Annotated in this window: 53 protein-coding genes and 1 pseudogene (2 of these 54 cut by a window edge); 9 read left to right on the plus strand and 45 right to left on the minus strand. The window is 64.5% G+C overall.

All coding sequences use genetic code 11. The annotated features are described in order from the left end of the window. From QCE48_RS08290 to QCE48_RS08305, 4 genes are all read left to right on the plus strand, one after another. Positions 1–1,383, plus strand: partial view of a DUF2252 domain-containing protein gene (locus QCE48_RS08290; protein ID WP_309785270.1) — the 3' portion only. It extends 27 nt beyond the left edge of the window; only the last 1,383 of its 1,410 coding nucleotides appear in the window; its start codon lies beyond the left edge, outside the window; its stop codon occupies positions 1,381–1,383. Positions 1,384–1,555: 172 nt separating this feature from the next. Beyond that, positions 1,556–1,996 carry a large conductance mechanosensitive channel protein MscL gene (gene mscL, locus QCE48_RS08295; RefSeq protein WP_309785268.1) on the plus strand — a complete coding sequence of 147 codons (441 nt, stop codon included), beginning with the start codon at positions 1,556–1,558 and terminating at the stop codon, positions 1,994–1,996. A 378-nt stretch (positions 1,997–2,374) separates the two neighbouring features. Next, entirely contained in the window at positions 2,375–2,866 is a 492-nt protein-coding gene (locus QCE48_RS08300; RefSeq protein WP_309785265.1) for a hypothetical protein, read from the plus strand. Between the two features lie 352 nt (positions 2,867–3,218). After that, entirely contained in the window at positions 3,219–3,428 is a 210-nt protein-coding gene (locus tag QCE48_RS08305; protein ID WP_087631111.1) for a dodecin, read from the plus strand. A gap of 120 nt (positions 3,429–3,548) precedes the next feature. On the opposite strand, the gene QCE48_RS08310 is transcribed toward QCE48_RS08305, so the two are convergent. From QCE48_RS08310 to QCE48_RS08325, 4 genes are all read right to left on the minus strand, one after another. After that, positions 3,549–4,643 (minus strand): BMP family ABC transporter substrate-binding protein, encoded by a 1,095-nt coding sequence (locus tag QCE48_RS08310; protein WP_309785261.1) that lies wholly within the window; start codon positions 4,641–4,643, stop codon positions 3,549–3,551. Positions 4,644–4,785: 142 nt separating this feature from the next. Beyond that, positions 4,786–5,715 carry an ABC transporter permease gene (locus QCE48_RS08315; protein WP_116564665.1) on the minus strand — a complete coding sequence of 310 codons (930 nt, stop codon included), beginning with the start codon at positions 5,713–5,715 and terminating at the stop codon, positions 4,786–4,788. 19 nt (positions 5,716–5,734) lie between these two features. Beyond that, positions 5,735–6,847, minus strand: coding sequence for an ABC transporter permease (locus tag QCE48_RS08320; protein ID WP_309785257.1), 1,113 nt, complete (start codon positions 6,845–6,847; stop codon positions 5,735–5,737). 5 nt (positions 6,848–6,852) lie between these two features. Further along, positions 6,853–8,424, minus strand: a complete 1,572-nt coding sequence (locus QCE48_RS08325; protein WP_309785255.1) for an ABC transporter ATP-binding protein — start codon at positions 8,422–8,424, stop codon at positions 6,853–6,855. Between the two features lie 237 nt (positions 8,425–8,661). Here QCE48_RS08325 and QCE48_RS08330 point away from each other — a divergent pair, with 237 nt between their 5' ends. Further along, entirely contained in the window at positions 8,662–9,594 is a 933-nt protein-coding gene (locus tag QCE48_RS08330; RefSeq protein ID WP_062636860.1) for a LysR substrate-binding domain-containing protein, read from the plus strand. A 39-nt stretch (positions 9,595–9,633) separates the two neighbouring features. On the opposite strand, the gene QCE48_RS08335 is transcribed toward QCE48_RS08330, so the two are convergent. After that, a complete protein-coding gene (locus QCE48_RS08335) occupies positions 9,634–11,001 on the minus strand; it encodes an 8-oxoguanine deaminase (protein ID WP_309785251.1) in 1,368 nt (455 codons plus the stop codon). A gap of 472 nt (positions 11,002–11,473) precedes the next feature. Between QCE48_RS08335 and uraH the strand changes: the two genes are divergently transcribed. Both uraH and QCE48_RS08345 read left to right on the plus strand, forming a co-directional pair. Beyond that, complete coding sequence (uraH, locus tag QCE48_RS08340) at positions 11,474–11,827, plus strand: hydroxyisourate hydrolase (RefSeq protein ID WP_309785249.1); 354 nt, start codon at positions 11,474–11,476, stop codon at positions 11,825–11,827. A gap of 72 nt (positions 11,828–11,899) precedes the next feature. Then, positions 11,900–13,093 carry a urate hydroxylase PuuD gene (locus QCE48_RS08345; RefSeq protein ID WP_116564656.1) on the plus strand — a complete coding sequence of 398 codons (1,194 nt, stop codon included), beginning with the start codon at positions 11,900–11,902 and terminating at the stop codon, positions 13,091–13,093. Between the two features lie 51 nt (positions 13,094–13,144). Here the strand turns inward: QCE48_RS08345 and QCE48_RS08350 are convergent, their stop codons facing one another. The 21 genes from QCE48_RS08350 to guaB form a co-directional block, all read right to left on the minus strand. Then, a complete protein-coding gene (locus tag QCE48_RS08350) occupies positions 13,145–13,627 on the minus strand; it encodes a DUF1579 domain-containing protein (protein WP_309785246.1) in 483 nt (160 codons plus the stop codon). Positions 13,628–13,814: 187 nt separating this feature from the next. Continuing rightward, entirely contained in the window at positions 13,815–14,315 is a 501-nt protein-coding gene (locus QCE48_RS08355) for an ureidoglycolate lyase (protein ID WP_309785244.1), read from the minus strand. Continuing rightward, positions 14,312–15,325, minus strand: coding sequence for an allantoicase (alc, locus tag QCE48_RS08360; protein WP_309785242.1), 1,014 nt, complete (start codon positions 15,323–15,325; stop codon positions 14,312–14,314). Before alc ends, QCE48_RS08355 begins: the two co-directional genes overlap by 4 nt. Before the next feature lie 50 nt (positions 15,326–15,375). Then, positions 15,376–15,894, minus strand: a complete 519-nt coding sequence (uraD, locus tag QCE48_RS08365; protein WP_309785240.1) for a 2-oxo-4-hydroxy-4-carboxy-5-ureidoimidazoline decarboxylase — start codon at positions 15,892–15,894, stop codon at positions 15,376–15,378. After that, positions 15,891–16,847, minus strand: coding sequence for an allantoinase PuuE (puuE, locus tag QCE48_RS08370; protein WP_309788238.1), 957 nt, complete (start codon positions 16,845–16,847; stop codon positions 15,891–15,893). The genes uraD and puuE overlap by 4 nt, the downstream gene beginning before the upstream one ends. A gap of 96 nt (positions 16,848–16,943) precedes the next feature. Next, a complete protein-coding gene (locus tag QCE48_RS08375) occupies positions 16,944–17,705 on the minus strand; it encodes an aspartate/glutamate racemase family protein (protein WP_309785237.1) in 762 nt (253 codons plus the stop codon). An 83-nt stretch (positions 17,706–17,788) separates the two neighbouring features. Then, positions 17,789–19,285 (minus strand): NCS1 family nucleobase:cation symporter-1, encoded by a 1,497-nt coding sequence (locus QCE48_RS08380; RefSeq protein ID WP_309785234.1) that lies wholly within the window; start codon positions 19,283–19,285, stop codon positions 17,789–17,791. Positions 19,286–19,639: 354 nt separating this feature from the next. Then, positions 19,640–20,374: a GntR family transcriptional regulator gene (locus tag QCE48_RS08385; protein ID WP_309785233.1), complete on the minus strand. Its 735-nt coding sequence runs from the start codon at positions 20,372–20,374 to the stop codon at positions 19,640–19,642. A gap of 287 nt (positions 20,375–20,661) precedes the next feature. Further along, positions 20,662–21,591: a muramoyltetrapeptide carboxypeptidase gene (gene ldcA / locus QCE48_RS08390; RefSeq protein WP_309785232.1), complete on the minus strand. Its 930-nt coding sequence runs from the start codon at positions 21,589–21,591 to the stop codon at positions 20,662–20,664. Beyond that, the gene (gene tadA / locus QCE48_RS08395) at positions 21,588–22,175 is read right to left on the minus strand and encodes a tRNA adenosine(34) deaminase TadA (RefSeq protein WP_309785230.1); all 588 of its coding nucleotides are present in this window, start codon (positions 22,173–22,175) and stop codon (positions 21,588–21,590) included. The genes ldcA and tadA overlap by 4 nt, the downstream gene beginning before the upstream one ends. Beyond that, positions 22,172–22,561, minus strand: a complete 390-nt coding sequence (locus QCE48_RS08400; protein WP_309785226.1) for a DnaJ family domain-containing protein — start codon at positions 22,559–22,561, stop codon at positions 22,172–22,174. The genes tadA and QCE48_RS08400 overlap by 4 nt, the downstream gene beginning before the upstream one ends. A 231-nt stretch (positions 22,562–22,792) precedes the next feature. Next, positions 22,793–23,575: an ABC transporter ATP-binding protein gene (locus QCE48_RS08405; RefSeq protein WP_309785223.1), complete on the minus strand. Its 783-nt coding sequence runs from the start codon at positions 23,573–23,575 to the stop codon at positions 22,793–22,795. Between the two features lie 3 nt (positions 23,576–23,578). Continuing rightward, a complete protein-coding gene (locus QCE48_RS08410; protein ID WP_309785221.1) occupies positions 23,579–24,445 on the minus strand; it encodes an ABC transporter ATP-binding protein in 867 nt (288 codons plus the stop codon). A 1-nt stretch (position 24,446) separates the two neighbouring features. Next, positions 24,447–25,361: an ABC transporter permease gene (locus QCE48_RS08415; RefSeq protein ID WP_309785220.1), complete on the minus strand. Its 915-nt coding sequence runs from the start codon at positions 25,359–25,361 to the stop codon at positions 24,447–24,449. 54 nt (positions 25,362–25,415) lie between these two features. Next, positions 25,416–26,486, minus strand: coding sequence for an ABC transporter permease (locus QCE48_RS08420; RefSeq protein ID WP_309785217.1), 1,071 nt, complete (start codon positions 26,484–26,486; stop codon positions 25,416–25,418). Then, the gene (locus tag QCE48_RS08425; protein WP_309785215.1) at positions 26,487–28,106 is read right to left on the minus strand and encodes an ABC transporter substrate-binding protein; all 1,620 of its coding nucleotides are present in this window, start codon (positions 28,104–28,106) and stop codon (positions 26,487–26,489) included. A 46-nt stretch (positions 28,107–28,152) separates the two neighbouring features. Next, positions 28,153–28,716 (minus strand): D-alanyl-D-alanine dipeptidase, encoded by a 564-nt coding sequence (ddpX, locus tag QCE48_RS08430; protein WP_309785213.1) that lies wholly within the window; start codon positions 28,714–28,716, stop codon positions 28,153–28,155. A gap of 418 nt (positions 28,717–29,134) precedes the next feature. Further along, positions 29,135–29,689 (minus strand): 2'-5' RNA ligase family protein, encoded by a 555-nt coding sequence (locus QCE48_RS08435; protein WP_309785211.1) that lies wholly within the window; start codon positions 29,687–29,689, stop codon positions 29,135–29,137. Positions 29,690–29,740: 51 nt separating this feature from the next. After that, positions 29,741–31,324: a glutamine-hydrolyzing GMP synthase gene (gene guaA, locus QCE48_RS08440; protein ID WP_309785210.1), complete on the minus strand. Its 1,584-nt coding sequence runs from the start codon at positions 31,322–31,324 to the stop codon at positions 29,741–29,743. Positions 31,325–31,501: 177 nt separating this feature from the next. Next, the gene (locus QCE48_RS08445; RefSeq protein WP_309785209.1) at positions 31,502–32,275 is read right to left on the minus strand and encodes a hypothetical protein; all 774 of its coding nucleotides are present in this window, start codon (positions 32,273–32,275) and stop codon (positions 31,502–31,504) included. Positions 32,276–32,278: 3 nt separating this feature from the next. Continuing rightward, positions 32,279–33,739: an IMP dehydrogenase gene (gene guaB / locus QCE48_RS08450; RefSeq protein ID WP_087631136.1), complete on the minus strand. Its 1,461-nt coding sequence runs from the start codon at positions 33,737–33,739 to the stop codon at positions 32,279–32,281. A gap of 284 nt (positions 33,740–34,023) precedes the next feature. Between guaB and QCE48_RS08455 the strand changes: the two genes are divergently transcribed. Continuing rightward, entirely contained in the window at positions 34,024–34,989 is a 966-nt protein-coding gene (locus tag QCE48_RS08455; RefSeq protein WP_309785208.1) for a DMT family transporter, read from the plus strand. A 64-nt stretch (positions 34,990–35,053) separates the two neighbouring features. Here the strand turns inward: QCE48_RS08455 and QCE48_RS08460 are convergent, their stop codons facing one another. The 17 genes and pseudogenes from QCE48_RS08460 to ndk all read right to left on the minus strand — a co-directional run bounded on the left by QCE48_RS08460 (position 35,054) and on the right by ndk (position 54,500). Continuing rightward, entirely contained in the window at positions 35,054–36,946 is a 1,893-nt protein-coding gene (locus QCE48_RS08460) for a potassium transporter Kup (protein ID WP_309785207.1), read from the minus strand. 279 nt (positions 36,947–37,225) lie between these two features. Further along, a complete protein-coding gene (locus QCE48_RS08465) occupies positions 37,226–37,786 on the minus strand; it encodes a phosphoribosyltransferase (RefSeq protein ID WP_309785206.1) in 561 nt (186 codons plus the stop codon). 93 nt (positions 37,787–37,879) lie between these two features. Then, positions 37,880–39,226 carry an adenylosuccinate synthase gene (locus tag QCE48_RS08470; protein ID WP_309785204.1) on the minus strand — a complete coding sequence of 449 codons (1,347 nt, stop codon included), beginning with the start codon at positions 39,224–39,226 and terminating at the stop codon, positions 37,880–37,882. A 138-nt stretch (positions 39,227–39,364) separates the two neighbouring features. Continuing rightward, positions 39,365–40,516 carry an ATP phosphoribosyltransferase regulatory subunit gene (locus tag QCE48_RS08475; protein ID WP_309785203.1) on the minus strand — a complete coding sequence of 384 codons (1,152 nt, stop codon included), beginning with the start codon at positions 40,514–40,516 and terminating at the stop codon, positions 39,365–39,367. A 94-nt stretch (positions 40,517–40,610) separates the two neighbouring features. After that, positions 40,611–40,802, minus strand: coding sequence for a DUF2065 domain-containing protein (locus QCE48_RS08480; RefSeq protein WP_035930454.1), 192 nt, complete (start codon positions 40,800–40,802; stop codon positions 40,611–40,613). A 38-nt stretch (positions 40,803–40,840) separates the two neighbouring features. Next, on the minus strand, positions 40,841–41,734 hold the full coding sequence (gene hflC, locus QCE48_RS08485; RefSeq protein WP_309785202.1) for a protease modulator HflC: 894 nt from the start codon (positions 41,732–41,734) through the stop codon (positions 40,841–40,843). 11 nt (positions 41,735–41,745) lie between these two features. Then, positions 41,746–43,143: an FtsH protease activity modulator HflK gene (gene hflK / locus QCE48_RS08490; protein ID WP_309785200.1), complete on the minus strand. Its 1,398-nt coding sequence runs from the start codon at positions 43,141–43,143 to the stop codon at positions 41,746–41,748. Between the two features lie 300 nt (positions 43,144–43,443). Further along, positions 43,444–44,526: pseudogene (gene hflX / locus QCE48_RS08495) on the minus strand (GTPase HflX); the annotation flags it as partial. Positions 44,527–44,601: 75 nt separating this feature from the next. Then, positions 44,602–44,838 carry an RNA chaperone Hfq gene (gene hfq, locus QCE48_RS08500; protein WP_006999489.1) on the minus strand — a complete coding sequence of 79 codons (237 nt, stop codon included), beginning with the start codon at positions 44,836–44,838 and terminating at the stop codon, positions 44,602–44,604. A gap of 139 nt (positions 44,839–44,977) precedes the next feature. After that, positions 44,978–46,315: a ribosome biogenesis GTPase Der gene (gene der / locus QCE48_RS08505; protein ID WP_116564602.1), complete on the minus strand. Its 1,338-nt coding sequence runs from the start codon at positions 46,313–46,315 to the stop codon at positions 44,978–44,980. A 397-nt stretch (positions 46,316–46,712) separates the two neighbouring features. Beyond that, the gene (bamB, locus tag QCE48_RS08510; RefSeq protein ID WP_309785197.1) at positions 46,713–47,855 is read right to left on the minus strand and encodes an outer membrane protein assembly factor BamB; all 1,143 of its coding nucleotides are present in this window, start codon (positions 47,853–47,855) and stop codon (positions 46,713–46,715) included. A 135-nt stretch (positions 47,856–47,990) separates the two neighbouring features. After that, complete coding sequence (locus QCE48_RS08515; RefSeq protein WP_087631144.1) at positions 47,991–48,620, minus strand: tetratricopeptide repeat protein; 630 nt, start codon at positions 48,618–48,620, stop codon at positions 47,991–47,993. A gap of 91 nt (positions 48,621–48,711) precedes the next feature. After that, positions 48,712–50,052, minus strand: a complete 1,341-nt coding sequence (hisS, locus tag QCE48_RS08520) for a histidine--tRNA ligase (protein WP_309785196.1) — start codon at positions 50,050–50,052, stop codon at positions 48,712–48,714. Between the two features lie 6 nt (positions 50,053–50,058). Further along, positions 50,059–51,375 (minus strand): flavodoxin-dependent (E)-4-hydroxy-3-methylbut-2-enyl-diphosphate synthase, encoded by a 1,317-nt coding sequence (ispG, locus tag QCE48_RS08525; protein WP_309785194.1) that lies wholly within the window; start codon positions 51,373–51,375, stop codon positions 50,059–50,061. Between the two features lie 134 nt (positions 51,376–51,509). Then, positions 51,510–52,625 carry a RodZ domain-containing protein gene (locus QCE48_RS08530; RefSeq protein WP_309785193.1) on the minus strand — a complete coding sequence of 372 codons (1,116 nt, stop codon included), beginning with the start codon at positions 52,623–52,625 and terminating at the stop codon, positions 51,510–51,512. 200 nt (positions 52,626–52,825) lie between these two features. Further along, entirely contained in the window at positions 52,826–53,965 is a 1,140-nt protein-coding gene (rlmN, locus tag QCE48_RS08535) for a 23S rRNA (adenine(2503)-C(2))-methyltransferase RlmN (RefSeq protein ID WP_309788237.1), read from the minus strand. Positions 53,966–54,074: 109 nt separating this feature from the next. Beyond that, positions 54,075–54,500 (minus strand): nucleoside-diphosphate kinase, encoded by a 426-nt coding sequence (ndk, locus tag QCE48_RS08540; protein WP_087631147.1) that lies wholly within the window; start codon positions 54,498–54,500, stop codon positions 54,075–54,077. A gap of 282 nt (positions 54,501–54,782) precedes the next feature. Here ndk and QCE48_RS08545 point away from each other — a divergent pair, with 282 nt between their 5' ends. Continuing rightward, positions 54,783–55,481, plus strand: coding sequence for a Bax inhibitor-1/YccA family protein (locus QCE48_RS08545; protein WP_087631148.1), 699 nt, complete (start codon positions 54,783–54,785; stop codon positions 55,479–55,481). 70 nt (positions 55,482–55,551) lie between these two features. On the opposite strand, the gene rlmD is transcribed toward QCE48_RS08545, so the two are convergent. Both rlmD and QCE48_RS08555 read right to left on the minus strand, forming a co-directional pair. Further along, positions 55,552–56,964 carry a 23S rRNA (uracil(1939)-C(5))-methyltransferase RlmD gene (gene rlmD, locus QCE48_RS08550; protein ID WP_309785192.1) on the minus strand — a complete coding sequence of 471 codons (1,413 nt, stop codon included), beginning with the start codon at positions 56,962–56,964 and terminating at the stop codon, positions 55,552–55,554. Positions 56,965–57,043: 79 nt separating this feature from the next. Beyond that, a protein-coding gene (locus QCE48_RS08555; protein ID WP_087632234.1) for a 3'-5' exonuclease crosses the window boundary here: on the minus strand, positions 57,044–57,325 show its 3' portion. Its footprint extends 495 nt past the window's final position; the window shows 282 of its 777 coding nt (coding positions 496–777); the start codon falls outside the window, past its right edge; the stop codon is at positions 57,044–57,046.

The following is a 57,325-nucleotide window of genomic DNA, read 5'->3' on the forward strand; positions in this document are numbered from 1 at the left end:
GATTCGCCGTCCAACCGGCATGCAGCGGGCGGAACCGCTGACGAAAGCCGTGCGAACGGCCGGTCCCTGCGCGATGCCGTCCCCTTCGACGCCCACGCCGACTGGCACCCCGCCCCCGGCCGTCCCGACCCGGTCGAGCGCGTGCTTGCCGGCAACGCCGGCCGCCAGGAGCGGCTGATTCCGCTGCGCATGGCGCGCATGGCCGAGTCTCCGTTTGCGTTCCTGCGCGGCTCGGCGACCGTGATGGCGTGGGATCTCGCGCAGTCACCGTCGATCGGCCACAACGTGATGATCGACGGCGATGCGCACGTCAGCAACTTCGGCCTCTTTCGCACGCCGCGCCAGGATGTCGTGTTCGATCTGAACGATTTCGACGAAACCCTCGTCGCGCCCTGGGAGTGGGACCTCAAGCGGCTCACGGCGAGCATCAACGTCGCGGCGCGCGAGAACGGCGTCGACGCCGAAGGGCGCGCTCGCGCGGTGCGCTCGACGTGCGCCGCCTACCGCACGACGATGGCCGAACTCGCGCAGGTGAGCCCCTACGACCTCTGGCAGATGCGGTCCTACGCAAGCGCCACGCACATCGACGCCCCGACACACCTGAACGCCGCCGAGCGCGCGACGATCGAAAAAACGGTCGAGCGCGCGATGAAGCGCTCCCACGCGACGATGCTCACGAAAGTCGCGGAGCAGGCCGGCAAGAGTTGGCGCTTCAAGGACGATCCGCCGATCCTCACGAAGCTCGACGCCGCCGAGCGCAATCACGTCGTCGACGGGCTGAAGGCGTATCTGCAGACCATCGCGGGCGAGTGGCGCATGATGCTCGAGCGCTACGACGTCGCGGATGTCGCGCATCGCGTGGTGGGCGTGGGCAGTGTCGGCACGCGCGCGTACCTCGTGCTCTTGATCGGCCGCGCGCTCGGCGACCCGCTTTTTATGCAGGTGAAGGAAGGGATCGTGCCGGCGGCGGCGCCCTTCGTGCCGCCGCTCGACGAGCCGTTCCGCCATCAGGGACGCCGCGTCGTGCACGGCCAGCGCCTCTTGCAGAGTTCGTCGGATGCGCTGCTCGGCTGGACGACCATCTCGGGCCGCGACTTCTACGTGCGCCAGATGAAGGACATGCGCGGCTCGATCCCGGTCGACTGGCTGCACGGCGCGACCTTCGACTTCTACGCGTGGTGTCTCGGCCTGCTGCTCGCGCGCGCCCATGCCCGCACCGGCGACGCCGCGCTCATCGCCGGCTATTGCGGCAGTTCCGACAAGCTCGATGCCGCCTATGCAGGATGGGCCGAGCGCTACGGCACGCAGACAGTCGCCGACCACACGGCGTTCGTCGCGGCGATCGCGAAAGGGCGCATCGTGGCGGCGGAGCCGAAGAAGTAGCCTCGTGCGGAAAAACCGCGCACGCCATGCAAATCGAGCGGCTATCATGGCCCCGAAGACGAGAGCGGATGGCACGAGTCCGAGGAATGGTTACACCGCTCTCTCGTTGGCACAGCCCTTGCTGCCCGCCTGTGCCGATCCAAGCGAACTTTTTTACTGGAGGAAGCCGCGCATGAGCATGATTGAGGAATTCAAGAACTTCGCCCTGAAGGGCAACGTCATGGACCTCGCCGTCGGTGTGATCATCGGTGGCGCGTTCTCGACCATCGTGAACTCCATCGTCAAGGATCTCATCATGCCGGTCGTCGGGCTCGCAACGGGCGGGCTCGACTTCTCGAACCTGTTCGTCAGGCTAGGTCCCATACCGGAGACTTTCAAAGGCAATCCCGGCTCCTACAAAGACCTGCAGACAGCGGGCGTCGCCGTGTTCGGCTACGGCTCGTTCATCACGGTGCTGATCAACTTCATCATCCTGGCGTTCATCATTTTCATGATGGTCAAGTTCATCAACAATCTGCGCAAGCCCGCCGAAACGGCGCCAGCCGCCACGCCCGAAGACGTGCTGCTGCTGCGCGAGATCCGCGATTCGCTGAAGGGCTCGCCGCGCGTCTGAGTTTTTCCGGGCCGCGCGCGTTGCCGCACTGAATTGCGAATGGGTGCCGCTTCGCTCTTTTCGTCTGTACGCCTTGCCACCGAACCCGCGCCACGGCGCGGGTTTTTTGCGTCTGCGGCGCGCGCGTTGGTGGGCGATGCATCTTTTTTCTGCGAGATTTTTCGTCGCACGCGGAATTGCAGGACTATTATTGAGACTGATGCCAAGCGAGCCGCCGCAGGTCTTCGGCACGATTCGTGCGCGTGGCGCATTGTCGGAGAATCATCGCCGGCGACGTGCAGCGCCCTTCCCGAATCACCGTGAACCGACCACTTCGATGTGCTATAAAAGATCGACGTGCAAAGATCGATGTACGGCCCGCAAGACGGGAGTGGCCGCATGAGGACGCTGCGTTTCTTGCAATTCTTTTTCAGGCGAATTTTTATGTCCTTCCCGAAAAAGCGTAAGCGCGTGAAGGTCGACGGGGACGAGTCGTTTCTCGCCGTGCTTCGTCATTTCAAGGCGTTCGGTCAACTCGACACGAAGATCGCGCGCGCCCGCGCCCAGGACGAACCCGTGCTCTACGCACACGTCCTGCCCGGCCTCGACGTGCTCCTGTGCAGTGTGCGCGGCGCGCAGCCGCCCTATCCCGCCACCGAGGAATTGCACCGGCGCTGCATCGAATCCATCACCAATGCGCTCGAACAGCCGCTCGACGGTCTCGAGAACGGCGGCTACTGGTACGAGGCCAACGGCTTCGGCTTCCTTGTGTTCGCGAGCCGCGCCCGCTCGCAGATCCTGAGCGAATTCGGTGCATCGGCAACGGCTCGCACGCGTCGCGGCACGCGCCGGCAGGATGCGGGCGACGCAGCCTCGCGGCCGCTGCGCTGAGCGCCATCGCATGGTCGCCTGGCGTGCTGGCGTCCAGGCGACTTCAATACCTCGATCACCGCCGACAAATCGTCTTCGGAACAAGCCGCGTCTTGCGACGCGGCCTGCCCTCGAACGATCGCGTCGGTGTCAATTCGAAGCGTGCAAAGAGTGGCAGCGTCAGCGCATTCATGCGGCCCGTTCCGCCAAATCCTCTCTTCACCGCCGCTCGTTCGTGTTCTTTAATTGAGTTCACGCACGCCGCACGCCGACCCCGAAGCACGGTCAGCAAATCCGTGGCGCATCCCTTGCTGCTGCACCGTTGCATATTCAGCAATGCAACGTCAATCTGCTTCATTCCAAGGAGAAGACCATGTCGGAACACGTCTACAAGATGATCGAACTCACCGGCTCCTCGACCCAGTCGAGCGACGACGCCGTGCGTGTCGCGCTGACAAAGGCGGCCAAGACGCTGCGCAACATGCACTGGTTCGAAGTACTCGAAACGCGCGGACACATCGAGGAAGGCAAGGTGCTGCACTGGCAGGTCACGCTGAAGGTGGGACTGCGGCTCGAGGACTGAATTCAGGCGTGACGCTGCAAGCAACGCTCATGTGAAAAGGCCGCGCTTCTCGCGAAGCGCGGCCTTTCGTTTGGGTGCTGGTCCGGCGGCCGGCCGTCGAAGCCCGGCCGCACGACGCGCTTACTTGGGCAACGACCCGTCCACGCCTTCCACGTACCAGTTGATGCGCTGCATTTCCGAATCGGTGAGCGTCTTGCCGGCTGCGACCTTCTCCGCGCCCGACTGATCCTTGATCGGACCCGTGAACACGTCCCACTTGCCGCCGTGCAGTTCTTCACGCTTCGCGGCAACCGCCTGCATCGCCTTCGCGGGGATCGCCGTGCTGTTCAGGTCTTCGAGGTCCACTGCCTTCTGCGGCATGCCGAGCCACACCGGATCGTTCTTCCACTTGCCATCGAGCACCTGCTGGATCACCGCGTTGTAATACACGCCCCAGTGCGCAACGACCGAGCCCAGATGCGCGCTCGGGCCGAACTTCTTCATGTTCGAATCCCAGCCGAACGCGAAAACCTTCTTTTCCGCGGCCGTGGCGAGCGTCGCGTTCGAGTCGGTGTTCTGCAGGAGCACGTCGGCGCCCTGGCCGATCAGCGTCTCGGCCGCCTGCTTTTCCTTGCCCGGATCGAACCAGCTGTTGATCCAGATGACCTTCGTGTGGATCTTCGGATTCACCGAACGCGCGCCCATCGTGTACGCGTTGATGTTGCGGATCACCTCGGGAATCGGCACCGACGCCACGAAGCCGAGCGTGTTGGTCTTCGTCACGTAGCCCGCCGCGACGCCCGCGAGGTACGCGCCCTGGTACATGCGCACGTCATAGGTGCCGAAGTTCTTCGCCTTCTTGAAGCCGGTGGCCGTCAGGAAGATGGTGTCCGGGAAGTCCTTCGCCACTTTCAGCTGGAAGTCCTGATAGCCGAAGCTCGTGCCGAAAATGACCTTGTTGCCCTTGTTCGCGAGATCGCGGAACACGCGCTCCGAATCCGCCGATTCCGGCACGTTCTCGACGCGCGTGATCTTCACCTTGCTGCCGAATTTCGCCTCGGCTTCCTTGCTGCCGGCGTCGTGCGCGAACGTCCAGCCCGCGTCGCCGGGGTTGCCCAGATAGACGAACGCGATGCCCGGCGCGTCGGCCGCGCGGGCGCTCGCTGCCGCAAGCGTGGCGGACAGCGCGACTGCGGTCGACGCAGCCGTCAGCGCGTTCAGCCATGATTTCTTCATTGTGATTCTCCTGGTCGATGTTGTTGGTGAAAAGCCGGATGTGTTCGAGACGCTGCGCGTCAGTTTCGTCTGTCAAAAATGGGAGCGGGACCCGAAGCGCCGCACGTGCAGCCGATGTACAACACCGGCTGCAAAGGCCCGTTCAGCTCGCCGCGAAGAACGGCTTGCCGAGCGACGCCGGCGCGTTCAGCTTGATCGTGTTCGGATTGCGCGAGATGAGCACCAGCACGACGATCGTCGCGATATACGGCAGCATCGCGAGGAACTGCGTCGGCACGGGCACGCCGATCGCCTGCGCGTAGAACTGCAGCGCCATCACCGCGCCGAAGAGCAGCGCGCCAATCATGAGGCGCCCGGGGCGCCACGTCGCGAACACGACGAGCGCGAGCGCGATCCAGCCGCGTCCCGAGGTGAGCTGCTCCTGCCAGATGTGCAGATAGACGATCGAGTAGTAGCCGCCGCCGATGCCCGCCATCGCGCCACCGAAGAGCGTCGCGCCGTAGCGCACGCCGACGACCGGAAAACCCACCGAGTGCGCCACCGCCGGCGATTCGCCGACCGAGCGCAGCACGAGTCCCGCGCGCGTGCGATAGAGGAACCAGCCGATCACGCCGAACATGATGAACGCGAGATAGCCGAGCGGCGTGAGCGTGAAGATCGCGGGCCCGAGCACCGGGATCGACGCGAGGCCGGGAATCGGCATTACCTCGATCGACGCGCGCACCGCCGCCGACGTGTACGGTTTGCCAATGTAAGCAGAAAAACCGATGCCGAAGATCGTGAGCGAGAGGCCCGTCGCGACCTGATTGGCGAGCATCGTGATCGTGAGAAAGCCGAACAAGAGCGACATCGCGAGCCCGGCGAGCATCGACGCGCCGATGCCGAGCCACGGATTGCCCGTGATCGCGGTGACCGCGTAGCCGCTGACCGCGCCCATCAGCATCATCCCTTCGACGCCGAGATTGAGCACGCCCGACTTCTCGGCGACGAGTTCGCCCGCGCCCGCGAACATCAGCGGAATCGCCGCGACGACGGCGCTCGACGCCAGCGTGCTGGCCTGGTTGATATCCATCTCGTAGGTCCTTCGAAATTCAGGATTGCGCCGCGTGATGCGCCGATATCCGGCGCCGCACGCGATAGTTGACGAAGAGATCGGCGCCGAGCAGGCAGAACAGCAACAGGCCCTGGAACACGCCCGCGAGCGCCTGCGGCAATTGCAGCGACGTCTGCACCGCTTCGCCGCCGAGATAAAGAAGCGCCATCAGCAGGCTCGCCAGCACGATGCCGACCGGATGCAGCCGTCCGACGAACACGACGATGATCGCCGTGAAGCCGTATCCCGGCGACCAGCCCGCCTGCAACTGGCCGATCGGCCCCGCCACTTCGCCCATCCCCGCGAGACCCGCGAGGCCGCCCGAGAGCAGCAGCGAGGTCCAGATCGTTTTCTTGTCGGAGAAGCCCGCGTAGCGCGCGGCGAGCGGCGCGAGTCCGCCGACGTTCATCCGGTAGCCCACGAAGCTCTTTCTCATGAACACCCAGACAAGCGGAATCGCGATCGCCGTCAGGAACACCGACGCGTTGATCCGCGTGCCTTTCAGCCACGCCCAGTGCCAGTCGCCGTAGAGACGCGGGAACAGCGCGTCGTCGACGAACATCGCGGAGATCGGGAAGTTCATGCCTTCGGGATCGCGCCACGGGCCGCTCACCAGATAGATCAGCAACTGCGTCGCGACGTAGGTGAGCATCAGGCTCGTCAGGATTTCGTTCGTGTTGAAGCGGCTCTTGAGGAGCGCTGGAATCGCCGCCCAAGCCATCCCGCCGACGACGCCGCCCAGCATCATCAGCGGGAGCGTCCACCAGCCGGACGCGTCGCCGAGATGGATCGCGATGCCGCCCGCGACGATTCCGCCCAACAGCATCTGCCCTTCCGCGCCGATGTTCCACACGTTCGCGCGATAGCCGACCGCGAGCCCGAGGCCGATCAGGCAAAGCGGCGACGCCTTCAGCACGAGCTCGGACCAGCCGTTCACGTTCGAGAGCGGCTCGACGAAGAACGCGTGCATCGCGCGCCACGGGTCCTGTCCGACGAGGCTGAAAATCAGGAAGCCGATGACGAGCGTCGCCACCGCCGCCACGAGCGGAACGGCGAGCTGCATCGCGCGGGACGGGCTCGGGCGCGCTTCGAGTCGGTAGGGAAAGATCATCGTCGTTACTTGTTGATTGGGTCGATGGCGGCGGGCTCGGCGCGCTTGCCGTCGAAAAGTCCTGCCATGAAGAGGCCGATTTCTTCCGCGTTCGTCTCGCCCGTCGCGCGCACCGGCGAGAGCTTGCCGCGCGCGAGCACGGCGAGCCGGTCGCAGATGTCGAAGAGTTCTTCCAGTTCCTCGGAGATCACGAGGATCGCGACGCCGCGCGCCGCGAGGTCGAGCAACTGCTGGCGGATGAACGCGGCCGCGCCGACGTCGACGCCCCAGGTCGGCTGCGCGACGACCAGCACCTTCGGCTCCTGCAGAATTTCGCGTCCGACGATGAACTTCTGCAGGTTTCCGCCCGACAGGCTCTGTGCAAGCGCGCCGTTGCCGCCGCAGCGCACGTCGAACGACTCGATGCAGCGGTCGGCGAACGCGCGCACGGCCTTCGTGCTGATCCAGCCGCCCTTCACCATGTTCTCGCGGTAGGCGGTCAAGAGGCCGTTTTCGGCGAGCGACATCGCCGGCACCGCGCCGCGTCCGAGCCGCTCTTCCGGCACAAAGGCGAAGCCGAGCGAGCGGCGCGCGCCGGCCGACAGGCGTGCGGCGGGCTTGCCGCAGATCGCGACGGCGTCGGCGGCGACGTGCCGGTCGCGGATTTCGCCCGAGAGCGACGCGAGCAGCTCCGCCTGGCCGTTGCCCGAGACGCCCGCGATCCCGAAGATTTCCCCGGCTTTCACCGCGAACGAGACGTTGTCGAGCGACGTGCCGAACGGATCGGGACTCGCCACCGACAGGTTCTTCACGACGAGCCGCGCATCGCCCGGCGTATGCGCGCGCCGCGTGTAGCCGGGCAGCGAATGGCCGACCATCAGTTGCGCGAGCGACGCGTGCGTTTCCTGCCTCGGATCGACGCTGCCCGTGACGCGGCCGCCGCGCATCACCGTCGCGGTTTCGCAGAGCGCCTGGATTTCGTCGAGCTTGTGGCTGATATAGAGAATGCTGCAGCCCTCCGACGCGAGCCGCCGCAGCACCGTAAAGAGCTTCTTGACCGCCTGCGGCGTGAGCACCGAGGTCGGTTCGTCCATGATGAGCAGCCGCGGATTCTGCAACAGGCACCGCACGATTTCCACGCGCTGCCGTTCGCCGACCGTCAGGCTATGGACGTGCCGCTGCGGATCGACGTCGAGCCCGTAATCCGCCGACACCTCGCGGATACGCTTGGCGAGCGTCTTCAGATCGAACTTGTCGTCGAGCGCGAGCGCGATGTTTTCGCCGACCGTCAGCGTCTCGAAGAGCGAAAAGTGCTGGAACACCATGCCGATACCGAGCTTGCGCGCGGCCGCCGGGCTGCCGATCTCGACTGCCTGCCCCTCCCAGCGAATCTCGCCCTCGTCCGGCCGCACGGCGCCGTAGATGATCTTCATCAGCGTCGACTTGCCCGCGCCGTTCTCGCCAAGCACGGCGTGAATCTCGCCGGGCATGACGACGAGCGTGACGTCATCGTTGGCCTTGACGGCCGGATATTGCTTGCTGATGCCGGTGAGCGAAAGACGCGGCGGCGGATTGGAAGTGGAGGTAGCGTCGCCCATGAGGTCAGAAAGTGCGCAATGCCGTGATTCGAAAGGCCGGCTCGCACAGAAGGCGAATCGGACCGCGGGCAGAAGATACCGAATTCGACGCCATCCGTCGATAACTCAAAAAAGCCGGGGACACCGCGCGAAGCCAGTGTTTGCGGGTAAGCCCACCTTGACGCATTTTTTGTGTCATATTAAAAATGATATGGTCCACACCGTTGTCGATCAGCCAGAACATATACCGGAGATAACATGAGTCAGCAGCGCGAGGCGATCGATACCTATTTATTGCGCGTCTTGCATACCTTGCTGATGGAGCGCAGCGTCACGCGCGCGGCCGTCAAGCTCAACCAGTCGCAACCTGCCATCAGCGCGGCGCTGAGGCGTTTGCGCGACATCACCGGCGATCCGCTTCTCGTGCGCGGCAAGTCCGGCATGGTGCCGACCGAATACGGCCTGCGCCTGCTCGAACCGACCCAGAACGCGCTGCGCGAAATCGAGCGCATCAAGGTCCAGCAGCACAACTTCGATCCCGCCACTTCCGTGCGGTGCTATCGCATCGGCTGTCCCGACTACCTCAACGTGCTCTTCGTGCCGACGGTTGTCGAGCGCTTTCGCATCGCCGCGCCCAACGCCACGCTCGAATTTCATTCGCTCGGGCCCGCGTTCGACTACGAACTCGCACTGGAAGACGGCAAGCTCGATATCGTCGTCGGCAACTGGCCGGAGCCGCCGGAGCAACTGCACCTGTCGAATCTCTTCGTCGACAAGATCGTGTGTCTCGTTTCCAACACGCATCCGTTCGCCAAACGCGGCGGGCTCACGCTCGATCAATATCTGAACGCGCCGCATCTCGCGCCGACGCCCTATTCCGTCGGCCAGCGCGGGGCGATCGACGTGCATCTGGCGCGCGAGCGGCTGAAGCGTCATGTCGTCGTCACGCTGCCTTACTTCAATCTCGCGCCTTACGTGCTGATCAAGTCGGACCTCGTCTTCACGACGACGCGCCTTTTCGCCGATCACTACGCGCGCTTTTTGCCGCTCGCCGTCGTGCCGGCGCCGCTCGACTTCCCGCCGATGCAGTACTACCAGCTCTGGCACGAGCGCTGTCATTACTCCGACGAAGTGCGCTGGCTGCGCGGGCTCGTCGGCGAGGCGACGCGCTCGCTCATCGATCAGCCTTGATTCCCGCCGGCCGGCGCTCACGCGCCGGCCTTTTTTTGGTCAGGCTGCGTTCGCCAGTTCGCCCGCGAGCCGGTTGTGCCGCTCGACCAGCGTTCCGAGTTCGAGCGTCGTCAGCCGCCCTTCCCGCACGACTACGTTTCCGTCGATCACGCTCGTTGCCACTTGCGACGGCGCGCAGAACACGAGCGCCGCAACGGGATCGTGCAGCGCGCCCGCAAACGCGGCCTGCGACAGGTCGAACGACACGAAATCCGCCGCCATGCCGGGCGCGAGCGCGCCGATATCGTCGCGGCCGAGCACCTTTGCGCCGCCGAGCGTCGCGATTTCGAGCGCTTCGCGCGCGGTCATCGCATCCGGCCCGAAGCCGACGCGCTGCAGCAACAACGCCTGTCGCACCTCGCCGACCATCTGCGCGCCGTCGTTCGACGCCGACCCGTCGACGCCGATGCCGACCGGCACGCCCGCATCGCGCATCGCGCGGATCGGCGCGATGCCGGAGGCGAGGCGCATGTTCGAGCACGGACAATGCGCGACGCCCGTCCCGGTGCGCGCGAACAGGTCGATGCCCGCGCGGTCGAGTTGCACACAGTGCGCATGCCACACGTCGTGGCCGACCCAGCCAAGATCCTCGGCGTATTCGGCGGGCGTCATGCCGAACGTCTCGCGGCTGTACGCCACGTCGTTCACGTTCTCGGCCAGATGCGTGTGCATCGAGACGCCGTATTGCCGCGCGAGCAGCGCCGAATCGCGCATCAGTTCGCGGCTGACCGAAAACGGCGAACACGGCGCGACGACGACCCGCAGCATCGCGTAGCGGCCTTCGTCGTTATACGTTTCGATCAGGCGCTGCGTGTCCTTCAGGATCGCGTCTTCCTTTTCGACGACCGAATCCGGCGGCAGGCCGCCATCCTTCTGGCCGACGCTCATGCTCCCGCGCGCCGCGTGAAAACGCATGCCGATCTCGCGGGCCGCCGCGATGCTGTCATCCAGCCGGCTGCCGTTCGGGTAGATGTAGAGATGGTCGCTCGACGTCGTGCAGCCCGAAAGCAGCAGTTCGGCCATCGCCGTCTGCGTCGATACCGCGATCATCTCGGGCGTCAGGTTCGCCCAGATCTTGTACAGATTCGTGAGCCAGCCGAACAGCTCGGCGTTCTGCGCGGCGGGAATCGCGCGCGTCAGGCTCTGATACATGTGGTGATGCGTGTTGACGAGGCCCGGAATCACGAGATGACCGCGCATGTCGAGGACTTCGTCGGCGCTGGCGGGCAGATCGCCCGTCGCGCCGACCGCGACAATCCGGTTTCCTTCGATGAACATGCCGCCGTCGCGAATCTCGCGGCGCGCGCCGTCCATCGTGACGAGCACCTGAGCGTTCTTGACGAGCAGGGTTTTGGCGCGTGGTTCCATACGGTCGATCTCCATATCGGCGGGGACAACAAGGGTGAGAGAAAAGCCCCGGTTACCCAGCGTCGATCGCCGTCTTCGGGACGCACAGCCGTTCTGCGCGAGGCCTCAATGTCGGTTGCCAAAATCCCGCTGGCAATGCGAGCGCCGCCATAGTCGCCTTCACGTCCCCAATATATTCGCGAATTTTGGCGCAGGTAGCATCGCCCGGTAGCCGTGACCGTTTGAAGCGCATAACGAATGCGTCGTGAAGGCCCACGTGGCCCGAGGCTTACGCGCCGCTGTCATGTGCCGTGGATTATCTTTCCTATCGCGGGCGCACGGCGGCGCGCAAGTTTCTAAAATGCTGTACACGGCGCGCATCTGATCACGCCGACGGGTATGTAGCCACTCGCGAGTGGAGCCTCGATCCGCCGCCGACGCACTGGTTGGATCGATGCGCAGCCGTTCATCGCACAACACAAGGAACATGCGAATGGGCAAGCTCACAACCCATGTGCTCGACACCGCGCACGGCCGTCCCGGCGCCGGCATCAAGGTCGAACTCTTCGCGCTCTCGGGCGACACCCGCCGCGCGCTCAAAACCACCCTCACCAACGACGACGGACGCTGCGACTCGCCGCTGCTCGAAGGCGACGCACTCGTCATCGGCGAATACGAACTCGTGTTCCACGCGGGCGACTACTTCGCGGCGATCGGCGTGAAAGTGCCGGAACCGCGCTTCGTCGATCGCGTGGCGCTGCGCTTCGGTATCGCCGATTCGACCTCGCACTATCACGTGCCGTTGCTCGTTTCGCCCTGGGCGTACAGCACGTATCGCGGAAGCTAGAACGCATATCTATAAACGCGGCCGGCCTCATGTCCCCCGAGCGCCGCGCGACACAATCGGTTGGAGGAGTTCATGGAAGGTTTTGTCACCGACTGGCTCAATCTCGTATTGCGCTGTCTGCACGTCATCGTCGCGATCGCGTGGATCGGCGAGTCGTTTTATTTCGTCGCACTCGACAACAGTCTGAAACCGCCGCAGGACCCGAACGCCAAGCGACGCGGCGTGTTCGGCGATTTCTGGCACGTGCACGGCGGCGGTTTCTATCACATGCAGAAGTACTCCGTCGCGCCGCAGGACATGCCGGAGAACCTGCACTGGTCGTTCTGGCCGTCCTACACCACGTGGATGTCCGGTTTCGGCTTGTTCCTCGTGCTGTATCTGTTGTCGCCGAGCACGTATCTCATCGACAAGAACGTGCTCGACATGGGCCCGGTCGTCGCCGTTTCCGCCGCGCTCGGTTTCCTGATGGCAGGCTGGATCGTCTATGACTCGCTGTGCCGTCTGCTCGGCACCAAGGACAAGCTGCTCGGCATCTGCGTCGGCGTGTATGTGCTGATCGCCGCGTACATCGCGTGCCACGTGTTCGCCGGACGCGCCGCGTACCTGATCACCGGCGCTATGATCGCGACGATCATGTCGGCGAACGTGTTCTTCGTCATCATTCCGGGCCAGCGCAAGATGGTCGCGGCGATGCTCAAGGGCGAAACGCCGAACGCGATCTACGGCAAGCGCGGCAAGCAGCGTTCGGTGCACAACACGTATTTCACGCTGCCGGTGGTGTTCGCGATGCTGTCGAACCACTACGCGATGACTTACACGCACAAGTACAACTGGCTGATTCTCTTGCTCATCATGCTGGCGGGCGCGCTGATCCGGCAGTTCTTCGTGATGCGCCATCGCGGACAGGTGCTGTGGTACATGCCGGTCGCGGGTCTCGTGCTGGTGCTGGGCGCGTTCGCGTGGACGATGCCGGCGCCGACCGTACCGGTTGCGCAGGCAGCGGGCGCGCCGGCGATCAAGGTCGCCGACATTGCCCCGATCATTCAGCAGCGCTGCGCGTCGTGCCACTCCGCGCATCCGACGATGATGGGCAGCGCGCCGGCTGGTGTGATGCTCGATACGCCGGATGAGATCTCGCAGAACGCCAAGCGCGTGCATCAGCAGGCGGTGACGCTGAAGGCGATGCCGCTTGGCAACGTCACGCAGATGACCGACGCGGAACGTCAGAAGATCGCCGCATGGTTCGATGGCGGCGCGGTGAAGTAAGCGGCTTTCGCGCTTGAAACAAGGCCATGAATGCAGATTCATGGCCTTGTTTTATTTCTTGCGCCAGTAGTCCGCGCGCATGATCTGGTTCCAGTTGCCGTCGTCGGTATGCATCCAGCTTGTCAGCGTGCGATGGTCGTCGTCGACGATCTCGATCACATCCTTGTACTTCGCATACGTGCCCGGCTTGCCGAAATCCGGACCTTCGGTGTTGAGCGTCAGCACCTTTTCGCTGTCATCGAGCGTGCCTTCGTAGATCCACATGTGCGTCATCATCGACGCGATGAAGTTGCCGACGAATTCCTTCGTCGCCGGATCGTAGCCGAGCGTCATGACGGTCGTGCCGAAGGTGCCGTCCTTCATGTCGGTGCGCCCTTCGCACTGCACCCAGATGTCGCCGACCGGGCTTACGCGCTCGGTCGATTCCCAGGTTTCTGCTGGCTTGCCCGGCTCCCCCGCCATCTCGCCCTTCGATGTCCAGTCGCCGCACAGCTTCATCAGCCACGCGTGTTCTTTCTGTGGTTCGGTCTGCATTGTCTAGCCTCCTTGTCTGCCGCGGCATGCGAATCGATGCGACGCACGCCGGGTCGATCGCACCACGATACGGCGCATCGAAAGGCAATTGTAATGCCACGACCGTGGCGGCGTGTTCATCGGCCGCTGCATAAAGAAAAAGGACCGTTGTCGGTCCTTGGTTCTTGCTGCCTTGCCTGACTGCGAATCAACGCATCGCGTCCTCGGTCAGCCATAGCGATTCGCGCAGATCCTGCTCGTTGAGATTGAGCCCCTCGCCGCCGCGATCCACGACGATGAAGTCGCTCACTTCGTCGAGCGCGATCAGCGGATGATGCCAGACGCCTTTCGCGTAATTCACGCCCTGCCACCCGCGCGTGACGAACGCGCGAATCGCACTTTCGTCGAGATCGCCGGCGGGCGCCACCACGACGAGATAAGGCTTGTCGTTGAGCGGCACGAACGCCTGGCTGCCGAGCGGATGCCGCTCCATCATCTTCACTTCGAACGGCAGCACGCGCGGCTGGCCGCGAAAGAGGTTCACGAGCGGCCGGCCGTTCTGCTCCTCCACGTCGATATTCGCGAGATCGTGAAAGCGGATCGTCGTGCCGAGGTTGATCGGAATCTGCTTCGCGCCATCGAGCTCGATGACGTCGCCGAAAGGCTCGAACGCAGCACGCGTCAACGGCTCGATGGCGAGCTTTTTCATGATGCAAGCGTTCCAAAGAGACGCAGACGCGATACGCCGCCGTCCGGGATGATGTTGAAGCGCACGTGCGTCACGGGGCCGAGCGCCGCCAGTTCCGATTCGAAGAAATGCTGCTTGTCCATCTGCAGCTTCTGCTCGCCGAGCAGCACCGGCCAGAACATCGCCTGCGTGACGAGCGAGCTGTCGGTGCCGCCCGTGACATACGCCGCCTGCAGCGAGCAGCGGTCCGGATAGTTGCCCTTGAAGTGCGCGGTATCGACTTCGATCTTCTTGATGACACCCGGCTGCGCGAGCGCGACGATACACCAGTCGTTGCCCGGCTCCCGACGGCGCCGTGTTTCCCAGCCGTCGCCCATGTTCACGCCGCGACCCGGCATCAGGAGTGTGGACGCAAGCCCGAAGTGCTGGTTGTTCGTGCCGACGAGATACGCGCCGTTTTCCATCGCGCCTAGGTCGAACAATTCGCTCTTGCTCGCGTTGCTCCAGTCGAGCTGGGGCTGGCCGTACACCCGCAGACGCGCGATGCCGCCGTCCGGGTAAATGTTCACGCGCAGGTGCGTGACCGGCTGCTCGGCGCCGACTTCCAGGTAATGGTGGCTATTGCCCTGCAGCGTCGTCGACGGGACGATCTCGGTCCACTGGGTGGACTGGTTCGGCGCGCCGTCGGCGACGTGCGCGCCTTCGATCGAAGCGGCCGGCGGGAAATTGCCGGTGAAATGGCTCGTGTCGAGGTCGATGCCCTTGATGACGCCCGGACGCGCAAGCTTCACGACGCACCAGTCATAGCCCGTCGAACGCTTGCGGCGCGTTTCCCAGCCGTCCATCCACTTGCCGTGATCGTCGAACTTGCCGGGGATGAATACCGCCGGTTCCGGGTTCAGCATGCGCTCTTTCGGCGCGAAAAAGTCGTCGCTCGCTTCGAGCGCCGCCGCGCCCAGACGCGGGTCCGCGAGATTCACATAGCGGCGCGTGAATTCGGGCGCGTTGGGATCGAGTGTCGGGATTGCCATTGTCTTCGTCCTTGTTCGTTCTGCGGTGAAAAGCGGATCAGCGGTTCAGCTCATTGAATCAGATCATCGAGCCTGAAGCGTGCTATCCGGTAGATCTGTTCGAGACTCGTGCGAAGCTCTTCGGCGCGGCTGTGATTCACGCGCTTTTCGAAGTTCGCGATGATGCCGTGACGGTCGTAGCCGCGCACGGCGAGGATGAACGGAAAACCGAACTTCTCGCGATATGCGGCGTTGAGCGCCTGCAGGCGGTCGAACTCTTCCTGTGTGCAGAGACCGAGGCCTGCGCCGCTTTGCTCGCGCGTCGATTCCTCGGTGAGTTCGCCGCGCACCGCGGCCTTGCCCGCGAGCTCCGGGTGAGCGTTGATGAGCGCAAGCTGCTTCTCTTCGCCCGCCGCTTCCACAGCGCCCGACATCGTCTTGTGTAGCGCGTCGACGCTCGCGAACGGCCGCTCTGCCGCTGCGACTTCGGCCACCCACGGCGAGTGCTCGAAAATGCCCGATAGCACCGTCACGAACGTGTCGGCGGGCAGCGCGTTGAGTTGATCGAGTGTGGTTTGCATCGCCTTCATGCCGTCGTCCCGTTGGTGTTGTTGCCGCCCTGATAGGGGTGATGTTCGCGCCAGTGCCGCGCGATATCCACGCGACGCGTCACCCACACGCGGTCATGTTTTTCGATGTGATCGAGAAAGCGCTGCAGTCCGCGAAAACGCCCCGGGCGGCCGAGCAGGCGGCAGTGCATGCCGATCGACAGCATCTTCGGCGCTTCGTCGCCTTCTTCGTAGAGCACGTCGAACGCGTCGCGCAGGTACGTGAAGAAGTGGTCGCCGGTGTTGAAGCCCTGCGGCGTGGCAAAGCGCATGTCGTTCGTGTCGAGCGTGTACGGCACGATCAGATGCGGCGTTTTGTTGCCGCCCGTCACTTCGACTTCCGTCCAGAACGGCAGGTCGTCGCCGTAGTTGTCGGAGTCGTAGAGAAAGCCGCCGTACTCCGCCACCAGCCGATGCGTATTGGGACTGTCGCGGCCCGTGTACCAGCCAAGCGGCCGCACGCCCGTCACGCGCTCGATCGCTTCCATGCCGAGGCGCATGTGCTCGGCCTCGCGCTCCGGCGACATGTCCTGATAGTGAATCCACCGGTAGCCGTGACACGCGATTTCATGCCCCAGTTCGACGAACGCTCGTGCCAATTCCGGATGCCGCTCGATCGCCATGCCGACGCCGAAGATGGTGAGCGGCATCTTGCGCTTCTCGAACTCGCGCAGGATGCGCCAGACGCCCGCGCGCGATCCGTATTCGTAGATCGACTCCATGCTCATGTGCCGCGACGGATACGAAGCCGCGCCGACGATCTCCGAAAGAAACTGCTCCGAGCCCGGATCGCCGTGCAGCACGCAGTTCTCGCCGCCCTCTTCGTAGTTCAGGACGAACTGCACGGCGACGCGCGCGCGTCCCGGCCAGTTCGCCTGCGGCGGGTTGCGGCCGTAGCCGGTCAGGTCGCGCGGATAGTTCGGGTCGTTTGACATGGCGATGATGAAGAGAATGACGATGAGCGGAAAAGCGATGGTCCAGTTTAGCGAAAACACCCCCGTGCGCCCATACGGCCACGCAGATAATGCGGGTCACTTGCGGTGTATGTGGGCCGCCGCGTCCCGCGGGCTGTAGTCGGCGAGCACGCCGTCATAGCGTTTGGCGAGCGGCCGCGCGAAGTCGCCGCGTTTCGCCGTGTGCAGCTTCAGCGCGATCAGCGCCTCGGCCCATTTGACCGCGGCCGTCACGCCCTCGACGACCGGCGCGCCGATCGCATCCTCCACTTCGTGACAAAACTCCGCCATGCCGGCGCAACCGAGCACGATCGCATCGGAACCGTCTTCGTCGAGCGCCCGCCGGCATTCGTCGATGATGATGCCGCGCGCAGCGGACCCGGGCACATCGAGGTCGAGCACCGCGACGTCGGTCGCGCGCACGTTCTTGCAAAAGCGCGTCATGCCGTAGCGCTCCGCCAGATGCCACGCCATGCCGCAAGTTCGCGCGAGCGTCGTGACGACCGAAAAGCCCGGCGCGATCACGCTCGCCGCATGCATCGCCGCCTCGGCGATGCCGATCACCGGACCGCGCGCCAGTTCGCGCGCGGCATAAAGCGCCGGATCGCCGAAACACGCGATCACATAGCCGTCGAAGCCCTCGCGCTCGCCCGCCTCCACTTCGGCGAGCAGGCCGAGCGAGGCGATCGCCTCGTCGTAATAGCCCTCGATCGACGGCGGTCCCATCGTCGGGCTCACCGCGATGATTTCCGTGCCCGGGGAGGCGACCTCGAGCGCGCAACGCCCCATCGATTCGGTCATGCGCTGCGTCGTGTTCGGGTTGATCAGCTTGATTCTCATGGCCCTGCTCCTTCTCGTGCTCGAGTGCTGCTTGGTGCTTCCGATTGCGGCGCGGGCGCACATCGCCCGCGCTTTCTCTCAGGTTAGTTCGAACCCTTCCGGTCTGCCAGGAACCAATAAAACACCGCGGCGAGTCCCGCGCCGACGAACCACGAAAAGTTCGCGGCACCATCGAGCGACGGAACCATCACGCACGCGACCGCGATCGCCGCGGCGGGCAACAGCGCCGCCACCGCGCGGCGATTCACGCCCTTCGTGTACCAGTAGCGGCCCGTCTCCGAGACGGTGTACAGGTCGTCGACGACGAGCTTGCCGCGCTTCACCAGGAAGAAATCGACGATCAGGACGCCGTACAGCGGTCCGATGAAACTGCCGAGCACGTCGAGCGTGTAGTGGATCACCGCCGGATTGTTGAAGAGATTCCACGGCGTGATGAAGATCGACGCGACCGCGGCCATCATCCCGCCCATGCGCCAGCTGATGTGACGCGGCGCGACGTTGGAAAAGTCGAAGGCCGGCGACACGAAGTTCGCCACGATGTTGATGCCGATCGTCGCGATGGTGAAGGTCAGCGCGCCGAGGATCACGGCCGTCGGATGATCGATGCGGCCGACGGTTTCCACCGGATCGGTGATGAGCTGGCCGAACACCGGCAAGGTCGCGGCGGTCGTGATGACGGTGACGAGCGAGAACGCCAGGAAGTTGACCGGCAGGCCCCAGAAGTTGCCGCGCTTCACGCTGCGATAGCTCTTGCAGTAGCGCGAGAAGTCGCCGAAATTGAGCATCGGGCCCGAGAAGTACGAGACGACGAGCGAGATCGCGGTGATCATCACGGGGATCACTTCCGTGCCGTGATACTTCACGCCGCCGAGATTCAGGCCGATGTTCTTCAGGCCCGCGCGCCACACCATGTAGCCCGCGAGAATGAACATCACTACATACACGGCGGGACCGGCGAAGTCGATGAACTTCTTGATCATCTCCATGCCGCGCCAGAACACCACGGCCTGCAACACCCACAGCAGCATGAAGCCGGCCCAGCCGAGCGCGGACAAGCCGACGAAGCCGTACTTGTGGACGTCCGCGTAAGGCATCCACTGCGGCACGAACTTGAGCACGACGATCACGAGCGCGCTCGACGCGAGGAAGGTCTGGATGCCGTACCACGCCACCGCGATCAACCCGCGCAGCACGGCGGGAATGTTCGCGCCGAGCACGCCGAAGGTCGCGCGGCATGCGACCGGATACGGCACGCCCGCCTGCTGGCTCGGTTTCGCGATGAGATTGCAGAGCGCATTTACGAGCCCGATGCCGATCAGGAGCGACACCAGCACCTGCCAGCTCGTCAGGCCGAGCGCGAAGAGACTGCCGGCGAACACGTAGCCGCCGACGCTGTGCACGTCCGACATCCAGAACGCGAAGATGTTGTACGCGCCCCAGGTCTGGTGTTTGAGCGGCGCGAGGTCTTCGTTATAGAGACGGTCGCTGTAGCCTGCCGGAAGATGCGACTCGTGACCGCCTGCTTGCTCGCCGTACGGCGGCAGCGTGCTCTCACTGGATGCTGCACTGAACTGGGCCATGACTTCTCCTTCGATGAGAAAGGCAACTCGGGTAATGAAAATTCCGCTGCGTGCGTTCGAGCGTGGATTACGCAGTGCAAATCGATTCGGATACCTTCGCATTTCATGCGCGGTATTCTTCGTGATTGTCGAATCTCTCCCGGCAGTGCTTCGCCCGGCCCGTGCTGCGCGCGAGCCCTCGAAACGACGCCGGGACGGCTTTTCATGCGCTCGTCGGAGCGCTTCGTTCAGTGCAGCCGCATGCTGCGCATGAAGGCGCATGCAGGCCATCTGTTTTGCTGTCACGCGCCCTCTGGCGGGGCGCGGTCTCCATTCCTTTGATTCCGGCGCCGGTCCTGGCCGGCTTGCCTTCCATCACATGCCGGGCGTCTTGTTCCGCTCGGCAGGCTTTGCAAATACTTCCCGCAGATCGACCGCGCCACGCGCAGGCCGCTCCAGCATCTTCAATTCGACGTCGCGCAGATGCCGCGCCATCAGTTCCGTTGCCTTCGCGCTGTCGCCCGCATCGAGCGCCGCGAGGATCTCTTCGTGATCTTCGAACGAGCACGAACTCTTGCCGAGCGATTCGTATAGCGCCGAGATCAGCGTCGATCGCGCGACGAGCCCCGACAGACATTCGCACAACACCGTATTGCCGGTGAGCGCGGCGAGTTCGGTATGAAACTCGCCCGAAAGCCGGATCCAGGCCGTGAAATCATGGCTTTCGAAGGCGCGGCGTTCGCGTCCGATGGTCGAGCTGATCGACTTCAGCCGACGCGTGCCGTGCCCGCTGCAAATACGTTCGACCACGGCCATTTCGATGATCCGCCGCATCTCGAACACTTCATGCACTTCCTGAAGCGTTGGACTCGCGACGAAAGCACCGCGGTTCGGCTCCAGATCGACGAGCCGTTCGCCGGCGAGTTGCGCGAGCGCCTGACGCACCGTCCCGCGCTTCACTTCGAATACTTCGCACAATTGCGCTTCCGTCAGCTTTGCGCCGGGCGCGAGGCGATGCTCGAGGATCGCGGCGCGAATGTGCTCGGCGATCGACTCGGCGTTTGCCGTACCGTTGACGTTCAATGAAGCGCTGATGTTTGGGTCGGACATGATGTGTTCGCTCGCATGTTGGTCATCTTAGAACCGACATAAATATTGTCAACAATTCATTTTGGAAATTGTCGGCAATCATGTTTGTAATGGGATATGGCCCGCGCGAAACCCAGCAGCCACAAGGATTTGCGGAGATAAGGAAAGTTTTTGTCAGGACTGAACGCATCTTTTTGTCGACAATTTTGCCGTCGCAAACGTGATCGGGGTTAACTCGGAGCGTTACTAAATAGACTGTTAGTTGCGTATGTAAGCTTGAAAAAAGCGCCCTCGCCGGGCGCTTCGTTTCACGCAAGATGCGGATAGTCGTTCAGCGTCATCTTGAACCCCTGCGGGCGCGCAATGAGGTGTGCCGTCGCGCCGAACGGCAACGTCAGCAGGTTCTCGACGTGGCCGAACTGCAATCCCGTCACCACCGGAATGCCGATCACCGCGCGCACCTGTTCGAGCATCGCATCGAAGGAGTAACCGTTGTCGTAGTCCGCGAGCCGGGCGCCCGAGAATTCGCCCAGCACGAGTGCCTGCTGGCGTCCGAGAATGCCAGACAGGTGCAGTTGATAAATCATCCGCTCGACGCGAAACGGATGTTCGTTGACGTCCTCGATGAAAAGAATGCCGCCCTCCACCGGCGGCATGTACGGCGTGCCGACGAGCGAAGCCAGGATCGCGAGGTTGCCGCCCCACAGCATGCCGGTTGCGTCGACGGACTGTTGTTGCGGCGTGTCGCCCGTCACCGTGAAGCTGGAGCGCGTGATCGCGTGCCAGAAGTTCTGCATCGTGAACGCGCTCGGATGCTCGGCGCCGAAATCGCCCGCGAACATCGGACCGCCGAAGCTCTTCACGCCGGCGCGCGCAAAGAGCGCGCACTGGATCGCGGTGAAATCGCTATGACCGACAATCGCAATGGGCTGCCCTGCGAGCCGACGCTGCAGCCCTTCGAAATCCAGTCCGTGCAGGATGCGCGCCGCGCCGTAGCCGCCGCGCACCGCCAGCACGATGTCGGGCAGGCGACGCGCGGGATCGGCGAGACGATTAAGGTCGGCGGCGCGTTCGCCGTCGGTGCCGCCGAAGCGCTGGAAACGCCGCTCGGTCGCGCTCAGGTTTTCGAGCCGATGCCCCTGCGCGCGCAATCGCTCCAGCCCCCGCTCGACCGCCGCGGGATCGTGCGGATAACCGGATGGCGCGACGAAATCGATGGTGCGGGGCTTGACGATCATGGATTGGTGGATGAAGGGTCGATTGAATCGGCGGCTTCGCGTGCCTTGCGCAGTTCGCGCTCGGCGCGCGCGAGTTGCCGGCGTTCCGCGAAGAAATTGCGCAGCGCGTGGCCGCATTCGTCGGCGAGCACACCGCCGACAACCGTCGTGTGATGGTTCAGCCGCTCGTTGGCAAACACGTCGATGACGCTGCCGCAGGCGCCCGTCTTCGGGTCGGCGGCGCCGAACACGACCCGCGCGATGCGCGCGTGCATGATCGCGCCCGCGCACATGACGCACGGTTCCAGCGTGACATAGAGCTCGCAGCCGGGCAGCCGGTAATTTTCGAGCGCGCGCGAGGCCGCGCGCAGCGCGACCATTTCGGCATGCGCGGACGGATCGTGTCCGCGGATCGGATGGTTGAAGCCCGTCGCGATGACTTCGTCGCCGCGAACGAGCACGGCGCCCACCGGCACTTCGCCCGCTGCGCGCGCCGCCTCGGCAGCTTCCTGCGCGAGCGCCATGAAGCGGCGGTCGCGTTCGGCGGCCTCCCCGCCCGCATCCGGTTCGGCGATGTGCTTTGCGGCGGGCGCCGGCGCGCTCACTTCGGCTCCGCAGCGCGGTTTTGCGCCCGCTCGGAGAGCCGTTCGGCGATGCGCCGGCGATACTCGTGGGGCACGGTCGAGCCGCCGCGCAGCGATTCGAGCGCCATGTCGAGCGCGAGCATCTTCGCCTGGAGACGGCAACGCGCCGCCGGATCGGCGACCAGGTCGAATTCGGCCTGCAGATCGCGCAGCGCCCGCAGTTGCTCGACGGCGGGCGGCACGAAGCCGGCGTTTTTCAGAATGCGGTTCGCGATGCGAACTTCCTCGGGAACAAGAGCGTCGTCGTCAAATGCGAGCGGCGCGCCGCTACCGGGCAAATCGTCGAACTCGCCGCGCGCGGCGGCAGCGGTGATCCGCTGTTCGACTAAGGCATCTAGCAGTTTCATCGGGGATTACGACCAGCTTGCAGCTTGACGGCCTGCCGGTCTTTCGCGATTTCGTTGAAGTGGCCTTGGGGCCGGAACGCCCGCCACGACGGGTGTCGCCGTGTCGAGGGCATCGGAAAGTCATCTCGCATTCTAGCAGCCGGCGCCGGGCGCTTCGGCCGGAAGGCACGAACGTTCGAAGTCAGTCTGCTTTACGCAACGGCCTGCTATTGACGCCACCGCACGCGTGCTCTAAAGCGCCGCGTCCACACCGATGACGTCCGCCACTTTCCGCTTGTACCCATCCGTAGCGAGGAGCAGCGTGCGCGTGTAGTCGTGCTGCACATCACGCGCGCGCACGGCCTCGATGGAAAGCTGCTCGATCACTTCGCCGTTCCTCATCACCGCGATGCGCTGGCACAGAAACCCGACGACCGCGAGATTGTGACTCACGAGGATCATCGTGAGCTTGCGCTCGCGATGCAGCCGCCGCAGCAGGTTCAGGATCTCCGCCTGCACGGAGACGTCGAGCGCGGACGTCGGTTCGTCGAGCAGGAGCACGCGCGGCTCGACGATCAGCGCCCGCGCGATCGACACGCGCTGTCGCTGGCCGCCCGACAACTGATGCGCGTAGCGAAAGCGGAACGCCGGCCCGAGCCCGACTTCGCGCAGCGCGTTCAGAATGCGCTCGTCCTCGTCGCCGATGCCGTTGATCGCGAGCGGCTCGCGCAGCGTCTGGTCGACGGTGAAACGCGGATGCAGCGATCCATAGGGATCCTGAAACACCATCTGCACGTCGCGGCGAAACGCGCGGTCGATCTTTCTGCCGAGCGTATGTGCGCCGACCCGCATCGTGCCCCCGGCGAGCGGCACGAGGCCGGTGAGCGCGCGCAGGATCGTCGACTTGCCGGAACCCGATTCGCCGACGAGACCGAACACCTCGCCCTCGCCGACATGAAACGACGCGTTGCGCACCGCGTCGACGTGGCCGGTCTTCGTTTTGAAGCGGATATGCGCGCTGTTGACGTCGATCATCGTTCAGCGCTCCTTGACCGACGGCTCGACGAGCCACGCGGCGTCGCGGCGCAAGGTCGGCAGTTCGTCGGGCGGATCGGTCAGCGGCGGATTCGCCGCGAGCAGGCCGCGCGTGTACGGATGCTCCGCGTGCTTCAGGTCGCGCGCGGCGCACGTCTCCACGACGCGCCCGCCGTACATCACGACGACGCGGTCGCAGAACGACATCACGAGCGGCAAATCGTGGCTGATGAAGACGAGCCCGGTGTCGTGCTTCTCGATCATCTCGTCGAGCACGGCCAGCACCTGCATCGAGACGAGCACGTCGAGCGCGCTCGTCGGCTCGTCGGCGATCAGAAGGCGCGGCCCAGCCGACACCATCATCGCGATCATCACGCGCTGTCCCATGCCGCCCGACAGTTCGTGCGGATACGCGTCGGCGACGCGCTCCGGATTGCGGATATGCACCGCCGCAAGCGCCGCGACGATCTTCTCGCGCATCGCCCGCGCGCCGAGCGTCGGCTCGTGCCGGCGAAACGCCTCGCGCAACTGCTGCGCGACCGTCATCACCGGGTTCAGCGAATACTTCGGGTCTTGCAGGATCATGCTCATCTGCGTGCCGCACAAACGCCGCCGCTCCTTCGGACGCATCGCGAGCAGATCCTGGCCGTCGAAGCGCAGCGTATCGGCCGACCATTGCGCCGACGGCGGCAACAGACCGAGCAGCGCGCGGCCCGTGAGCGACTTGCCCGAACCCGATTCGCCGACGATACCGAGCCGCTCGCCCCGTTGCAGCGTCAGCGAGATACCGCGCACCGCATCGGCCATCGTGCCGTCGTGGGCCGCGAAGCCGATCCGCAGGTTCTCGATTTCACACAGAGGCGTGTTCACGCTAGCCTCCCTGACGCGGATCGAAGACGTCACGCAGGCCGTCGCCGAGCAGATTGAACGCGAGGCTCACGAAGAGGATCGCGAGACCGGGGATCGTCGCGACCCACCACGCATCGAGCAGCACGTTGCGGCCCGAGGCGACCATGTAGCCCCACTCGGGACTCGGTGGCTGCGCGCCCAGCCCGAGAAAGCCGAGCCCCGCCACCGCGAGGATGATGCCCGCCATGTCGAGCGTCGCGCGCACCATCACCGACGACGAACAGAGCGGCACGATATAGCGCAACAGGATGCGCATCGACGACGCGCCCTGCAGCCGCGCCACGTGGATGAAATCCGCCTGCACGAGTCTGAGTGTCTCCGCGCGTGCGAGGCGCGCATACGGCGGCCACGCGGTGATCGAAATCGCGATGACCGCGTTGAACACGCCCGGCCCGAGCGCCGCCGCGAACGCGAGCGCGAGCACGATCTTGGGAAAGGCGAGCGCGACGTCGGTCAGGCGCATCAGCACGGTATCGACGAAGCCGCCGCAAAAGCCCGACGCCGTGCCGATCAGAAGCCCCACCGGCACGACCAGCACCACCACGAGGATCGCGATGGACAGCGTGAGCCGCGAGCCGTGCACGAGCCGCGAGAGAATATCGCGGCCCAGCTGATCGGTGCCGAGCCAGTGCGCCGCCGTGCCCGGCGGCAGCAGGCGGTCGGAGAGCACTTGCCGCAGCGGATCTTCGCCGACCAGCAGCGGGCCGATCGCAGCGGCCACGATCAATACGAGCAGAATCACGAGCCCGAACAGGCTGAGCGGATTGCTCGAAAACCGCCGCCAGCGCCGATACGCGCGGCCGAACGCGGCTTGTCTGCGCGACGCGGGCGTATCGGTGAGCAGCCACGCTTTCCACTGACCGCGCTTGTCCTTCATGGGCCAGTCCTGGGTCGAATCGTCGGTTGGAGGCATGGGTATCGATCAGGCGCTTCAGCGCGCACGCGGATCGAACACGCGATAAAGCGCGTCCGTCAGCAGGTTGAGCGTGATGAACGTGGCGCCGATCACGAGCGTGCTGCCGAGCACGGCGTTCATGTCGGCGTTGAGCAGCGCGCCCGTCAGGTACGAGCCGATTCCAGGCCAGGCAAACACGATCTCCGTCAGCACCGATCCTTCCAGCAGATAGCTATACGCAAGCGCGATCACCGTCAGAAGCGGCACCGCGATGTTGCCGAACGCGTGCCGCCAGATCACCCGACGCTCGGTCAGCCCTTTCGCGCGCGCGGTCGTGACGTATTCCTGGCTCAGTTGGTCGAGCATGAACGAGCGCGTCATGCGGCTCAGATACGCGATCGAATAGAACGCGAGGACGCCGGCCGGCAGCACGATATGCGAGAACGCATTGGCGAACACGTCCCACTCGCCCGCGATCGCGGCGTCGATCAAGAGACTGCCGGTTCGGGTATCGACCATGCCGTCGTAAAGCGGATCGAGACGGCCCGGGCCCGAGACCCAGTGCAGGCGCGCGTAGAAGAGCAAGAGCCCCATCAGCGCGAGCCAGAACACCGGCACCGAACTGCCGATCAGGCCGATGAAGCGCGCTGCGTGATCGATCCAGCGGTTATGGCGCACCGCCGCGATCACGCCGAGCGGCACGCCGACCATCACGCCGACGAACGTCGAGAGCGTCGCGAGTTCGAGCGTCGCGGGGAACACACGCCTGATGTCGTCGATGACGGGGTTCGCCGTCAGCAGCGACACGCCCAGATGCCCGTGCAGCACGTCGCGCGCGTAGATGAAGAACTGCTCGATGAGCGGCCTGTCAAGCCCGAGTTCGAGGCGCGCGGCCGCATACGCCGAGGCCGACGCGCGGTCGCCGAGAATCGCCAGCACCGGATCGATCGGAATCTTGCGGCCGATGAAGAACGTGATCGCGAGCAGCCCCGTGAAAGTGACGGCGAGCATCGCGATCCAGCGCGCGAGACGCAGCGTCACGCGCACGTCGGCCCGGCGCGCGGCGAGCGCGCGCACGCGTTCGACTGTGCTCGGCGCGGTCGTCACTTATTGCTTCTTCAGGTCGCGGTACGACACGAGATCGTTGATCGGCCCCACTTCGAGCCCGCTCACGCCCGGACGCGCCGCCACCTGCGACACCTTCTCGAACATGATCACGAACGGCGAGTTCGCGAGCATTTCCTTTTGCATCGTCTGATACATCTGCGCGCGCTTTTGCGTCGACGATTCCGCGAGCGCCGCGAGCGTCTCCTTCGTCAGTGCGGGGATGTCCCACGAGTTGCGCCATGCGAGCATCTTGTAGCTCGATGCATCCGAGTTGTCCGGGTTCCATGCAAAACCCTGCGCGTTGCTGTGCGGATCGATGTAATCCGCCGACCACTCGCCGATATAGATGTCGTGCTGACGCGCGCGATAGCGCCCGAGCGTCTGCTTGTTGTCGCTCGGCATGAGCTGCACCTTGATGTTGCCAAGCGCGAGATTCGCCTGCACGGCCTGCGCGATCTCGCTGTACGGATAGTCGTTGCGCACGTCCATCTTCACGGTGAAGCCGTCGGCGAGACCCGCCTTCGCGAGCAGCGCTTTCGCCTTCGCGACGTCCTGATGATACGGATTCGAATTCAGCGCGCCGAGAAAGCCTTCGGGCAGGAAGGTCTGGTGCACCTTGTACGTCGTGCGGATCACGTTCTTCTGGATGCCCTGATAGTCGATAAGCCACTTCATTGCTTCCTGCACGTCGGGCTTCGCGAGATTCGGGTTCTTGTTGTTCAGCCCGAGATACATGAGCGTCGCCTGCGGTACCGACGTCACCTTGATCTTGCCGGCCTTCGAGAGCGTGTCGAGATCGTCGGGGCTCAGGTCGCGCGCGACGTCGATGTCGCCGTTCTCGATCATCAGGCGCTGGCTCGCCGCCTCGGTCACGTGACGCAGCACGATGCGCTTCATCGCGAGCGGCAGGCGGTAGCCTTCGGAGCGCTGCAGGACGATCGAATCGTTCGCGGTCCACTTCACGAGCTTGTACGCGCCCGAGCCCGCTTCGTTCGTCTTCAGCCATTCGTTGCCGAAGTCGTTACCCTTCGCATGCGACTCCGCGAGCTTGCGATCGACGACCGACGCAGGCCACGCACCGAGCACGTTGAGCACGAAGGTCGGCGCGTACTTCTGGTCGGTGGTGATCGACACGGTCGTGTCGTCGATCTTCTTCACGTTCTTCAGCGCGTTGTCTTTCGTCAGGCCGATGCCCGCCAGCACGGCGGCCGCACCCTTGTCGAGGAGCGCCGTGCGCTGGATCGACCAGGCCACGTCATCGGCCGTGAGCGGGTTGCCCGAGTGAAACTTGAGACCCGTGCGAATCTTGAAGGTGAAGGTCAGGCCGTCGGGGCTCACGGTCCACGACGCTGCGACGTCGCCGTTGAACTTCGACGGATCTTTCAGATCGACGCGCACAAGCCGGTCGTAGGTATTCGCGACGTATTCCTCCGGCACCAGTTCGTAGATCTCGCCGGGGTCGAGCGTGGTGAATTCGTCGAGCAAGGTCGCCATGACGAACATGTCCTTCGGCGTCGCGGCCTGCGCCGGGCCGGCGGATGTCAGCGTCAAAGCCGATGCGGCTGCGAGTGCGGTGAGGGCTGCGAGGGCTGCTTTTACGTCAGGCAATACGAGTTTCATCTTCGCGTTCCCGTTCGGTCGATGGTTGTTGTCTGCTGCTTGCGGCTCACATCAGGCGCAGCGGTCCGCTTTCGCTGTTGTCGATGACCGCGAGATCGCGCGAGCCCGGCAATTCATAATGCCACCACTCGCTCGCGATATGAGTAAAGCCCGCGCCGTGCATCACGCCGAGCAGCAGTGTGCGGTTGCGTTGCACGTGCTCGGGCAGGCCAGCATGGAAATGCTCGGACGCCGCGATCATCGCGTCGAAGCCCGTGCCCATGTCGAGTTCGGCGCCGTTTGCATCGACGAGCGTCAGGTCGATCGCCGTGCCGCGGCTGTGGTTCGAGCCGCGACCCAGTTCGGCGATGAAGGTCGGGTCCGGCAGGAAGTCCCAGAGCACCTGCTGGGCTTGCGGTGGACGGTAGGCGTCGAAAATCTTCAGCGTCGTGCCGATGCTCCGCGCGATCCCGACCGCGCGGCGCAGCGCGGCTTCGGCCGGTTCGAGCAGCAGGCAATGCGCGGCTTTGTAGATCGGTTTGCCGGTGAAATTGCGATCGGTCGCGTAGGCGAGGTCGATCTGGACGTGGTGGGAGTCAGGCGTGATCGGGATGAGGCGTGCTTGGGTCATCTTGTTTTCTGAAGCCGTGGGGAGGACGCGGCGGCGCGTCGTGCGCGCGGCATCGCGTTGTCGGCGAAAAGGCGCGTGGCGCGCGGGAGTTCGATCAACTGCGCAGCCGCGCACGAACGCAAAGCCGCGAAGGAAGATCGATTAGACGAGTGGAACGGGAAAACGGCTTTGGCCGGACGGCCGGAATTGCCGCCGCCGACGACCGCAGCGTGCGGTGCATCCCGCGGCGTTAGCGGCGCGGGTGGTCGGCAGGAGAATGCTTCGAGTGTCTTCGCGAGGGAAGTCTGCATCGGCGCGTCGGGGGTCTTGTCGTCCGCTATTGTGAGACAAACATTAGACCGGGCCAATATTCATGCGACAGCTAATAAAACTTATTGGAAACCGACAGTGATTGACAAAAGGCACCGACGACGTGCGGTCATGCGGAGAACGGCCACCGCGCAAGCTGCACATACTGCAATCGCCCCAGCAAACTCCGCACGAGCACGAACTCGTGCGCGGTCCATCGAATCGGCTCGACGCCCTGCTCGCCGAGGTGCCGCTCGTCGTAAAGCAAGGTCACGTGCGGGGTGAAACGGGAATTGACCTTGACCGCAAGGCCGGCGGTTTGCAGCGCGATGCCGAGCGCCTGCTGAAAGTTGTGAAGCGCGCCGACATTGGCGTCGGCGCCCGCTCGAAGGACGAACGGCTTCTTGTTCCGTCGCCCGGGAAAACTCGACACGCGATCGAACGTCACGTCGACCGGCGGCATCGGCACCTTCGATACCGCTTCCTTCGCGCGTGCCACGATGTCTTCCGGCAAGCCCGCGAACGCGCCCAGATGATGCAGCGTCACATGAAAGCGGTCCGTCGCGGCGGGCTTACCCGTCAGGCCGTGCTCGATGTTGAGCCTGAGCGCAAGCTGCGCGATGCGCGCGGCGGCCGCCGCGTCGGGATAGATGGCAAAGAAGAGAGAGTCGGTCAGCCCAGCCATCGCGCCTGTGCCCTTGCGCGAGAATTTTAAACGAGGCAGACCGCCCCGCCCTCACTCCCACTCGATGGTCGCCGGCGGCTTGCCCGAAATGTCGTACACGACCCGATTGATCCCGCGCACTTCGTTGATGATGCGATTCGACACATGCCCCAGCAATTCATGCGGCAGGTGCGCCCAATGCGCCGTCATGAAATCTTGTGTCTGCACCGCGCGCAACGCCACGACATACTCGTAGGTCCGCCCGTCGCCCATCACGCCGACGCTCTTCACCGGCAGGAACACCGCGAACGCCTGGCTCGTCAGGTCGTACCAGGACTTGCCGGTTTCCTTGTCGATGGTCGTGCGCAGTGTCTCGATGAAGATCGCATCCGCGCGGCGCAGCAGGTCCGCGAACTCGCGCTTCACTTCGCCGAGAATCCGCACGCCGAGACCCGGCCCGGGGAACGGATGCCGATAAACCATCGCCGGCGGCAAGCCAAGCTTCACGCCCAGTTCGCGCACTTCGTCCTTGAAGAGTTCGCGCAGCGGCTCCTGCAGCTTCAGGTTCAGCGTTTCCGGCAACCCGCCGACGTTGTGATGACTCTTGATCGTATGCGCGCCCTTCTTGCCCTTGCCCGCCGATTCGATCACGTCCGGGTAGATCGTGCCCTGCGCGAGCCACTTCGCATCGGTCAGCTTGTTCGCCTCGGCCTGGAACACCTCGACGAATTCCGCGCCGATGATCTTGCGCTTCGCCTCCGGGTCGCTCACGCCCGCGAGCTTCGAGAGGAACTCGGCGCTCGCATCGACGTGGATCACCTTCACGCCGAGATGATCGGCGAACGTGGACATGACCTGCTCGGCTTCACTCAGGCGCAGCAAACCATGATCGACGAACACGCACGTCAGTTGATCGCCAATCGCGCGATGCAAGAGCGCCGCCGCCACCGACGAATCGACGCCACCCGACAGGCCCAGGATCACATGCTCGTCGCCGACTTGCTCGCGAATCTTTTCGACGGCTTCGTCGATGTAATGACCCATCTCCCAGTCGGGAGTCGCGCCGCACAGTTCCAGCACGAAACGATCGAGCATCGCGCGGCCCTGCACCGTGTGCGTCACTTCCGGATGCCATTGCAGGCCGTAGAAACGGCGCTCGTCGTCGGCCATCGCGGCGATCGGGCACGACGGCGTCGACGCCATCAGCCTGAAGCCGGCCGGCATGTCAGCGACCTTGTCGCCGTGGCTCATCCAGACTTTCAGCATGCCGTGGCCGTCGGCGTCGCGGAAATCCTCGATGTCGTTCAGGAAGCTCGTGTGGTTGTGCGCGCGCACTTCCGCATAGCCGAATTCGCGCAACAGGCCGAGTTCGACCTTGCCGCCCAGTTGATCGGCCATCGTCTGCATGCCGTAGCAGATGCCGAGCACCGGCACGCCCAGGTCGAAGACGATCTGCGGCGCGCGCGGCGATCCGGCTTCGGTGACCGAGTTCGGACCGCCCGAGAGGATGATGCCCTTGGGCGCGAACTCGCGGATGAAGACCTCGTCGACGTCGTACGGATGGATTTCCGAGTAGACGTGCGATTCGCGGATGCGTCGCGCGATCAGCTGGGTGACTTGGGAGCCGAAATCGAGGATCAGGATTTTGTCGTGCATGGCAGCGGCCAAAGGCGAAGAGAACGGTTACGGTAAGGAGCGGCGCTGTGGCCGGACGTCATCGCGACGCACGGCTCGCGCCGGAAAATCGACGGCCGGCACGAAGTGCCGACCGCAGGTGGTCTTGTCATCGTGAAACGCCCGGACCGGACATCGCGCGTTTCGCTCATGCGGCATTCAGCGCGTGTCGGGGCGCAGCGGGTCCGGTGCAATCCGGGGCTCCGCGCGCTCGCCGGTCACGGCGTCGATGGTGCGACCCGTCGCCGGATCGAAAGTGGCGCCGGTCGGACGGCCGGTAGCCGGGTCGATCGTGCGGCCCGTCACCGGATCAATCGCGGTGGCGGCGGGCGCACGCGCCGCCGGACGGCCTGCGACGTCGAACGACTCGCCCGCGACCGGTTCGCCCGAGAGCGGATCGGCGCGACGCGTGGTTGGGGCTGCGGGCGGCACGACCGGCGGCGTCGTGCGAATCTCATCGCGCTTGTCCGCTGCACGCTTCTCGGCATGCTTCTCGGCACGTTCCGCCGACACCGCGCCGGCCGCCTGCGCGCGCTCGCGCCGGCGAACGGCCGAAGCGAGCCGCACGCTGCCGAGTCCGAGGACCAGCAGCACGACGCCCGTCAACGCGGAAACGATCTGACCGAACGCGGCGAGTTCCGGGGTACGCAGGCCGAGCAGCCAGACCAGCAACACGACGCCCGACAGCCACTCGACATGCCCCGACACCTTCGCGGCAGTCGCGGTGAGCGCGCCATCGACGGCCGCATGAAACGAGAGCCACGACAACCCGATCAGCGCGATGCCGAGCAATTGCCCGGCAAACGCAGGCTGCACCTGAACCAGTTGCAACGCGCTGTACAACGCAGCCCAAGGCGTCAGCAAAAACAACACGCCGAACGCGAGAAAGATCAGGGCATTGATGACGAGTACGGCCCGCAGCAACGGTTTCATGGTTTAGTCCACGTGGTAGTTGGGCGCTTCCTTGGTGATCTGGACGTCGTGCACGTGCGATTCGCGCATGCCCGCCGCCGTGATCTGAACGAACTCGGCCTTGTCGTGCATTTCGCCGATCGTGCGGCAGCCGCAGTAGCCCATGCTCGCGCGCACGCCGCCGACGACCTGGAACAGGATCGCGTTGACCGAGCCCTTGTACGCGACGCGGCCCTCGATGCCTTCCGGCACCAGCTTGTCGATGTTCGCGGAGTTGTCCTGGAAATAGCGGTCCGCCGCGCCGTCCTTCATTGCGCCGACCGAGCCCATGCCGCGATACGCCTTGTACTGACGGCCCTGGAACAGGAACACGTCGCCGGGCGATTCTTCCGTGCCCGCGAGCATGCTGCCCATCATCACCGCGTCCGCGCCGGCGGCGAGCGCTTTCGCGACGTCGCCGGAGAAGCGCACGCCGCCGTCGGAGATGACCGGCACGCCGCTGCCCTTCAGCGCTTCCGACACGTTCGACACCGCCGTGATCTGCGGCACGCCGACGCCCGCGACGATGCGCGTCGTGCAGATCGAACCGGGGCCGATGCCGACCTTCACCGCGTCCGCGCCGTATTCGACGAGCGCCTTGGCCGCCGAAGCGGTCGCGATGTTGCCGCCGATCACTTCGATATGCGGATAACGCTGCTTGACCCAGCGCACGCGTTCGAGCACGCCCTGGCTGTGGCCGTGCGCCGTATCGACGACGATCACGTCGACGCCCGCCGCCGCCAGCAGTTCGACGCGCTCTTCATTGTCCGCGCCGACGCCCACCGCCGCGCCCACGCGCAACTTGCCGTGTTCGTCCTTGCAGGCGTCCGGGTGTTCGGTCTGCTTGGTGATGTCCTTCACGGTCATCAGGCCGCGCAGTTCGAACGCGTCGTTCACGACGAGCACGCGCTCCAGCCGATGGCTGTGCATCAGCGCTTTCGCTTCGGCGAGCGGCGTGCCTTCCTTGACCGTCACGAGACGCTCGCGCGGCGTCATGATGCTGCGCACCGGCTCGTCCATGCGCTCTTCGAAACGCAGGTCGCGATTGGTCACGATACCGATCAGCTGCGCGCCTTCGACCACCGGAAAGCCCGAAATGCCATGCTGTTGCGTGAGGGCGATGACGTCGCGCACGCGCATCTGCGGCGGAACGGTGATCGGATCGCGCACGACGCCCGATTCGAAGCGCTTCACTTTAGCGACTTCGCGGGCCTGCTCGGCGGCGGTGAGGTTCTTGTGAACGATGCCGACGCCACCCATCTGCGCCATCGCGATCGCGAGGCGGCCTTCGGTGACCGTGTCCATGGCGGCGGACACGAGGGGCATGTTCAGGGAAATCTTGCGGGTCAGCTGGGACTTGAGGCTGGTGTCGCGCGGGAGAACGTTGGAAAACGCGGGCACGAGGAGCACGTCATCGAACGTGAGTGCTTGATGGATCAGACGCATGGCAAATCCTATGGGCGCAAAAGCAGATTATACCGATAGTTCCCCGGTTTTTCACTGACCGAACATCGGCTTACGCGTTTTGGAGGCAATTTCCGGACCTTCTTTCGACCGTCGATTTCGCTTCCCGGTTCGCCCTGTTTTCGCGCCGTTTTCGGATGTTCGGCTGGCTTCGCGAACGTTTTTCCCGCAGCCGGGCGGCATCCGATTGCAGCTTTCGACAAGACGGCCTGCCCGGTCGGCGTGATACGCTGCGCGCCTTTCCTCACGTCATGCTGGAGCAGTCGATGCAACGCGGTGTCGCATATGGGGTGATGGCCGGTGCCATCTGGGGTTTCATTTTTCTCGCGCCGCACCTGTTGCCCGATTTTTCGCCGCTCTACCTGAGCAGCGGGCGCTACGTGATGTACGGCCTCGTTTCGCTCGCGTTCGCGCTGCCTTTCGCGCGGCGGCTCGCCGCCAAGCTCACGCGCGCCGACCTCGTCGCGCTCGTCAAGCTCGCGCTCGTCGGCAACCTGCTCTACTACATGCTGCTCGCGACCGCCGTGCAGATGGTGGGCGTCGCGCCGTCGTCGCTGATCGTCGGGATTCTGCCTGTCACCGTGACGCTCGCCGGCCGGCGCGATCACGGCGCGATCGACCTCAAGCGCCTCTTCTGGCCCCTCGCGATGGTCGTGGCGGGCATCGTGTGCATCAACATCGACGTTTTCAGCGATGCCGCCGGCAGCACGACGAGCATCGCCACCAAGCTCGGCGGCCTCGCGTGCGCGGCCGGTGCGCTCGCCGCGTGGACGTGGTACGCGGTCGTCAACTCGCGCTATCTGCAAGCCAACACGCACTTCGACGGCAACGAGTGGTCCGTGCTGTGGGGTATCGTGACCGGCATGCTCGGCGCCGTCGTGTGGATCGTGCTGATGTTGCTGCCGCACGGCACCGTGCAGGCGAGCGTCGCGCCGGCGCGCTGGCAGACCTTCTGGATCGTGAGCTTCGCGCTCGCGCTCGGCGGATCGTGGCTCGGCAACACGCTCTGGAACGCCGCGGCCAAGCGCCTGCCGCTCACATTGTCGGGTCAGATGATCGCATTCGAGACGCTCTTCGCGCTGCTTTACGCGTTCGTCTACGACGCGCGGCTGCCGCGCGTGCCCGAAGTGCTGGCGATCGTGCTGCTGCTGGGCGGCGTGAGCTGGTCGGTGCGCCAGCACGCGGTGGCGCGGGCGCCGACGCGCGCCGAGATGGAAGCGCCGGCGCACTGAACCGCTGCCCAGAAAGCATTCGAGCCCCGATTGGGGCTCGTTTTTTTCACGACATCACCGCGACTCAGATTTCGATCTTCGTCCCGAGTTCAACGACCCGGTTGGCCGGGATGCTGAAGAAATCGGTCGGTTTGGCCGCGTTCTGGTGCATCCAGGCGAACACGCGCTCACGCCATACCGACATGCCCGGCAGTTCCGTCGGCACGACGGTCTCGCGCGCCATGAAGAACGACGTGTCCATCAGTTCGAAGGTCATCGCGTGCGTGCGGCTGATCTGTTCGAGCACGGCCTTCACGTCGGGCGTCTCGTTGAAGCCGTAGGCCGCCTTCACGAGAAAGAGCCCACCGCCGATGTCCTTCACCTCTAGCCGCTCCGTATCCTCGACGTAGGGAATGTCGCGCGTCTTGAAGTTGAGGAAGATCGTGCGCTCGTGCAGCACCTTGTTGTGCTTCAGGTTGTGCAGCAGGCTCACCGGCACGAGCGAATCGCTGCCGGTCAGATAGATAGCCGTGCCCGACACGCGATGCGGCGGATGCGCGAGTAGCCCCTGGAGGAACGGCATCAGCGGGATGCCGTCGGCCGCGGTGCGGTCCTTCACGATCATGCGGCCCTTGTACCACGTCATCAGCAGGAAAAAGAGCGCCCCGCCGATGCACAGCGGCAGCCAGCCGCCCTGCTCGATCTTGAGAAGACTCGCGCCGAAGAAGCCGAGATCGACGAGAAAGAACACGCCGATGATCCCGGTCACGACCGCCTTGTTCCATCCCCAGAGCTTGGTCATCACGACGGAGGCGAGCATCGTCGTGACGATCATCGTCGCGGTGACGGCGAGGCCGTAGGCCGCCGCGAGATTTTCCGAACTCTTGAAGCCGATCACGATGCACAAGATGATGAAGAGCAGCATCCAGTTCACGAGCGGGATGTAGATCTGGCCGATCGCCAGCTCCGACGTATGCAGGATCTTCATGCGCGGCACGTAGCCGAGCTGAATCGCCTGGCTCGTCAGCGAATACGCGCCCGAGATCACCGCCTGCGACGCGATCACGGTCGCGATGGTCGAGAGGATCACGAGCGGCAGCAGCGCCCAGTCGGGCGCAAGCAGGAAGAACGGGCTCTGGATGGCCTGCGGCGAATGCATCAGGAGCGCGCCCTGGCCGAAGTAGTTGAGAAGCAGCGACGGCATCACGAGGCAATACCAGCCGATCCGGATCGGCTTCGCGCCGAAGTGGCCCATGTCGGCGTAGAGCGCCTCGGCGCCGGTCAGCACGAGCACGACCGAGCCGAGCACGATATACGCCTGCAAAACATGCTCGGCCATGAACGAGAACGCGTAGTACGGATTGAGCGCGATGATCACGCGCGGTTCGAGCACGATGTGATAGACGCCGAGCACCGCGAGCGTCACGAACCACAGCAGCATGATCGGTCCGAAGAGCCGCCCGACGACCGCCGTGCCGCGCCGCTGGATCCAGAAGAGCATGACGAGGATGACCATCGTGATCGGCAGCACGTAGGGTGAGAGTTTCGGCGCGGCGATCTCGAGCCCTTCGACCGCCGAAATTACCGACATCGCCGGCGTGATGACCGCGTCGCCGTAGAACATGCATGCGCCAAAGATGCCGAGCATCATCAGGATGCCGGAGATGCGCCCGGTATTGCTGAAAGTCCGCAGCGCAAGCGTCATCAGCGCGAGGACGCCGCCTTCGCCGTTGTTGTCGGCGCGCATGACGAAGAGCACGTACTTGATCGCGACCACGATCACGATCGCCCAGAACAGCAAGGAGATGACGCCGAGAATGGAGGCATCGGAGAGTCCGATGCCGTGCGATGGGCTGAACGCTTCTTTCAGCGCATACAGGGGACTCGTGCCGATGTCGCCGAACACTATGCCGATGGCGGCGAGCGCCAGTGTCGGGAGAGGCTGCTTGCGCTCTTGCGCGTGAGTCAGGTTGGTCATAAACGCGAGGTATCCGTTTGAGGCGGAAAAAACGAACGCCATTCTAACGTCGCACGCAAACCGCCGGTTCCGTGTTGCCGGGACGCCACGGAAGCGGGAAAGACGAGGCAGTTTAGCATTGCGTCGGATTGGCTGAGATGCGCGCTCATGCGCACGGACCGCGCGAGCGCGTCGCGACGGCGATTACACCGCGCACGCACGACACATCAATGAAAACGCCGTCCGGCCATGCCTCTGGCATGAGCGGACGGCGTCGAGCCGGAGCGGATCGCGGTGCAATCAGGCGCGGCCGTTTTGCGTGCCGCGCTTGATCCATGCGCCGAGATTGTGCGGACGCACCGTGTCCCACTCCTCGAACGGCTGATGGATCCACGGATTCGTTTCGAGGTACTGCACGTGGTAGTCCGGCTTCACCTTCGAGCACGCCTTGTACCACAGCACCGCCGAGCGCACCGCGGTGATCGCCGGATAACGCTCCTTCAGATGCTCCTGCACGCGCGCGAGCGTGACGCCCGAATCGACCAGGTCGTCGACGAGCAGCACGTTGCCGGACAGATCGCCGCGCGTCATCGTGATGTACTGCGCGATGTCTAGATCGCCCTGCTCCGTGCCGGCGGCTTCGCGGTACGAACTCGTCGCGAGAATGGCGAGCGGCAGGTCGTAGATGCGCGACAGCTGATCGCCGACGCGCAGGCCGCCGCGCGCGAGGCACAGGATCTTGTCGAACTTCCAGCCGGATTCGTGCACCGTGAGCGCGAGCAGTTCGATCAGCCGGTGATATTCATCCCAGCCGACCCAGAGGTTCTTGTCGTCGTTGCGCGGATCCTTCATCGCGATCATGGTCTTGCTCTTTCAAATACGTACTACGGTTGATATGAAATATGGCCGCTTCACGCGGCCATACTTTTTCGAAGCGATCGGTTCCCGGTCTGCTTAGACCTTGAACGGATGACGCAGCAGAATGGTTTCGTCGCGATCCGGACCGGTCGACACCATGTCGATTGGCACGCCCGCCACTTCCTGCACGCGCGAGAGATAAGCGCGCGCGTTCGCCGGAAGGCTGTCCCATTGCGTGATGCCGATGGTGCTCTCCTTCCAGCCGCCGAACGTTTCGTACACCGGCTCGCAGCGCTCGACTTCCGAGGCGCCGCGCGGCAGGATGTCGACCGGCTTGCCGTCGAGCGTGTAGCCGACGCAGAGTTTCACTTCCTCAAGGCCGTCGAGCACGTCGAGCTTCGTCATGCACAGGCCCGAAATGCCGTTGATCTGGATCGAGCGGCGCAGCGCGGCGGCGTCGAGCCAGCCGGTGCGGCGCGGACGGCCCGTGACCGAACCGAATTCCTTGCCGACGGTGGCAAGCGTCAGACCGACCTGTTCCTGGCGCTCGGCGTTGTCGGCGTCGTACAGCTCGCTCGGGAACGGACCCGCGCCGACGCGCGTGCAATACGCCTTCGTGATGCCGAGGATGTAGTTCAGCTTTTGCGGACCAACGCCCGCGCCCGAGGTCGCCGCGCCCGCGACGCAATTGCTCGACGTGACGTACGGATAGGTGCCGTGGTCGACGTCGAGCAGCGTGCCTTGCGCGCCTTCGAACAGCAGATTGCGGCCAGCGTGGTTCTCGTCGTAGAGACGGCGGGAGACGTCGGTCACCATCGGCGCCAGACGGTCGGCGTAGCCGAGCATCGTGTCGAGCGTTTCCTGATAGTCGACCGCGGCCGCGCCCAGATACTGCGTCAGCACGAAATTGTGGAAGTCGAGCGTTTCGCGCAGGCGTTCGGCGAAGAGCGGCGCGTCGAAGAGATCCTGCACGCGCAAGCCGCGGCGGCCGACCTTGTCTTCGTACGCCGGGCCGATGCCGCGCCCCGTCGTGCCGATCTTGCCCGCGCCGCGGCGTGCTTCGCGCGCCTGGTCGATGGCGACGTGATACGGGAGGATCAGCGTGGCGGCTTCGGAAATGAACAGACGTTTCTGAACGTCGATGCCGGCGGCTTCGAGCTCGCCGATTTCCTTGAAGAGCGCTTCCGGCGACAGCACGACGCCATTGCCGATGTAGCACGCCGTGCCAGCGCGCATGATGCCCGAGGGAATCAGACGCAAGATGGTTTTCTTGCCGCCGATGATGAGCGTGTGGCCCGCGTTGTGACCGCCCTGGAAGCGCACGACGCCCTGGGCGTGGTCCGTCAGCCAGTCGACGATCTTGCCTTTGCCCTCATCACCCCACTGGGTGCCCACGACGACGACGTTGCGCCCCGGGTTCACATTCACTGCACTGGCAGACATGTTGATTCGTTAGCTGGTTAAAAACGTATTTTACCTATGTTCGCGAAAGGTTCCGAGTTTTTCCCGGTATTCGTGAACGCGCGTCGATCAGCGGATGCTAAAAAAATGCGTTGCCGATCAAGGATGTGGCCGTTTCCGTTACTGGCGGGCCTCGACGGTCCACCGGCCGTCGCGCTCGACGAGCACGCGGTCGCAGGCGAATTCATCGAGATCGTGGTCATGGCCCGGCAGCGCCTGGATCACGACTTCGCCCGCGTCGCGCAAGGCCGCGACCGCCGCGCGCAGCGGCTCGTCGTGCTTCCACGGCGCGAGGATGGCGCTGCCGCGTGCGTCGACGGGCGAAATGCGCGCGACTTCGCGCAGATCGAGCGAGAAGCCCGTCGCCGGACGCGCACGGCCGTATGCCAAACCGACATCGTCATAACGGCCGCCGCGCGCGACCGCGTTGGGCACGCCGTCCACATACGCCGAGAACATGACCCCGCTGTGGTACGCGTAGCCGCGCAGATCGGCGAGATCGATCATCAGTTCGGCGCCGTTCGCCTGAGCCGCGAGGAACGCGAGATCGTCGAGCGCGCGGGAGATCACCGGCAGATTCGGCAGGCGCCCGCGCGCCGTTTCGAGCACCGAGGCATCGCCGTAAAGCGACGGCAGCGCGCGCAACGCCTCGCGCGGCACCTGGCCGAGATGCGCCGTCAGTTCATTGAGACGCGGCACGTCCTTGCTCGCGAGCGCGCCGAAGAGCGCCTCGCCGAGCGACGCCGCCGCCGGCTCCAGTTCGAGCAGCGCCGCGAGCACGCCCGCGTGGCACAAGTCCAGGCGAACCTTCGACAGACCCGCCAGATGCAGCGAATCGAGCATCAGCGTCTGGATTTCGAGATCGGCTTCGAGGCCCGCGTGACCGTAGATTTCCGCGCCGATCTGAATCTGCTCGCGCGTCGCGTGCAGGCCGCGCGGACGCGTGTGCAGCACGTTGCCCGCATAGCAGAGGCGCGTCACGCCCTGGCGGTTCAGCAGATGCGCGTCGATGCGCGACACCTGCGGCGTGATGTCGGCGCGCAGGCCGAGCGTGCGGCCGGAGAGCTGGTCGACGAGCTTGAAGGTGCGCAGATTGAGGTCCGTGCCGCCGCTCGTGAGCAACGACTCCAGATACTCGAGCATCGGCGGCATCACGAGCTCGTAGCCGTACGACCGGAAACGGTCGAGCAGCCGGCGGCGCAACTCTTCGATCTTGCGGGCTTCCGACGGCAACACGTCGGCGATATTCTCGGGGAGTAACCAGGTCGACATCGATACTTTTCCTACGGGTGTTGAGCGGCGCGCGGGCTTGTCCGGAAAAGGCAGGCCGCAACGACGGGCGCGGATGAACCGCGCGCCGGAGATTCTAAGTCGCGATCAGAAGCAGGATCAGCCCGAGCGCCATCGCGATCAGGCCGCCGATGCGGATATGGTGCGTCGGCCGCTCGGCGATGCGGCGAAACGTGTCGCGCCAGGCGGTCGGAAACACGAAGGGAAACATCCCTTCGATGATCAGCATCAGCGCAAGCGCCAGCAATAACGTCGCAGCCATATCCATATGCATGAAGGTGCCGCCGCGAGGCGGCACGCGGGCAACTAGCGCTTGAGCGGGGCGAGCACGTCCGCTCCGCCATTCGGGCTGCGCATGAAGCGGAAAAAGTCGCTGCTCGGATCGACGACCATCACGTCGCCGGGCTTGAACGTCTTCTTATACGCTTCGAGGCTCTGATAGAACTGGTAGAACTGCGGATCGGCGCCATACGCTTCGGCGGCGATCGCGGCGGCACGGCCGTCGCCTTCGCCCTTGATCGTCTGCGCCTGGCTGTAGGCCTCGGAGAGGATCGCCTGCTGCTGGCGGTCCGCGTCGGCCTTGATCTTGTCGGCGTCGGCCGTGCCCTTCGCGCGCTCGTCGGCGGCCGCCTGCTGGCGCGCCGCGATCATGCGCTTGTAGACCGAATCCGCGACGGCAGGCGGAAAGTCGATGCGCGTCAGTTGCAGATCGACGAGCTCGACGCCGAACGCAGCCGCCGGCTCCTGAACCGACTTCAGCGCTTCGCCGGCGAGCGCCTGCTGCTGCGCGAGCGCCTCGTTGAGCGAGCGCTTCGTGAACGCGCTCGCAAGCGAGGTGCGCGCGAGCGCGGTAAGCCGTTCCTGCGCGGTCTGCGTGTTCTTCTCGTTGCTCACGAAGAGCTTGAGCGGATCGGCCACGCGATACTTGATCACCGTGTTCACGAGCACTTCGTTCTTGTCCGAGGTCGTGAATCGGTCGGAGCCAGGTTCGTCGATGGTGAGCGTGCGGGTGTCGATCAGCGTGAGGGTCTGGAACGGCGGCGGCAGCTTGAAGTGCAGACCCGGGCCGTCGAGCTTCGGATTGCCTTCGCCATGCGCGGACACGACGGCGGCATGCCGCTCGTCGACGACGAAGATCATCGAAGATCCGATGAACAGCACGATGACGACCGCCACGACGAGCGCAATGATTCGATTCATGATCGCGCTCCTTATTGAAGGTCGTCTTGACGCGTGCGCGTGCGGAACGCATCGCGCGAGCGCAGCGGATCGTTTGCCGCGCTCTGGCTTGCGCCGCTCGCCGCGCCCGCGCTGGCCGCACTGGCCGGCAGCGCGGTGGCTGCGGCGGCGCCCGAGGCCGCAGCGGGCGCCCCGGCCGCTGGCGCGCCGCTTGCCGCGTCTGCCGCGCCAGTGGCGCCGGCCGCTTCGCCTGCGCGCTGCCTGCCGGCCTCGGCGAGCTTGTCGAGCGGCAGATAGATGATGTTGTTGCCTGACTTACTGTCGACGAATACCTTCGTCGCGCGCGAATAGATCTGCTGCATCGTGTCCAGGTACATGCGTTGACGAACCACGGCGGGAGCCTTCGAGTATTCGGCGTAGACCTGCTTGTAGCGCTCGGCATCGCCTTGCGCCTGCGCGACCACGCGATTGCTGTACGCGGTGGCCTCATCGATCGAGCGTGCCGCATCGGACTTCGCGCGCGGCAGCAACTGATTGGCGTAGGCACGGGCGGTGTCGCGGGCGCGCTCGTTGTCTTGGCGTACCTTCGCGGCTTCCTCGAACGCTGGCTGCACCTGCGACGGCACCTGCACGCTCTGCAGCGTGACGCCCGTCACCTGAAGACCGGTCTTGTACGCGTCGAGCGAACGCTGGATCGTATCGATCAGCCGGGCGCGCAGCGCCTCGCGATCGTTATAGAGCAGGTTGTCGCTCGGCTCGGCGCCCGCGATCTCGCGGATCGCGGCCTGGCCGGCCTGCGTCACGCTCTGGTCGGGATCGAGATTGCGAAAGAGATAGTCGGTCGGCGACTTGATCTGATACTGCACGGCAAAGCGCACGTCGACGATGTCGGCGTCCTGCGTGAGCAGCGACGCGTCGCGCACGTTCGCCTGCGTGAGCGTGTTGTTGCGGCCCACTTCGACCGAGCGGATCTGCGCGGTGTTGACGATCTCGTGCGACTGGAACGGATACGGCAGGCGCCAATGGATGCCCTGCTCCGCCGTCGCCCTGAACTTGCCGAACTGCGACACGACGCCGACATGCCCGTCCTGTACGACGAACACGCCGCTGCCGAAATAGATCGCGATCAGCACGCCGACGACGATCCCGAAGCCGATCTTCGCGCCCCGGCCGTTGTCGGTCCGCGGTGCGCCGTTGCCGGGCTTCTTGCCGAACAGACCGGCCAGGCGCCGGTTGAAGTCGCGCCACATTTCATCGAGATCGGGCGGACCTTCGCCGTCGCGCCCGTTGCCCGGGCGCTTCGGGTCCGAAGGACGCTTCGGTTCGTTCCTGCTGCCGCCATTACCGTCGCCCCGCCCCCAGCGCGGATCGTCGATCGAAAAGACGGCACGCGAATGCTGCCGGTTACTCCGCTCGTTGTAGTCGTTCACTCGGTGATTCACCATTGGACAGCCGGGTCAATGCATCTGAAGCGCTCAATGCCCGTGCTCGGGGATCTTGCGGTCGTCGTGTTCGTCGTGCTGTTCGGCTGGCCGTTGGTCTTCCGGCAGCGCGGTTGCATCGTGCGACGAGGATTGCGTTGATTCGGTTGATTCTGTGGATTCTGCCGATTCCGTGACGTCGGGCGATTCGCTTTGCCCGCTCGATTCGGACTCGTCCGCTTCCAAGCCCGCTTCCGGACCCGCTTCTAAGCCCGCTTCTAAGCCCGCTTCTAAGCCCGACACACCGGCATCGGCTACAGCGATTTCGGCGATGGCAGCGCGCAGCGCGTCGAGCCCCTGGCCCGTGCGTGCGCTCAAAAAGACGCGCGAAATATTACCATACTCGTCCCTTTCAACCGCGTCGCCGCGGGCCGCCAGCTCGGGCACGGCGTCGATCTTGTTGAAAACGAGAATCTGCGGAATCGTGTCGGCGCCGATGCCGCGCAGCACTTCGTTCACCTGTTCGATCTGGTCGAGCCGCACCGCGCTCGACGCATCGACCACGTGCAGCAACAGGTCCGCGTGGATGGTTTCCTCGAGCGTCGCGCGAAACGCCGCGACCAGCTGGTGCGGCAACTCGCGAATGAACCCGACCGTGTCCGACACCACGACATGCCCCGCTTCCTCGCCGAGATAGACGCGGCGCGAAGTCGTGTCGAGCGTGGCGAAGAGCTGGTCGGCGGCGTAGGCCTGCGCCTTGGTGAGCGCGTTGAAGAGCGTCGACTTGCCGGCGTTCGTATAACCGACGAGCGACACCGACATCGTCCGGTTGCGCACCCGCTGACGACGCTGCGTGCCGTGCTGACGGCGCAGCTTCTCGAGCCGCGTCTTGAGCGCCTTGATGCGCTCGCCGATCAGCCGCCGGTCGGTTTCCAGCTGCGTTTCGCCCGGGCCGCGCAGGCCGATACCGCCCTTCTGACGTTCCAGGTGAGTCCACGCGCGAATGAGGCGTGTTGACAGATACTGGAGCTGGGCGAGTTCCACCTGCAGCTTGCCTTCGTGGCTGCGGGCGCGCTGCGCGAAGATGTCGAGGATCAGGCTCGTCCGGTCGACGACCCGGCGGTTGAGCGCGACTTCGAGATTGCGCTGCTGCGCGGGCGCGAGGGCGTGATTGAAGATGATGAGTTCGACGTCGTTCGCCTCGCAGGCGAGACGCAGTTCCTCGACCTTGCCGCTGCCGACGAACATCTTGGCATCGGGGCTCGAGCGGCGGCCGGTGAGCGTGACGGCGGGATTGGCGCCCGCACTTTGTGCGAGCAGGCTGAGTTCTTCCAGACTGGCTTCGAAATCGATTTTGCCGAAGTCGATGCCGACGAGCGCGGCGTTGATCAAATTGAGGTTTTGGCTTTTTTGAAGCGACCGGCGAGTCAGTTTTTATTGACGTTGGTTCGCCGGCCGCGACGTGGTTTAGGACGATTCAGCGTCCGGGTGGAAATTCACCGGACGGGCCGGCACGACCGTGGAAATGGCGTGCTTGTAGACCATCTGGGTGACCGTATTGCGGAGCAACACGACGTACTGGTCGAACGATTCGATGTTCCCTTGAAGCTTGATGCCGTTGACCAAATAGATCGACACCGGCACGTGCTCTTTACGCAGTGCGTTCAAAAACGGGTCTTGTAACAATTGCCCTTTGTTGCTCATAGCAAACTCCGTGTTTTTTGCAGGTTGAACGTGATTGTGTGCGAAGAAAAAGAGATCCGCCAACAATCGCTACACTATAGCCGATTTTCTTTTCCGCACCAGTTCGGCCAGGCGGCCAAACGCTTGGTGCGCGCGGGACTCAGCCCTTGTCCGCGTAAGGGTTTCGGCTTGAACGAAACTCTATGCGCAATGGAGTCCCGGCCAGCCCGAAAGTTTCGCGGAAGCGCCCTTCCAGGTAGCGCTTATACGTATCCGTGATCGCGTCGAGCGCGTTGCCGTGCACGACGATAATCGGCGGATTCTGTCCGCCCTGGTGCGCATAACGCAGCTTCGGACGCACCGGCCCGCGACGCCGCGGCTGCTGGAATTCCACCGCGTCGATCAGCGCGCGGGTGAGCTTCGGCGTCGGCAGTTTCGCCATCGCGGCGGCGTACGCGTCGTCGACCGACTTCATCAGCTGGCCGATGCCCGTCTTCTCCAGCGCCGACACATAGTGAAACTTCGCGAAGTCCAGGAACTTGAGCTTGCGCGTAAGATCCGCCTTGGTCCGCTCGCGCACGTGCGAATCGAGCCCGTCCCACTTGTTCACGCCCACCACGAGCGCCCGGCCCTGCTCGACCACGAAGCCCGCGATGTGCGCGTCCTGCTCGGAAATATCCTGCTGGGCGTCGAGCAGAAGGATCACGACGTTCGCATCCGAAATCGACTGCAAGGTTTTCACGACCGAGAACTTTTCGATCGCCTCGAACACCTTGCCGCGACGACGCAGCCCCGCCGTGTCGATCAGCGTGTATTTGCGGCCTTGCCGCTCGAAATCAACATAGATCGAATCGCGCGTCGTGCCCGGCATGTCGAACGCGATCACGCGCTCCTCCCCGATCAGCGCGTTCACGAGCGTCGACTTGCCGACGTTCGGCCGCCCGACGATCGCGATCTTCACGCCGTGCTGCGCCTTTTCGTCGTCGTCCTCTTCCGGCTGACCGGCGTAGGCGATTTCGAGCGCATCGCCGATCATTTCGTTGACGCCGTCGCCGTGCGCCGCCGAGATCGCGCGCGGGTCGCCGAGGCCGAGTTCGTAGAAGTCGGCGGCGACCGCGCTGTACTTCATGCCCTCCGCCTTGTTGACGACCAGAAAGAGCGGCCGTCCCGTCTTGCGCAGATAATCCGCGATCGCCTTGTCCTGCGGCGCGAGGCCGTTGCGCCCGTCGACGATGAACACGACGACGTCCGCCTCCTCCACCGCCTGGCGCGTCTGGCGCGCCATTTCGTGCAGGATGCCGTCCTTCGCGACGGGCTCGAAGCCGCCCGTGTCGACGACCAGATACGGGCGCTCGCCGACGCGCCCTTCGCCGTAGTGGCGGTCGCGCGTGAGTCCGGGCAGGTCGGCGACGAGCGCGTCTCGCGAGCGCGTCAGCCGGTTGAAAAGGGTCGATTTCCCCACATTGGGGCGCCCCACGAGGGCAATTACGGGTTTCATCAGATCGTGTTCACAGTTGAACGCAAGGCGAGCGACACCGGCGCGTGATACGCCCGGGCCACGGAAACGCCGCGGGAAAGCCTGCGTTTGTCGAAAATTAGCATGGATTCGGCATGCGGCGCCCTTGGACGCGTCGGATGCGCGGAGTCGGCACGAAGCCTGGCGCCGGTTGGCGTTCTTTCGCGGCTGCCGTGTCGCCGTTTCGACGCCCACCGCGCGTGATTGTTGCGAGTGTGCGCTCATGCCTGGCGCCTCGCTTCTACTTCTGTTCCTATCGAACGCGCGGCGCACGCGCGTGGGCGACTTCTTTGCCGCGCGACGCGCCGTCATGTTACGACGCGCCGATAAAGCGCGCGAGCCGGCAGCGCCGGCTCGCGGATCAGGTCACGATGAAAACTCAGCGCGGACGGAAACCGAACAGACCGCCGTCCTTGGTCTGGACGACGAGCGTGTCGCCGGCGAGCACGGGCGCGGCGCTGATCCCGCTGCCGTCCGTCTTCGCGCGGCCGACCAGTTCGCCCTTCGACGTATCGAGGAAATGCACATAGCCCTCGAAATCGCCGACGACGACCGTGCGGCCCAGGATATAAGGCACGCTGACCTGACGGTTCTTCAGCTTGTCGCTCTTCCAGAGCGGCACGCCATCGGCTGCGCGAAACGCGTTGACGACCGACCAGTCGTCGCCGGCGGCCACGGTCTGATCGTCCGCCGCCAGACCGCTGTCGCTCGAAAACGCCTTCTCCCAGACGGGACGGCCCGAATTAGCATCGAAGCAGCCGATACGGCCCTGGAACGTCACCGCGCAGGTCTGCGCGCCGACGAGCGACGGCGCGCCGGTCACGTCGTTGATGCGCTCGACTTCCGTCACGCCCTTCGGGAACGACACCGGCGTTTGCCAGTAGGCGTCGCCCGTCTGCAGGTTGATCGCGGCGAACGTGCCGCCCGGGAAGCCCGCGAGCACCGCCTGGTTGCCGGCGAACGTCATGCCGGCCGCGACGCGCAGGTTGAGCGGCACCGCGCGGATCTGGAACACCCACTTCTGCTCGCCGGTCTGCGCATTGAACGCGACGACCTTGCCGTCGATCGTGCGCACGATCACCAGATCATTGCCGACGAGCGGCGGCGACACGATTTCGCCCGGTGCGACGGCCGTCCACAATTCCTTGCCGTCGGGTCCGAGTGCGTAGACGGAACCCTTGAGGCCGCCGACCGCCGTCAGGTTGCCGTCGCTGCCGACGCCCGCGGACAGATCGTCCTTGAGCTTCGTGCGCCACACGTCCAGACCGGTCTTTGCATCAATCTTGGCGACCGTGCCGTTCGCGCCCGCGGCGAACACCATGTCACCGAAGGCGACCGGCGTGAACAGATAGCGGCCAGCCTTGCCGACGCTCGCCTTCCACGCCTGTTCGACGTTCAGGACCGGCTTGATTTCGACGAGCGGAGTCGGCACGCGGCGTTCGTCCTTGGTGGCTGAGCAGGCCGCGAGCAAGGCGGTCATCGCGCAGGCGAACGGGAGAGCGTAGCGTTTCAGAAAAGTCATCGGTAGACGCAACATTGATTAGGAGATTCGATTGATCGGCGTGCGCCGCGGGCGCCGCCGGCATGCTTCCCGGCGCGTGCCCGTCGGCTTACGGTGCGGCGATGGTTCGGATGCGGCGGATGTCGGCCGAGCGCCTCAGCCGCCGAGCGCGTCCAGTTTGAACTGGACCAGTTGGCGCGCGGACGTGTCGCTCGACGGCAGCGAGTCGAGCGCCAGCTTGTAGGCGGCGCGCGCATCGTCGCGCTTGCCCTGCGCCGCGAGCAGGTCGCCGCGTCGATCCGACACGACGCCCTTGAACGCGTCGAGCGGCGCATCGGCCAGCACCTTGAGGCCGGCGTCGTAGGCTTTTTCGTCGAGGAGCACGAGCGACAGGCGCAGCTTCGCGATCTGCTTGTACTCGGCGTCCCTGGCGTGATCGACGGCCCATTGCAACTGGGCCTTCGCGGCCGCCGTATCGCCCGCCGTGTAGAGCGCCTTGCCGGCAGCGAGCGCGGTCATCTGCGCATACGCGGTGCTGCCGAACTTGTCCTCCATGTCGGAGGCGACGCGCGCGATCTTCGCCTTGTCGTTCGCGTTGACCGCCTGCTGCACCTGGTCGTACAGCACGGCGGCCTCGGCCGCCTGGCGACGCTGCCAGAAATTCCAGCCGTTGTAGCCCGCGGCCACGATGAGCACGGCGAGGACAATCCATGTCGTCGCGTTGCCCCACTTGGCCCACCAGTGCTTCAGATTTTCCAGCGATTCTTGTTCGTCGTGATAGCTCATTGCCCAACTATTCCTTCTGCGCCTTGGTTTTGGCGCGCACCACGCGCGATCCTCTCGATCGCGCACTGCGCGCACGGTCGCTGCCTAAAATTTAATCAGCGCCGTCGTCGGCGGATGCAACCATCGCATTGATTAGAAATTCGGTCAAGTTTTCCAGCGGAACGTTCGACTGCTCGTTCTTCTGACCGTCGCCCTCGACCGCGCGCAGAGGCTTGATGCCGACCGTGCCCTGCGCCAGTTCGTCCTCGCCGAGAATCACGGCGAACGCGGCGCCGCTCGCGTCGGCTTTCTTCATCTGCGACTTGAAGCTCGCCGATGCGCCTTCCGGGCTGCAATGCAGGATCACGTCAAGACCCGTGTCGCGCAGCCGCTCGGCGATGATGAACGCCTGCTCGGCCGCCGCTTCGCCCTGGTGAACGACGTAGACATCCGTGCCTTCGGCTTCCGGCACGAGCTGCTCTTCCTTCAACAGTTCGAGAATCCGCTCGACGCCCATCGCCCAGCCGCACGCCTTGGTCGGCTTGCCGCCGAGCTGTTCGATCAGCGGATCGTAGCGCCCACCGCCCGCGACCGTGCCCTGCGCGCCGAGCTTGTCGGTCACCCATTCGAACACGGTGAGGTTGTAATAATCGAGCCCGCGCACGAGGCGCGGATTGATCTTGAACGGAATATTGTTCGCTTTCAGAAGACGCTGAACGCCTTCGAAATGCGCACGCGATTCGTCGCCGAGGAAATCGACGAGCTTCGGCGCGTTCTGCGCAATCTCCTGCAGCGCCGGATTCTTCGTGTCGAGCACGCGCAGCGGGTTCGTGTAAAGACGCCGCTTCGCTTCCTCGTCGAGCAGGTCGACGTGCTTTTCGAGATACGCGATCAGTTCCTTGCGATGCGCGGCGCGTTCATCGGCCTGGCCGAGCGAATTGAGTTCGAGGCGAATGCCGGTAAGACCGAGGTCGTCCCAGAGACGCTGGCACATCATGATGATTTCGGCGTCGGCATCGGGGCCCGCGAAGCCGAGCGCTTCCACGCCGACCTGATGGAACTGGCGATACCGCCCGCGCTGCGGACGCTCGTGACGGAACATCGGACCGATGTACCACAGGCGCTTCGGGCCGTCGTAGAGCAGGTTGTGCTCGATCGTCGCGCGCACGACGGCCGCCGTGTTCTCCGGACGCATCGTCAGATGCTCGCCGTTGAGCGCATCGACGAAGCTGTACATTTCCTTCTCGACGATATCGGTCACTTCGCCGATCCCACGCGTGAAGAGCTGCGTATGCTCGATGATCGGCGTGCGAATGTTCTGATAACCGTAGGCGCGCAGCATCGACTTGACCGTCGATTCGAAGAACTCCCACAACGCGGCATCCTGCGGGAGGATGTCGTTCATGCCCTTCACGCCGCTCAGTTTTTCGAGCCGTTTCTTCTGTTCTGTCATCTGTCTTTAGAGTGATGCCGCGGCCGTCTCTTCGCGACGGCCGTAGGTGCGCGCGACGTAGTCGCTCACGATTTGCTGGAATTCCTGGGCAATATGCTCGCCGCGCAGCGTCTTGACCTTCACGCCGTCGATAAACACGGGCGCCGCCGGATTCTCGCCCGAACCCGGCAGGCTGATGCCGATATTCGCGTGCTTCGATTCGCCTGGTCCGTTGACGATGCAGCCCATCACCGCGACGTGCATTTTCTCGACGCCCGGGTATTGGTCACGCCAGACCGGCATCTCGTTGCGCAGATAAGACTGAATCTGCGAGGCGAGTTCCTGGAACAGCGTGCTCGTCGTGCGCCCGCAGCCCGGACACGCGATCACCATCGGCGTGAAGGAACGCAGGCCCATCGTCTGCAAAATTTCCTGGCCGACGACCACTTCGCCCGTGCGCGCGCCGCCCGGTTCCGGCGTGAGCGAGATGCGGATCGTGTCGCCGATGCCTTCCTGCAGCAGCACCGACAGCGCCGCCGTCGACGCGACGATGCCCTTCGAGCCCATGCCGGCTTCGGTCAGCCCGAGATGCAGCGCGAAGCTGCAGCGTTTCGCGAGTTCGCGATACACCGCGATCAGGTCCTGCACGCCGCTCACCTTGCACGACAGGATGATGCGATCGCGCCCGAGTCCGAGTTCGACGGCGCGTTCCGCCGATCCGACCGCCGACTGGATCAGCGCTTCGTACATCACGCTTTGCGCGTCCCACGGCGTGGCGCGCGCGGCGTTCTCGTCCATCATGCGGGCGAGCAGATCCTGGTCGAGGCTGCCCCAGTTCACGCCGATGCGCACCGCCTTGTCGTAGCGCGCGGCGGCTTCGATCATCTGCGCGAACTGCGTGTCGCGCTTCGCGCCCTGCCCGACGTTGCCCGGATTGATCCGGTACTTCGACAGCGCCTCGGCGCATGCGGGATAGTCGCGCAACAGCAGATGGCCGTTGTAGTGAAAATCGCCGACGAGCGGCACCGTCACGCCCATGCGGTCCAGTTGGTCGCGCACGTGCGGCACGGCGGCGGCCGCCTCCGGCGTGTTGACCGTGATGCGCACGAGTTCGGAGCCGGCTTGCGCCAGTTCCTTGATCTGGATGGCCGTGCCGATGGCGTCCGCCGTGTCCGTGTTGGTCATCGACTGGACACGCACGGGCGCGTCGCCGCCGATCGTCACGAGCTGGCCGCCCCAGCGGACGTCGACCGCATGCGACGCCCGACGTCGAAGCGGCCCGCCGAACACCGGCTCGGTCGAACAAATCGTGCTGCTGATCAGGGATTGCGCTTCGGATTGCATCGAAAAACCCTCTTGCGTCACCGGCTACCATGCGGCGACGAATGTGGAACCCTCAAACCGACGCCGCCGGCGGGGCCGGCGGCGCTCTTGATACGTTGCGTGGCGTGGGCGCGGTACGCGTCGAACGGCGCGCCTCAGGGCACCGAAAAGCGCGCGACGTTGCCTTTTGCCGCGGCGTATTTGGCGGGATCGACCGGTTCGTCGTTGAACGTGAGCGAGTCCATGCCCGCGCGATTGCCGATCGTCACCTTGAACGGCGCCTCGCCTTCCACGCGTTGCGCGTTGCCGCCGTGCACGAGACCAGAGAATACTTCCTTGCCGTCTTTCTGGCGCACGCTGAGCCAGCTGTCCTGCTTCACCTTCAGTTCCAGTGCATTCGTCCCCGTCCCCGCGACGGCCGGTGCCGAAGCGGAAGCGTCCGTCGCGGCCGGTGCCGGCGGCGCGACCGCGGGCGCTGCGGGTGCCAGCGCCGCGCCGCTCGCGCCCTGCACGGCCGCAATCGTCGACGATGAATTCGGCAATGCGTTGGTGCCAAGCGGATGCGGCATCGGCTGCGTTCCGGCGGCGCCGGGTTCCGCCGACGACGCCTCGCCGGTATTGGCAGCGGCCAGTTCGTCGGGCGTCGCAACGGTCGACGCCGCGCTCGTTGCGCTGTTTCCGTTCGAACCGGACAGCGACGTGCCGTTCGCACTCGCCTTCAGGCGCGCGAGCCACGCGGCGGAGTCGCCGCCGGTGTGCCACATCGCGAGCGCAATCACCGCGACGATCACGGCGGCCACGCCCCACAGCCACGAGCGGCGCCGCCCCGTGCCATTGAGCGGCACGGACACGCGTGCGCGCGGCAAGCCGCCGCCCGCCGCAGCCGGCAACGACAGATTCTGCTCGACCGGTCCGTTCACGCGGCGCAACGCCTGCGTAAACGGCGCCGGGTCGGCGCCCAGCATTTTCGCGTAGCTGCGCACGATGCCTGCCGCGAACGTGCGGTCGGGCAGATGACTCAGGTCGCCCGCTTCGAGCGAACGCACTTTTTGCGGCGATACCTTGAGCCGCGCCGAAACATCGTCGATCGACCAGCCCTTGGCCGTGCGAAGCTGCGCGAGCCGCGCTCCGACTGCGACGATCGATTCCAAGCTCCCCGCCTGATTCCCGCTCGACGCCGCCTGGCCGGCCAACGCTTCGCCTTCCGGCTCGCGGCCGGAGGGATTGCCGGTTCGACTGCCGAAAGGCGTCGGGTGCTGCGGTTCACTCATGCCAAATTCCTCGCATCGATTCTTTTACTTGACGCTCGAAAGCGCCGGGTTGCACGCGTCATGCGCACAATACAACCCGCCGCTTCGTGCAGACCGCTTTATAACAAAATGTGCGGTTTTTTGTACCGCATCCGATCGCTTGCTTCGTTTTTCTTTCTTTTTGCGCTGAAACGCGCCTGTTCGATTCGCGCGCCCGCGCCTCACACGGCCCGGACTTCGATTACCTTCGACTGCCGGCCCATGCGCTCGGCGAGTCGCGTGCGATCCTGTACGGCGCCCGCGAGTTGTCCGCAGGCGGCGTCGATGTCGTCGCCGCGCGTTTTGCGCACCGTCGTCACGATGCCGGCATCCATCAGCACCTGCGCGAAACGCTTGATCTGATCGTTGCGCGAACGCAGGAGTCCGGATTCCGGAAACGGATTGAACGGAATCAGGTTGAATTTGCACGGCACGTCGCGCATAACGGCCAGCAGTTCCCGCGCGTGCGCTTCGGTGTCGTTCACGCCGTCGAGCATGCAGTATTCGAACGTGATGAAATCGCGCGGCGCAACCTTCAGGTAGCGCTGGCAGGCCGCCATCAGCTCGCGCAACGGGTACTTCTTGTTCAACGGCACCAGCATGTCGCGCAGCGGATCGTTCGGCGCGTGCAGCGACACCGCGAGCGCCACCGGCAGATCGGCGGCGAGGCGGTCCATCATCGGCACGACGCCCGAGGTAGACAGCGTCACGCGCCGGCGCGACAGGCCGTAGGCGTTGTCGTCGAGCATCAGGCGCATGGCGGGGACCACGGCGTCGTAGTTCAGCATGGGTTCGCCCATGCCCATCATCACGACGTTCGTCACGACGCGCTCGCCCTTGGCCGGGCCGCCGACCTCGCGTCCGAGCGACTTGCGCAGCGCGAACTCGGCCATACGCAATTGACCGATGATTTCGCCGGTCGTCAGGTTGCGCGAAAAGCCCTGTTTGCCCGTCGAGCAAAAGCGGCAATTCACGGCGCAGCCCGCCTGCGACGACACGCACAGCGTGCCGCGATTTTCTTCGGGGATGAAAACGGTTTCGACCGCGTTGCTGTTGCCGACGTCGATCAGCCACTTGCGCGTGCCGTCGGTGGAAACGTGATCGCTGACGATTCCGGGCATCGCCATGTTGGCGCGGCCCTTCAATTTTTCGCGCAGGGATTTTGCCAGGTCGGTCATGCCGTCAAAGTCGTCGACGCCGTACTGGTGGATCCAGCGCTGCAACTGCTTGGCGCGAAACGGCTTTTCCCCCAGGCTGTCGCAGTAGGCCACGAGCCCGGCGGCGTCGAGATCGAGAAGGTTGACGGTTGAGCTGCTCGTCATATCGAATTCTGCCATTTCTGTCTTGAGCGTTGCCCGAGCGGGGTGCCCGGGCCGTTCGCGCCAATTCGAGAGGCGCCGCCGCGAGGACGGCAGCGCCATCATCTGTAGATTAGCGCGAGTAAACGTTCACTTCCGGGAAAAAGAACGCGATTTCCTGACGCGCGGTTTCCGGTGCGTCCGAACCGTGCACGGCGTTGGCGTCGATGCTGTCGGCGAAATCCGCGCGGATCGTGCCCTTGTCGGCTTTCTTCGGGTCCGTCGCGCCCATCAGGTCGCGGTTCTTGGCGATTGCGTTCTCGCCTTCGAGCGCCTGGATCATCACCGGGCCCGAAATCATGAATTCGACGAGATCCTTGAAGAACGGACGTGCGGCGTGCACGGCGTAGAACTTCTCAGCGTCGGCGCGCGACAGGTGGACCATGCGCGACGCAACGATCTTGAGGCCAGCATTTTCGAAACGGCTGTAGATCTGGCCGATAACGTTCTTTGCCACTGCGTCCGGCTTGATGATCGACAGGGTGCGCTCGATTGCCATGAAAAACTCCAAAAAATGAATGGGTTACGAATTTAAATGAATCGACAATTGTAGCACGAAGACATGTATGATTGCGATTGAAACCTTACGATATTGTAAGAATCAAACAAAGCGTCACAGATGGCTCGGGAAGGCGCGCGCTTCGGTGCAGCGGTATTGAATTCAGTGCAAGATAGACCCATATTTGTGGCGCATGCGACCGGCGGACGCTGCGCCTGAGCATCAAACCACCGCTTTACGGATGTCTTGTTCGACAAATCAAGGCAAAGGCAAGGAGAAACCATGAACGAATCACCCTACAGTTTTGGCCGCAGCGGCACGGTCACGTCGGTCGAGACGCGCAACCGCGTGCTGCGCAACACCTATTGGCTGCTGGCGCTCTCAATGGTGCCGACGGTGCTCGGCGCCTGGGTCGGCGTCGCGACCGGCTTCTCGCTGTTCGCGGCCACCAGCCCGACGATGAGCTTCATTGCGTTCCTCGCCATCGCGTTCGGCTTCATGTTCGCGATCGAGAAGACGAAAGACAGCGCCATCGGCGTCCTCGTGCTGCTCGGCTTTACATTCTTCATGGGGCTGATGCTCTCGCGTCTCCTGAGCTTCATTCTCGGGTTCTCGAACGGGCCGCAGCTCATCATGATGGCGTTCGGCGGCACGGGTGTGATCTTCGCGGTCATGGCGACCATCGCGACGGTCAGCAAGCGTGATTTCTCGGGCCTCGGCAAGTGGCTGTTCATGGGCGTGCTGGTGATTCTGCTCGCGGCGTTCGCGAACATCTTCCTGCAGCTGCCAGCGCTCATGCTGACGGTGTCCGTGCTCGCGATCGTGATCTTCTCCGCGTACATGCTGTTCGACGTGCAGCGCGTCGTGAACGGCGGCGAGACGAACTACATCAGCGCGACGCTCGCGATCTACCTGGATCTGTACAACGTGTTCACGAACCTGCTGGCGCTGCTCGGCATCTTCGGCGGCAACCGCAACTGATCCGGCGTTCGCCTCAACGAAAAACCGGCCCTCGGGCCGGTTTTTTACGTCTGCGCGATCCGAAAGCGGCTTAATCGCGCTCGAAAAGCGCAATCGATTCGACGTGCGACGTGTGCGGAAACATGTTCACGACGCCCGCGCCCTTCATCCGGTAGCCCGCTTCGTGCACGAGCAGTCCGGCATCGCGGGCGAGCGTCGACGGGCTGCACGACACGTACACGATCCGCTTCGGCAACGGTCCGTCGCCGCTCTGCGCGATGTCCGCGAGCGCCTTCACGACCGCCAACGCGCCCTCGCGCGGCGGATCGATCAGGAATTTGTCGAACGCGCCGAGCGCGCGCAGATCGTCGGCGGTGACTTCGAACAGGTTGCGGCACGCGAACGACGTATGCGCATCGACGCCGTTCGCCTTCGCGTTTTCCAGCGCGCGCGTCGTGAGCGCCTCGCTGCCCTCGATCCCGACCACCTCGCGCGACACGCGCGCGAGAGGCAGCGTGAAATTGCCAATGCCGCAAAAAAGGTCGAGAACGCGATCGGTTTTCGCCGGTGCGAGCAAGCTGAGCGCGCGGCTCACCAGCACGCGGTTGATCTGGTGATTCACCTGCGTGAAATCGGTCGGCTTGAACGGCATGCGGATATTGAATTCCGGCAGCGTGTAAGCCAGTTCCTTGTCGAGCGGATAGAACGGGTAGACGGTGTCCGGGCCCTTCGGCTGCAGCCAGAACTGCACGCCGTGCTCGTCGGCGAAGGTGCGCAGCAGCGCCTCGTCGGCTTCGGTGAGCGGTTCGAGGATGCGCAGCACGAGCGCCGTCACGTCCGATCCGACCGCGAGTTCGATCTGCGGCATACGCTCGCGGATCGACAGCCCCGCCACCAGATGCCGCAGCGGCACGAGCATCGCGGAAACATGCGGCGGCAGGACTTCGCAGCTCGTCATATCGGCGACGTAGCTGCTCTTCTTTTCGTGGAAACCGACCAGCACGCCGCCCTTTTTCTCGACGTACCGCACGGTCAGCCGTGCGCGATAACGATAGCCCCACGACGGCCCGTGGATCGGCCGGAACATGGTTTCCGCGCGCAGCTTGCTCAGGTGCTGGAGGTTGTCCTCGAGCACGCGCTGCTTCACGGCAATTTGTGCGCGCACGTCGAGATGCTGCATCGAGCAGCCGCCGCAGGTGCCGAAAAACGGGCACTTCGGCTTCGTGCGGATCACGCTTTCGCGCAATACGTCGACGATCTGCGCCTGCTCGAAACTGGGTTTCTTGCGATAGCTGGAATAGGTGACGCGCTCGCCGGGCAGCGCACCTTCGACAAAAATGACCTTGCCCGGCTCGCCGTCTTCGTTGACGGTGCGGCCGACGCCGCGCGCGTCCATGTCGAGCGAATCGATTTCGATGGCGGGCGCGACGAACGAAGGATCGGCGACGACGTTTCGGGCCGGCGCGGCGCGGCGGCGATGCGGTTTTCGAGCGGCTTCAGACACCTGCGTACTTCCTGACTGACATGACAAAGGCGAGATTGTAGACGAACGTCGCAGCGCGGCAGGCCAAACCGCCGGCGCGTCAGCGTCCGAACGCGGCCAGATATTCGGCCCAGTGCGGTGCGGGTTCGAGCGCGAGCGCGTTCTTCACGAAATTGATCTCGTCGGCGTACTCGTCGGGCGAAAAACCGCCGCGCATCAACTGGAACCGGCAGTACATCAGGTACGTATTGACGACGTCCGTTTCGCAATAAGCGCGGATTTCGTCGATCCGGCCCGCGCAGTACGCCTCCCACACCTTGCCGCCGTCCATCCCGAGCTTGCCCGGAAAGCCGCAGAGCTTCGCGAGCGCATCGAGCGGCGC

The sequence above is a fragment of the Caballeronia sp. LZ024 genome, from assembly GCF_031451455.1.
In the GTDB taxonomy this organism is placed as follows: domain Bacteria; phylum Pseudomonadota; class Gammaproteobacteria; order Burkholderiales; family Burkholderiaceae; genus Caballeronia; species Caballeronia telluris.

Excerpts from the sequence above, each read along its gene's own strand:
- mscL (WP_309785268.1), top strand. The coding sequence starts at position 1,556 with ATGAGCATGATTGAGGAATTCAAGAACTTCGCCCTGAAGGGCAACGTC.
- QCE48_RS08300 (WP_309785265.1), top strand. The coding sequence starts at position 2,375 with ATGAGGACGCTGCGTTTCTTGCAATTCTTTTTCAGGCGAATTTTTATG.
- QCE48_RS08305 (WP_087631111.1), top strand. The coding sequence starts at position 3,219 with ATGTCGGAACACGTCTACAAGATGATCGAACTCACCGGCTCCTCGACC.
- QCE48_RS08310 (WP_309785261.1), bottom strand. The coding sequence starts at position 4,643 with ATGAAGAAATCATGGCTGAACGCGCTGACGGCTGCGTCGACCGCAGTC.
- QCE48_RS08315 (WP_116564665.1), bottom strand. The coding sequence starts at position 5,715 with ATGGATATCAACCAGGCCAGCACGCTGGCGTCGAGCGCCGTCGTCGCG.
- QCE48_RS08320 (WP_309785257.1), bottom strand. The coding sequence starts at position 6,847 with ATGATCTTTCCCTACCGACTCGAAGCGCGCCCGAGCCCGTCCCGCGCG.
- QCE48_RS08325 (WP_309785255.1), bottom strand. The coding sequence starts at position 8,424 with ATGGGCGACGCTACCTCCACTTCCAATCCGCCGCCGCGTCTTTCGCTC.
- QCE48_RS08330 (WP_062636860.1), top strand. The coding sequence starts at position 8,662 with ATGAGTCAGCAGCGCGAGGCGATCGATACCTATTTATTGCGCGTCTTG.
- QCE48_RS08335 (WP_309785251.1), bottom strand. The coding sequence starts at position 11,001 with ATGGAACCACGCGCCAAAACCCTGCTCGTCAAGAACGCTCAGGTGCTC.
- uraH (WP_309785249.1), top strand. The coding sequence starts at position 11,474 with ATGGGCAAGCTCACAACCCATGTGCTCGACACCGCGCACGGCCGTCCC.
- QCE48_RS08345 (WP_116564656.1), top strand. The coding sequence starts at position 11,900 with ATGGAAGGTTTTGTCACCGACTGGCTCAATCTCGTATTGCGCTGTCTG.
- QCE48_RS08350 (WP_309785246.1), bottom strand. The coding sequence starts at position 13,627 with ATGCAGACCGAACCACAGAAAGAACACGCGTGGCTGATGAAGCTGTGC.
- QCE48_RS08355 (WP_309785244.1), bottom strand. The coding sequence starts at position 14,315 with ATGAAAAAGCTCGCCATCGAGCCGTTGACGCGTGCTGCGTTCGAGCCT.
- alc (WP_309785242.1), bottom strand. The coding sequence starts at position 15,325 with ATGGCAATCCCGACACTCGATCCCAACGCGCCCGAATTCACGCGCCGC.
- uraD (WP_309785240.1), bottom strand. The coding sequence starts at position 15,894 with ATGAAGGCGATGCAAACCACACTCGATCAACTCAACGCGCTGCCCGCC.
- puuE (WP_309788238.1), bottom strand. The coding sequence starts at position 16,847 with ATGTCAAACGACCCGAACTATCCGCGCGACCTGACCGGCTACGGCCGC.
- QCE48_RS08375 (WP_309785237.1), bottom strand. The coding sequence starts at position 17,705 with ATGAGAATCAAGCTGATCAACCCGAACACGACGCAGCGCATGACCGAA.
- QCE48_RS08380 (WP_309785234.1), bottom strand. The coding sequence starts at position 19,285 with ATGGCCCAGTTCAGTGCAGCATCCAGTGAGAGCACGCTGCCGCCGTAC.
- QCE48_RS08385 (WP_309785233.1), bottom strand. The coding sequence starts at position 20,374 with ATGTCCGACCCAAACATCAGCGCTTCATTGAACGTCAACGGTACGGCA.
- ldcA (WP_309785232.1), bottom strand. The coding sequence starts at position 21,591 with ATGATCGTCAAGCCCCGCACCATCGATTTCGTCGCGCCATCCGGTTAT.
- QCE48_RS08400 (WP_309785226.1), bottom strand. The coding sequence starts at position 22,561 with ATGAAACTGCTAGATGCCTTAGTCGAACAGCGGATCACCGCTGCCGCC.
- QCE48_RS08405 (WP_309785223.1), bottom strand. The coding sequence starts at position 23,575 with ATGATCGACGTCAACAGCGCGCATATCCGCTTCAAAACGAAGACCGGC.
- QCE48_RS08415 (WP_309785220.1), bottom strand. The coding sequence starts at position 25,361 with ATGAAGGACAAGCGCGGTCAGTGGAAAGCGTGGCTGCTCACCGATACG.
- QCE48_RS08425 (WP_309785215.1), bottom strand. The coding sequence starts at position 28,106 with ATGAAACTCGTATTGCCTGACGTAAAAGCAGCCCTCGCAGCCCTCACC.
- ddpX (WP_309785213.1), bottom strand. The coding sequence starts at position 28,716 with ATGACCCAAGCACGCCTCATCCCGATCACGCCTGACTCCCACCACGTC.
- QCE48_RS08435 (WP_309785211.1), bottom strand. The coding sequence starts at position 29,689 with ATGGCTGGGCTGACCGACTCTCTCTTCTTTGCCATCTATCCCGACGCG.
- guaA (WP_309785210.1), bottom strand. The coding sequence starts at position 31,324 with ATGCACGACAAAATCCTGATCCTCGATTTCGGCTCCCAAGTCACCCAG.
- QCE48_RS08445 (WP_309785209.1), bottom strand. The coding sequence starts at position 32,275 with ATGAAACCGTTGCTGCGGGCCGTACTCGTCATCAATGCCCTGATCTTT.
- guaB (WP_087631136.1), bottom strand. The coding sequence starts at position 33,739 with ATGCGTCTGATCCATCAAGCACTCACGTTCGATGACGTGCTCCTCGTG.
- QCE48_RS08455 (WP_309785208.1), top strand. The coding sequence starts at position 34,024 with ATGCAACGCGGTGTCGCATATGGGGTGATGGCCGGTGCCATCTGGGGT.
- QCE48_RS08460 (WP_309785207.1), bottom strand. The coding sequence starts at position 36,946 with ATGACCAACCTGACTCACGCGCAAGAGCGCAAGCAGCCTCTCCCGACA.
- QCE48_RS08465 (WP_309785206.1), bottom strand. The coding sequence starts at position 37,786 with ATGATCGCGATGAAGGATCCGCGCAACGACGACAAGAACCTCTGGGTC.
- QCE48_RS08470 (WP_309785204.1), bottom strand. The coding sequence starts at position 39,226 with ATGTCTGCCAGTGCAGTGAATGTGAACCCGGGGCGCAACGTCGTCGTC.
- QCE48_RS08475 (WP_309785203.1), bottom strand. The coding sequence starts at position 40,516 with ATGTCGACCTGGTTACTCCCCGAGAATATCGCCGACGTGTTGCCGTCG.
- QCE48_RS08480 (WP_035930454.1), bottom strand. The coding sequence starts at position 40,802 with ATGGATATGGCTGCGACGTTATTGCTGGCGCTTGCGCTGATGCTGATC.
- hflC (WP_309785202.1), bottom strand. The coding sequence starts at position 41,734 with ATGAATCGAATCATTGCGCTCGTCGTGGCGGTCGTCATCGTGCTGTTC.
- hfq (WP_006999489.1), bottom strand. The coding sequence starts at position 44,838 with ATGAGCAACAAAGGGCAATTGTTACAAGACCCGTTTTTGAACGCACTG.
- der (WP_116564602.1), bottom strand. The coding sequence starts at position 46,315 with ATGAAACCCGTAATTGCCCTCGTGGGGCGCCCCAATGTGGGGAAATCG.
- bamB (WP_309785197.1), bottom strand. The coding sequence starts at position 47,855 with ATGACTTTTCTGAAACGCTACGCTCTCCCGTTCGCCTGCGCGATGACC.
- QCE48_RS08515 (WP_087631144.1), bottom strand. The coding sequence starts at position 48,620 with ATGAGCTATCACGACGAACAAGAATCGCTGGAAAATCTGAAGCACTGG.
- hisS (WP_309785196.1), bottom strand. The coding sequence starts at position 50,052 with ATGACAGAACAGAAGAAACGGCTCGAAAAACTGAGCGGCGTGAAGGGC.
- ispG (WP_309785194.1), bottom strand. The coding sequence starts at position 51,375 with ATGCAATCCGAAGCGCAATCCCTGATCAGCAGCACGATTTGTTCGACC.
- QCE48_RS08530 (WP_309785193.1), bottom strand. The coding sequence starts at position 52,625 with ATGAGTGAACCGCAGCACCCGACGCCTTTCGGCAGTCGAACCGGCAAT.
- rlmN (WP_309788237.1), bottom strand. The coding sequence starts at position 53,965 with ATGACGAGCAGCTCAACCGTCAACCTTCTCGATCTCGACGCCGCCGGG.
- ndk (WP_087631147.1), bottom strand. The coding sequence starts at position 54,500 with ATGGCAATCGAGCGCACCCTGTCGATCATCAAGCCGGACGCAGTGGCA.
- QCE48_RS08545 (WP_087631148.1), top strand. The coding sequence starts at position 54,783 with ATGAACGAATCACCCTACAGTTTTGGCCGCAGCGGCACGGTCACGTCG.